Source organism: Pseudomonas fluorescens (assembly GCF_002022275.1).
In the GTDB taxonomy this organism is placed as follows: domain Bacteria; phylum Pseudomonadota; class Gammaproteobacteria; order Pseudomonadales; family Pseudomonadaceae; genus Aquipseudomonas; species Aquipseudomonas fluorescens_AJ.
This window is the reverse complement of sequence record NZ_MSDF01000054.1, coordinates 57,672-115,342: the sequence shown is the minus strand read 5'-3', so window position 1 is coordinate 115,342 and position 57,671 is coordinate 57,672. Positions and strand designations below refer to the sequence as shown.

Sequence of the window (57,671 nt, the reverse complement as noted above, 5' to 3'; positions counted from 1 at the left end):
ATCTCCTGAGTAGCAACGGGCAGTACCGGGTAACTGGGAAGAACAATGTCGCGGAACCGAGTAGGGCGGGGTAAGGTTTCTCTTACTGACTGCCAGTATGAAAATGCACCGGAACGCCATTGGTTTTTCGCTGTGAGCCATACGGCGGTGTCTGGATCGAGTGTTGACCTCCAGAGTTCATGTTGCACGTCGTAAAAAACCGGGATCATGTAGCCGAACTCTGTGAGAACAGTGTTCTCGGCGAAAAACACTACCTCGGGTATTTTTATTATATAGGGCGGTGCCGAAGGTTGAAGCTGACTGTTTGGCAGGGTACAGGTGTTATCTGGGTTCAGCATGTTATTTCCCACTTGCTTTTGGCGTGATTGAACTTCACATAAGGGCCGTTCTCCGTGTTTTTATAGAGTTGAAATTTGTCTTTTTCACGTGTTCTACGGACAGTAAACATGTTGCCTTGGAGGGAGATGCAAAGAGTGCCATTTTTAATGAAGACATGGTTGACTGCGGACACGTCCGACACGTCAATGTGCGAAGATTGAAGTCTCATTTGTTGCTGTATATTCAATTGACCTGCGGTGGCAGCGGCGTCGGGTCTAAAAAAATAATGACTGTTTCCAGACGCTGGGCCGGGCATTGCTTTTACATCAAGCGACTGGACCGGGCGGTAATCCAGGGGAGGGAGAAAGCGCGTCGGGATGCCTTTGGACAACGACGCGCCACTGGCCAATTCAGCGCGGGCGAACTTGAGCAGGTATTTAAGGCCCAGCAAGCCTTTGTGCCCTATTTGAAACAATAAGCTCAACGCACTCGCGGGATGGGTGGTCGTTAACGAGCGAAGAAGGACAGTCGGCAACGCGCTGTGCAGTGGTTGAATCGCCTTGGCGGCGGTCAACGCGGTTTTCGTCAGGTTCAGTGATTTGGAAAGAATAATAACCCGCCCCAAATGTATCGAGATACTCAGTGCCTTGATGCCCAGACCCACAAAAGGCAACAACACGCTGAGTATTTCAAGGGCCGAGGTGATAATCGTGCCGAGCGTTACTTTGCCTGATTTTATATCTTGATAAAGCGTATATCCCGGCAGCGCAAAGCTGGCCATCAACTGCGCTCGCGCGAACATACGCTCTTTATGGGCTTCATACGCGGTGGGGCTTTTCAAGTCTGGATAAACAAGCGCCATGATGGGGCTGAATACAGCGTCGACCATTTTTTGACTCAGCAACTGAATCTTCTGTTCTCGGGTCATATCACGTGTCTGGCGTGCGAGGGTGTAGAAGCTGACCATCAAGTACGGCGCGCTTTCTTTTTGATCAGGAGATCCCCGCAGATAGGCGCCCTCATTCAACGGTGGAACATAGAGATAGGGGGACTCATGCCATAAAGCATCTGCTGTTGGAGGAGAAGAAGTGACATGGATACGGGTGGGGCTCTTGGCGGTGAGGGGCAGCGACCTGATGGTTCCCGAGGGGCAAAAAATTTCATAAGCGTATTGCACGCTCTCGCTTTCCTTATACAGCGCGATCAGTCCAAAGTGGCTTTCTTCCCATGCGTCCTCGCTGTTTTTGAACGACACCTTGATAAATTTGTAGGCCTTCAGTATGCGGTTTCTATCCCGGCTGGGTGTGCCGTGAAGCGCAGACGCCAAGCGTGAAACCATCCCGGATAAAAAGTTATGCTTATACGTGGCGAATTGTCCGTCAAAGCGTGCCTGCAATTGGCAAGCGCCCTGGGGGTAGGGTTTTAATCCGAGTTCCTGCTCGGTAAAACCCACGCCGGACACACAAGACATGTATTTTTCCAACAGGGTCATCCTCATGCGTCGACCGATATGTCTGTCCGCTGCCAGCATGGGATGAACGTGAAAGTACTTTTTCAATTCAACTTCGGTGAACGGGACGATGCGTTCGGCGTCCACGCCCGGGTAGTTTTTTTTGAATTCAGCGCTGGCCATGTCTTTACGCCGAGGCGGTTTCTGAACCAGATGGGTAAAGGTCTGAGCTTCGAGCGCCTCTTGTTCGGTGACATAGGCGATGGCCTTAAGGCTGTTGTCATGGGATACCGACGCGATATCGGTTTCGCGGATCACCCCTTGGCACATGGCGTAATGGAGCGTGGGGAGTTGTTTCAACAGCGCAATGGCGATGTTCTTGCTTTCACTTAAACCCCTGTAGTCAACGTTTGCGTAGGCGCTGGCTATTTGCAGATAGCTCAACCCCACAGAAGAGTACGGTTGTGTCGCTTCCATGCACGCGACGGCATGGCGCAGATGAACACTGTCCAGGGTCTGCCCATACAGCAGCGCATCCGGGACGTTGACGACTAACAATTCCGGTGCATAGCGTGCGCTGAGTAGGGTAAAAGCCAGTGTTCTTGCATTGTCGGTGCTGCCTGCGAAACGCTTTTCAAGGTGTTCATTCAGCGCATCGCGCAGCGCATTGAAGGACGTTTCGCCTGATTCAACACTGTTCAGGTTCATCCCGCAGATGTAACCTGATTGTTGCTCTGAAGGGGGGTATAGATAGTCAGTAATCACGCAAACAGCGAGTGCTCTCGCGGCAGTGGCGGGCAGTGTTTGGGCTGATGCCGACGTGTGCGCCATCAGCACCTTTCCCAACCGGTGCAAGCCTGGCAAATCCAGCAGCAATTCGTGATAAGGCGATTGAGCCGCTGTTGCGCAAGTAACGTTTGCCAGTAAGTCCGCACTCAAGTAAGTGGCCAGTGCTGCTAAGTCAATGGCAGGGTGCGTAACGTTGATTTCGTCGCGCGAAACAGACACCAGTGCTGCGGATTGGCCTTGTGCTTTGGTCAATTCTCTCGATGAATAATACGGATGGATCTGCTCCTGACTCCGTTTGTGCAGGCCCAGTAGCGTAAGGGCTGCGCTGTCTGTCTGCGAGCGTGTTGAGCCGTTCGGGAGCTGCCCTTTGAGAGTTTGAAAATAGTGGAAGTTATGCCGATAACTGCCGGGTGACTGCCATACCCGGCCCCGGAGATTGTCCCGGTAATCGCTGATGCGTTTCAGGATAAGCGCACTGAGGGAAACCGTGACAGGCATATCAGCCGGGAAATGGGTCTGGATATTATCCAGGACACTTTTTACGGTATGGGTCACGTCCTCCGAGCCCAGCTTCTTGACCATCAAGTCCCTGCATGCGCCATCGTTCAGGTACAGAACATCAACGTCGGAAAAGACAAAGGGCGATGTGCTCAGGTCGATTGTGGAAAACTCATGTTTCAGTGGCGTGGCGGACAGCGCCAAAGCGTCAGACAGTGCTTTACCCGGAAGTTGCTCAAGCGCGCGTGTGTGACGCAACGCGCTTAATGAACTGTGTTTTTTACGCAGTGTAGAAGCCAGACAGGGATCGAGATCGTTGCAAAACAGCTTGAGCCCTTGATGCAGGGAGGTTCTCTTTGCGTAATCGAAATTGAGCAAGAAATCGTCCCGCTGCTGCGCTAATAAACCGTCAACCATATGGCCAATGATCGCAGAGGTGACTGGCGTCTTTTCCAGGCCCAACCGGTCGGGTTGTCGGGTATAAATCGCAAGAACGGCGGCGGCATTTTTCTTGCTCAGACGCTCCAGCAGTCGTGGGCGTCTGTCATCGTCCTCCATCTGCGCCAACAGGTGCTGTTCGAACGCTGCCCAGCTTGCAAACTCGGTCGCGCCTGCGTCCAGGTTGAACACCACCAGCGGGCACTGCTCTCCAGCGGCGTCTTGTTGCTCCAGCAGAAACGAGCCATTGATCGCAAATGCCCTGCCATTGGACCGGTCTACGAGGGCGCAGGTATAAGTGTCGACGCCGCTGGCGGCGGTTTGAGTCTGCGGCGTTTGCGCCGTGGGGTGACTGAGTATCCGAGTAATCAGTATGTGACTCTTCAGTGTGAGCGTGCCATCTGCCAGCCTGAGGCGAGCCTCGGTTTCTATGTAGTGCTTGAGGTGATCGACCCAGACTTTCTTGGCCCCGGCATCCGCGGACACCGATGCCCAATAGCGTTCGATATCCTGTCTATAGAGGGATGAGAGCTCGTCAAGCCGCTGCAGAAAGTCGTCGAATGCGGTGAGGCTGACAGGTGTGAACGGATGGAGTGTGAAGTCACTGTAATTGATGGGTGAACTCTTCAGCAGGTCTTCAGGGTTGACCCGGTCGGTGCCGTCTCCGGCCCTGACGTGTGCGTCTTCATAGACGGAAACCTGCATCGATGCCCACGGCTTGCCTGCGTGTTCGTGGGGCCTGACGCCCGTCAGCAAATAGTCTTTGACCAGCGCCGCAATGGAGCTTGTAGAGATAAGGGTGCCATCCTCCACGTAGCCATGGACGATCGCCGAGTAGAAGATCGAATGCGATTCGGCCTTCAACGGGGCACTGATGAAGCGGGTAATCTCTTGCTGAACCCGGGATGAAAATCGCGGCTGATTCTTCAAAATGTCCAGCGGGTCGTGCTGGTTAAGGTTCAGCGCATTCAGTTCCAGTTTCTGGAACCTGCGAACATGGTAGGCATCGATAATGTTCGCAATCAGCTCATGGGCTGCGGGCTCCAGCGGGTAAGCCTCGCTCTTTAAATGTTGACTGTTCTTCAAGCTGTCTTTGAAACGCTGCCTTGCCGTACTGTCGAGAATGATGGTCGGGTAGGTCAGAGTGGGAAGGGCCTGGTGCCATATTGCGGCAGACACCTTGTAGAGCAATTCCAGCGACAGAGAAAAGGTCATTTTCTCAGCCGGGATATTCACCGCTGTGCCGAGCAGGGTTTGAAACGGCTTGAACCTGAACAGCCCGGGCAGGGCGTTTGCATCGCTCCAATCCAGGCCTTTATAGAAATCGCTTGCGTGCAACGCAGCCGTATTGGCGTCGGCCAGAAAATGTCGGAAAAATTGGCGTGCCTGGTCGCCCGGTGTTGCTGCTGCATCTGGAATATGCAACGCGTTGAGCGCGCCGAGAATAGTTGATTGTCGTATTTTTGTGACATCCACAGCCATCGTCCCTGGTCCGTATGTAAGGCTTCAAGGTAGGAGGTGTGGACAACAATCTGGCCGTACTTATGTCTCTCCGCAAGGTAGCAATACGGGCGTATTAATCCCGGTAGAACACTTGCACCAGGTGATACCCGAATTTGCTTTTTATCGGGCCATGCACAACGCGCAGCGGCTTCTTGAAAATCACCGCATCAATCGCCCCCACCATCTGCCCCGGGCGCACCTCGCCCAGGTCACCACCGCGCTTGCCCGACGGGCAGGTGGAATACTTTTTGGCCAACACATCAAAGGCCTCGCCCTTGGCGATGCGCTGCTTGAGCTGTTCGGCTTCTTCGGCGGTTTTTACCAGGATGTGACGGGCTTGGGCTTTCATCTTGTTACCTTGCAACGGTCAAACGGAAGGGCGCGCGATTATGCCTGAAGTCACTCGACGACGTTGATCATGCTGCGGATTTTTGTCGCCAGCAGGTCGATGGAGAACGGCTTGGCCACCATGTCCATGCCCTCCTCGAGAAAACCCTGACGCTCGGCGGCTTTCTCGGCGTAACCGGTCATGAACAACACACGCAGCCCCGGGCGATGTTGACGGGCGATTTCCGCCAGTTGCCGCCCATTCATGCCGGGCAGGCCGACGTCGGTGACCAGCAAATCCACGCGTAAATCCGACTCCAGCAATGGCAGCGCGGCGCGCGCATCCGCCGCCTGGTGCGCGGTGTAGCCCAGTTCGTCGAGCACATTGACCACCAGCATGCGCACGGCCGGATCATCCTCGACCACCACCACCGCTTCACCGGCGAGGGCCAGGGGCGCTTCGCTCAAATGCTCGGGCAAGCTGCTTTCCAGCGCGGTGCCATACAAACGCGGCAAATACAGGCGCACACAGGTGCCTTGGCCGGGTTCGCTTTGAATCGTCACATGGCCACCGGATTGCTGGGCAAACCCGTAGATCATTGACAGCCCCAGGCCTGTGCCTTGGCCGATCGGCTTGGTGGTGAAGAACGGGTCGAAGGCCTTGGCCAGAATTTTCGGCGCCATGCCGGTGCCGTTGTCGCACACGCCAAGCATCACGTAATCACCGGCCTTGACCGGCTCCAGCGTGGTGATGTCGGTACCGTCCAGGTAGCTGTTGGCGGTTTCGATAAGGATTTCGCCGCCATCGGGCATCGCATCGCGGGCGTTGATCACCAGGTTGAGCAGGGCGTTTTCCAGCTGGCTGGCGTCGGTGTTGACCGGCCAGATGTCTCGGCCCAGTTGCACCTTGAGCCCGATGTGCGCGCCTTTGGTGCGTCGAAACAAGTCTTCGAGAGACGCCACCAACTGATTCGGGTCAAGCGGGCGACGGTCCAGTGACTGGCGCCGTGAAAACGCCAGCAACCGGTGGGTGAGGGCGGCGGCGCGATGGGCGGAGGATACGGCTGCGTCGGTAAACCGGCCGATTTCATCACTGCGCCCAGCGGCAATATAGCGTTGCATCAGGTCCAGGCTGCCGATGATGCCGGTCAGCATGTTGTTGAAGTCATGGGCGATGCCGCCGGTGAGCTGGCCCACCGCTTCCATTTTCTGCGCATGGCGCAGCGCATCTTCAGCGCGCTCGCGCTCGAACATCTCGTTCTGCAGGCGCTGGTTGGCCTCGGCCAGCGCCTGGGTGCGCTGGGCCACGCGTTCCTCAAGGTTCTCATTGAGGTGGCGCAGGGCTTCTTCGGTGAGTTTGCGCTCGGTCTCATCAATCACAAAAATGTAGAAACCATTCACCGCCCCGTCGTTGCTGAAGCGTGGCAGGTACTTCATCAGCGCATGACGCGGGCGGCCGTCGCGGTGCGGAGTGATGGTCATGAAGCTGCAGGCTTTGCCCTTGAGCGCGGCGGCGATTTTGTCCTCGCGCCCGGAATACACGTCGTCGCCGAGCACTTCGCGGATGGTCTTGCCGTACAGTTCCTGCGGCGTCATGCCGTACCAATCCAGATAGGCACTGTTGTTCAAGCGAAAGCGTTGCTCGTGGTCGACATAGCCGATGAGCACCGGCATCGCGTTGATGATCAGCTGCAGTTCAGTCTGGCTCTGGCGCAACGCCTGCTCGGTGTGTTTGCGCTCGGTGAGGTCCAGTGCTGCGCCGAGAAAACGCGCCGGGCGGCCTTGCGCGTCTTTGTAGCAGCGGCCCCTGGCAAACACCCAGCGCACCTGGCCGTCGGCTTGCAGCAGGCGGTATTCCTCGGCGTATTCGGTGCCAAAGGTGATGCAATGCTTGATGCTGCGCGCGACCATGCCACGGTCTTCGGGGTGCACGCCCTGCAGGTAGTCGCTGATGGGCAAAAGGCCCGCATCACTGGGGTCGACGCCGTGCAGGTAGGCGAAGTGAGCGTCGGCGATAAAGCGGTCTTCGCCGATGTCCCAGTCCCAGGTACCCACCGCGTCGGTAGCGGCCAGGGCGAGCTGCAAGCGTTGTTCGGTGTTGTGCTGGGCCTTGAGGCTGTCTTCGGAGCGCTGTTGCAGTTCGAGGGTTTTGCTGCGGCGCTCGTTGGTTTCGATGGCCGTGATCAAGATGCCGGCCACGCGGCCACTTTCATCGCGGACCGGGCTGTAGGTCAGGTCGAGCCAGATGTCGGTGTCGCGATTATTGCGCTGCAGCACAAAGCGCTTTTCGCTGAAAGTGCGCACCTGGCCTGTGAGGACGGCTTCATAGACCGGCGCGGTAAAGCTTTGCAGCTCCGGCCAGGTTTCATGCGTGGCCTGGCCGAGCGCGCCAGGGTGCTTGCTGCCCACCAGCACGGCAAAACTGTCGTTATACAGTTGGATGAGTTGATCGCCCCACAGCAGCAACATGGGCATCGGCGAGTGAACGACGATGTCGACCGCTGTGCGCAGGCTTTGCGGCCAGTCATTGGCCTCACCGAGTGGGCTGTGCGCCCAATCCAGCCGCGCGATCAGTGCGGCGGCGCTGCCGGTGGATGTTCCATTCATGAAAAAGCCCTACGCGTAACACTTTGAAAAATGACAGAGCCCGATTATCCCGCGAGTCGGGAACGGCTGACTACCCCTCGGAAAATAGCACGCCTTGGGTTTTTTTCTTCAAATGAGTGCGCTGGGGCTGAATCCTTTCATCCTTCAGCCAGCTCAGGCCGGTCGCGAAACTGCTCCAGTGCCTGCGGGTTAGCCAGGGCGTCGGTGTTTTTCACTGGCTCGCCGTGCACCACATTGCGCACCGCCAGCTCGACGATCTTGCCGCTGATGGTGCGCGGGATATCGGTGACAGCCAGGATCTTCGCCGGCACATGGCGCGGCGTGGTGTTGACGCGGATCACCTGGCGAATCTGCTGCTCCAGGGCATCATCCAGTCTGATGCCGTCATTGAGCCGCACAAACAGCACCACCCGCACATCGTCTTGCCAGCGTTGGCCGATGGCCAGGCTTTCCAGTACCTGAGGGACTTTTTCCACCTGCCGATAAATCTCCGCGGTGCCAATGCGCACGCCGCCGGGGTTGAGTACCGCGTCGGAACGCCCGTGAATCAACAGGCTGCCATTGGGCCGTTGTTCGGCGTAGTCGCCCTGGGCCCACACACCCGGAAACAGGCTGAAATACGAGGCGCGCAGCTTCTTCTGGTCCGGGTCATTCCACAAACCGATGGGCATGGCCGGAAAGTGCCGGGTACACACCAGCTCGCCTTTTTCCCCGATCAATGGCTGGCCGTCGTCGTTCCATACTTCGATGGCCATGGCCAGGCTCTTGCACTGCATTTCGCCACGCCGCACCGGCAGCACCGGGTTGCCGATCACAAAGCAGGAGACGATATCGGTGCCGCCCGACATGGAGGACAGGCACAGCTCACCCTTGATCTCGCGGTACACGTAATCGTAACTCTGCGGCGACAGCGGCGAGCCGGTGGAAATCAGGCCCTTGAGGCTACTGAGATCATGGCTCAGGCGCGGTTGAAGCCCGGCTTTTTCAAGGGTGGCGAGGAACTTGGGGCTGGTGCCGAACACGCTGATTTTTTCGGCGTCGATCAGGTCGATCAGGCGCTCTGGCCCGGGATGGAACGGCGAGCCGTCATACAGCACCGCCGTGGCGCCCAGGGCCAGCACCGAGACCAGCCAGTTCCACATCATCCAGCCGCAGGTGGTGTAGTAAAACAGGCAGTCATCCCGAGACAAATCGGCGTGCAGGCCGTGTTCCTTGAGGTGAGTGAGCAGCACGCCTCCGGTGCCGTGGATGATGCATTTGGGCACGCCGGTGGTGCCGCTGGAATAGAGGATGTACAGCGGGTGATCGAACGGCACCGCAAGGAACTCGGGTTCGCCGCCGGGTTGGTAAAAGTCGTTCCACAGCGCGACGCGTGCCTGGGTTTGATAATCCTCAACGCGTGCTCGAGGCCGCGCATAGGGCACGATGATCAGCTGTTCAAGGGATGGCAGGCGCTCGAGGATTTCATTGAGTTTGGTGCTTTGGTCGATTTCCTTGCCGGCGTAGCGGTAACCGGCGCAGGTGATCAGCACCTTGGGCTCGATCTGGCCGAAACGGTCAATTACGCCCTGGGTGCCGAAGTCCGGCGAGGAACATGACCAGATTGCGCCGAGGCTGGTGGTGGCAAGCATGCCGACCAGGGTTTGCCAGGTGTTGGGCATGCACGCAGCGACGCGGTCACCCTGGGTGACGCCCGCAGCGCGCAGGCTTTGTTGGAGGCCGGCAACGTGGGCGGCCAGTTCGGCGTAAGTCAGTGTTTCACGCTGGCCGTCTTCGCTGACGGCGACCACGGCGGGATGATCGTCGCGACGGCGCAGCAGGTGTTCGGCGAAATTCAGCGTCGCGCCGGGAAACCATTGCGCGGTTGGCATCTGGCTGTCTTCGATCAGCGCAGCGGTGGGCGGGTTGCGAAATTGCACGTCGAAGAAGTCGACGATTGCCCGCCAGAAGTCCGGACGCTGGTCGATGCTCCACTGGTGCAGGGCGGGGTAGTCGGCGAGCTGCACACTGTAGCGCTCGTTGATGTGGCGGCGGAACTGGTCCATGCGCGTGTTGGCAATGCGTTCCAGGGAGGGTTGCCAGAGAATGTCGGACATAAAGCTGCCTCTTGTTCTTGAGCCTACACAAATCAAAACTGTGGGAGCTGGCTTGCCTGCGATGGCGGTGGGCCAGTTCACAATTCAATCACTGACACACCGCTATCGCAGGCAAGCCAGCTCCCACATTCGATCTTTGGTGTTTGATCTATTGGGCCAACCAGCCGCCATCAATATTCCACGCCGCACCGCGCACCTGGGCGCCTGCTTCACTGCACAAAAACAGCACGAGCTCACCCAACTGCGGCGGCGTTACAAATTCCAGCGACGGCTGCTTCTCCGCCAGCAAATCATGCTGCGCCTGCTGCGGGTCAACGCCCTTGGCCACGCGGTCATCAATCTGCTTTTGCACCAGCGGCGTCAGCACCCAGCCCGGGCAGATGGCGTTGCAGGTCACGTTGGTGGTGGCGGTTTCCAGGCCCACCACCTTGGTCAAACCGATCACGCCGTGTTTTGCCGCCACATAGGCGGCCTTGCCCACTGAGCCCACCTGGCCATGCACCGAGGCGATATTCACAATCCGCCCCCAACCCTTGGCTTTCATGCCCGGCAAGCTCAGGCGCGTGCTGTGGAACACCGACGACAGGTTGATCGCGATGATCGAATCCCAACGCTCGGCCGGGAAGTCCTCCACCGCCGCCACATGCTGGATGCCGGCGTTGTTGACCAGAATATCCACGCCACCGAACTCACGCTCGGCATAGGCGAGCATGTCAGCAATCTGCGCCGGGTCGCTGACGTCCGCCGGGTGATGGCCGACCTTGCCGCCCAATGCCTGCACCTGGGCGACCACCGCGCTGGCGTCGCCGAAGCCGTTGAGAATCAGGTTCGCCCCGGCCTTTGCCAGGCTCAGCGCGATGCCCAAACCGATGCCGCTGGTGGAGCCGGTAACCAGGGCGGTCTTGCCGTTCAATGTCGTCATGAAAACCTCACACAATGCCGGTGGCATAGAAAGTACCAATCACCACGAACACCGCAAGGGTCTTGATGATCGTGATGCCGAAAATGTCCTTGTAGGCTTCGCGGTGGGTCAGCCCGGTGACCGCCAGCAGCGTGATCACCGCGCCGTTGTGGGGCAGGGTGTCCATGCCGCCGCTGGCCATGGCCGCGACCCGGTGCAGCACTTCAAGGGGGATATTGGCCGCATGGGCCGCTGAAATAAAGCTCTCGGACATCGCCGCCAGGGCGATGCTCATGCCGCCCGACGCGGAACCGGTGATACCGGCCAGCAGGGTCACGGTAATCGCTTCGTTGACCAGCGGGTTGGGGATGCCCTTGAGCCAGTCCGCGAGCACCAGAAAGCCCGGCAACGAGGCGATCACTGCACCAAAACCGTATTCCGACGCCGTATTCATCGCCGCCAGCAACGCACCGCTGACGGCACTTTTACTGCCCTCGGCAAGCTTGCTTTTAATCGCCGACCAGCCAAACACCAGCACCATGACGATGCCCACCAGCAGCGCCGCCTGCACCGCCCAGATCGCCGTCAGCTTGGCTATTTCAGTGGTCACCGGCGTGCTCATGCCCGGCAAGGCCAGGCTGTGGGTCTTGCCGTACCACTGCGGGATCCAGTGGGTGAACAGCAAGTTCATCACGCCCACCAGAATCAGCGGCGACAGCGCGACCCACGGGTTGGGCAACGCCAGGTTGTCTGCAGTTTCCGGCTCGTTACGCAGTTCGGTGCCATAGCCTTCCCCGGCGCGCTGAGCCTTGTTGCGTTGGCGCGCCAGGTAGAGCATGCCGGTGCAGAACACGAAAATCGTGCCGATCAAACCCAGCCACGGCGCGGCCCAGGCGGTGGTGTTGAAGAAGGTGCTGGGGATGATGTTCTGGATCTGTGGGGTGCCGGGCAGGGCGTCCATGGTGAACGAAAACGCGCCGAGGGCGATGGTCGCCGGGATCAGGCGTTTGGGGATGTTGCTCTGGCGGAACATCTCGGCGGCAAACGGGTACACCGCAAACACCACCACAAACAGCGACACACCGCCGTAGGTGAGCAAGGCGCAGACCAGCACAATCACCAGCATGGCCTGGCGCGTGCCGAGCAAGCGGATGGCGGCGGCGACAATGGAGCGCGAAAAGCCCGACAACTCGATCAGCTTGCCGAACACGGCGCCGAGCAGGAACACCGGGAAATACAGTTTGATAAAACCGACCATTTTCTCCATGAACACCCCGGTGAAGGCAGGCGCGACGGCGGACGGGTCGGTGAGCAGCACCGCGCCGAGGGCGGCGATGGGGGCAAACAGGATAACGCTGTAGCCACGGTAGGCAGCGAGCATCAGCAGCGCGAGGGCTGCCAAGGCGATGATCACACTCATGGTGTGTCTCCAAATCGGATTGTTATTGTTGTGGGGGGTGGTGCTTTGGAGAGGGGCTATAGCGAGATGTGTGCCAAGATGTTAACTAGTTGAAATATAAAGAAAATAATTAAATATTAGTCCAGGGCTCTGATGTTTATCTCTGATTTGAGACAAATGAAGATCCACTGTGGGAGCTGGCTTGCCTGCGATATCGGTGTATCAGTCACAGATGAGTCAGCCAATGCATAGCTATCGCAGGCAAGCCAGCTCCCACAGTAGAGTGTCTTTATAGTGGGATACTTGTCTCTTTATTGAGACTGGATGATGCCCAAGGCCGCCATCTTCTTGTACAGCGTCGACCGCCCAAGCCCCAGCCGCTTGGCCGCCTCGACCACATCACCCTCACACGCTGCCAACGCCGCCCCAATCACCTGCCGATCAAACCGCTCGCGCGCCGCGCTGAAGCTTTCGCCTTCCACCGGGGCCACAGCGGTACGCTCCACCGGCGTAAAGGTGCCAATCGCCGCACGAATTTCCTGCGCATCCAGCACCAGCCCATCACTCAACAACGCCGCCCGCTCCAGCACATTGCGCAGCTCCCTGATATTCCCCGGCCACGCATGCTGCGCCAACAACGCCAATGCCTCGCGGTCCAGTTCATGCTGGCTGCGCAACTCCTCAAGAATCGCCTCGCTCAACGCCGGAATATCTTCCAGCCGATCCCGCAACGGCGGCACCTGGATCGGCAGCACATTCAACCGGTAGTACAAGTCCGCACGGAACTCACCACGTTTGATCGCCGCTTCCAGGTCCATCGACGTGGCGGCAATCACGCGCACATCGCTGTGGAGCATTTCGTTGGAACCTACGGGTTCGAATTCCTTTTCCTGCAACACCCGCAGCAATTTGCTTTGCAACGGCAGCGGCATGTCGCCGATTTCATCCAGAAACAGCGTGCCACCCTGGGCAATCTGGAACTTGCCGGGCCGACCCTTGCGGTCGGCGCCGGTAAACGCGCCGGGCGCGGTGCCGAAAAACTCGGCTTCCAGCAAGTCATGGGGAATGGCGGCGCTGTTGATGCTGACAAAAGCCTTGTGCGCTCGCGGCGATGCGCCATGAATCGCCTGGGCAAGCAATTCCTTGCCGGTGCCGGTTTCCCCCAGCAGCAGCACCGGCGACTCGGCACTCGCACTGCGCCGCGCGCGACGTTTGACTTCCAGGCTGGCGGCGCTGGTGCCGATAAAGTGCGCAAAGTTGTATTTGCTCTGCCGCGAACGCAGCAGCGAGCGGGTGGACGCCAGTTCCTGCTGCAGGCTCAGGTAGCGCTCGATCAGCGGCGACAAATTGCGCAGCTCATCAAACAGCGCAAACCCGATCGCGCCGATCACCCCGCCAGCGTCATCGTGGATCGGCAAACGCATCACCACCAGCGGGCCTTTGGGCGTGTCCTGAATATCCAGCAAGATCGGCTGGTCATTGCGCACCACCTGGCGCAACAGGCTATTGGAGATCACCTGCTCGCAAGGCTGGCCGATGGCCTCGTCGGCGCTTTTCAAGCCAAAGCGTCTGGCATAACGCTCGTTCATCCACACGATGTTGGCGTCACGGTCGACAATCACCGTGCCTTCGCTGGACTGCTCGATGATCTCGAACAGCGACTGGATGGCCAGCCCGCGCACCTGTTGGTAATCCTTGAGGTTTTCGCTGATGTTCATATTTATGCCGTCAACACAAATTGGGGGTAGGGCGCGATCCTGTGGGAGCGGGCTTGCTCGCGAAAGCGGTGCATCAGTGCCGGATATATTGGCTGACACGCCGCCTTCGCGAGCAAGCCCGCTCCCACAGTGGGGCGCGTTTACAGGGGAATGTGTGCGGCGGCCAACAGCTCTTTGGTGTACGGATGCTGCGGTGCGTCAAACACCTCATGGCTCGCGCCGCGCTCCACCACCTTGCCGTCCTTGATTACGATCATATCGTGGGCCATGGCCCGTACCACGGCCAGGTCATGGCTGATAAACAGATAGGTCAGGCCATACTTTTCCTGAAGTTCGCGCAACAGTGCCACCACTTGTTTCTGCACCGTGCGGTCGAGGGCGGAGGTCGGCTCATCCAGCAGCATCAGCGCCGGTTTCAGCACCAGCGCACGGGCAATGGCGATGCGTTGGCGCTGGCCACCGGAAAACTCGTGGGGGTAACGGTGGCGGCTGACGGGGTCGAGGCCCACGTCCTTGAGTACCTGCACCACCTGGGCATCGCGGTCGGCCAGGCTGCACGGCGCATGCACTTCCAGGCCTTCGCTGATGATCTGCTCCACAGTCATGCGCGGGCTGAGGCTGCCGAACGGGTCCTGGAACACCACCTGCATCTGCTTGCGCCACGGGCGCATTTGCTGGTTGTTCAGTGGGTCAAGGGCCTCGCCCTGAAAGCGGATGCTGCCCGTGGAATCGAGCAAACGCAGGATCGCCTGGCCCAGGGTTGATTTGCCCGAGCCGGACTCGCCGACAATCCCCAGGGTTTTGCCGCGCTGCACGCTGAGGCTGATGCCGTCCACGGCGCGCAGGTAGGTCTTGCGCCGAAACAGCCCGCTTGAAAGGGGGAATTGCACCGTCAAGTCATCGACCTGCAATACCGTTTCGCGCGGGTCGCTGCACAACACATCGCCCGAAGGCTCGGCGTCCAGCAGCAATCGGCTATAGGGATGTTGCGGCGTTTGGAACAGCGTCTCGCACTGCGCCTGTTCGACAATCTCCCCGGCGCGCATCACGCACACCCGCTGGGCAATGCTGCGCACCAGGTTCAGGTCATGGCTGATCAGCAGTAGCGACATGCCCAAGCGTTGCTGCAAAGACTTGAGCAGCAGCAGGATCTTGCGCTGCACGGTCACGTCCAGCGCGGTGGTGGGTTCGTCGGCTATCAGCAACTCAGGCTCGCACGCCAGAGCCATGGCAATCATCACCCGCTGGCGCTGGCCGCCAGACAATTGATGCGGATACGCCTTGAGGCGCTCCCGGGGTTTCTGAATGCCCACCAGTTCGAGCAATTCGAGGATACGGACTTGCGCCGCCTTGCCGCCCAGGCCCTTGTGCACCAGCAGGGTTTCGCCGATCTGTTTTTCGATGCTGTGCAGCGGGTTGAGCGAGGTCATCGGCTCCTGGAAGATCATCGCAATGCGGTTACCGCGCAGTTTCTGCAGGGTGGCGGTGGAGGCACCGACCAGTTCCTGGCCGCGATAGCGGATCGAGCCCTTGGTTTCAGTCCCGGCCTCCGGCAGCAATTGCAGGATCGAATGGGCCGTCACTGACTTGCCCGAGCCCGACTCACCGACCAGCGCCAGGCATTCGCCGGGGCGCACATCCAGGCACAGGTCTCGCACGACGGTCTGGCCGTTGAAGGCGACGCTGAGGTCGCGGATTTCGATCAGGTTCATATCCAGTTACTCATGAACGTGGGTCGAAGGCATCACGCAATGCCTCGCCGATAAAGACCAGCAGCGACAGGATCAGCGCCAGGGTGAAAAACGCCGTCAGGCCCAGCCACGGCGCCTGCAGGTTCTGCTTGCCCTGGGCGATCAATTCGCCCAATGACGCGCTGCCCGCGGGCATGCCAAAACCGAGGAAATCCAGGGCGCTGAGGGTGGAGATCGCCCCGGTCAAAATAAACGGCAGGTAGCTCAGGGTGGCAGTCATGGCATTCGGCAGGATATGCCGGCGAATGATCTTCCCGTCGCCCAAGCCCAGGGCCCGCGCGGCCTTGACGTATTCCAGGTTGCGCCCGCGCAGGAATTCGGCGCGCACCACGTCCACCAGGGCGAGCCAGGAAAACAGCGCCATGATGCCCAGCAGCCACCAGAAGTTCGGCTCGACAAAGCCCGACAAAATGATCAGCAAATACAGCACCGGCAGCCCCGACCACACCTCCAGAATACGCTGGCCAAGCAAATCGACCCAGCCGCCGTAATAACCCTGCAATGCACCGGCGGCAATGCCGATGGCCGCACTGATCGCCGTGAGGGCCAGCGCAAACAGAATGGACACTCGCGCGCCAAAGATCACCCGCGCCAACACATCCCGCGACTGGTCATCAGTGCCCAGCCAGTTTACCGACGAAGGCGGGCTGGGGGCAGGGCGGCTCAGTTCGTAATTGGGTGTGTCGTCGCTGAAGGGTATCGGCGGAAATAGCATCCAGCCGCCGTCGCTCTTGATCAGCTTTTGCACGTAGTCACTGCGGTAGTCGGCCTGGAACGGCAGTTGCCCGCCAAACTCCTGCTCGGTGTAGCGCTTGAACACCGGGAAATACAGCTCGTTCTTGAAACTCAGCACCAGGGGTTTGTCATTGGCGATCAACTCGCCGCCCAGGGTCAGGATAAACAGGCCGATAAACAACCACAGCGACCACCAACCACGACGGTTTTTCTTGAAACGTTCGAAACGCCTGCGGGCGACCGGAGACAGATTAAGCATCAGGCGTTCCTCGCGGCGAAGTCGATACGCGGGTCCACCAGGGTGTAGCAGAGGTCACCGATGAGTTTTATCAAGAGCCCGAACAACGTGAAGATAAACAGCGAACCGAACACCACCGGGTAATCCCGCGACACCGCCGCTTCGTAGCTCATACGGCCGAGGCCATCGAGGGAAAAGATCACTTCGATCAACAGTGAACCGGCAAAAAACACGCTGATAAACGCCTGGGGAATCCCCGAAATCACCAGCAACATCGCGTTGCGAAACACATGGCCGTACAGCACGCGGCGTTCGCTCAAGCCTTTGGCGCGGGCGGTGACTACGTATTGGCGGGTGATTTCATTGAGGAAAGAGTTTTTGGTAAGGATGGTCAGCGTGGCGAAGCCGCCGATGACCAGCGCGGTGACCGGCAACACAAGGTGCCAGAAATAATCGGCAATCTTGCCCACTGTGCTCAGCTCGTCGAAGTTTTCCGACACCAGCCCGCGCACCGGGAACCAGTTCAGCGAGGTGCCACCGGCGAAGACCACAATCAGGAACATCGCAAACAGAAACGCCGGCATCGCGTAACCGATGACGATGGCCGTGCTGCTCCACACGTCAAAGCTGCTGCCGTGGCGCACGGCCTTGCGAATCCCCAAGGGGATCGACACCAGGTAGGTAATCAGCGTGGCCCACAGGCCGAGGGAAATGGTCACCGGCATCTTTTCCAGGATCAGGTCGATGACCGTCTTGCCGCGAAAGAAGCTGTTACCAAAATCCAGTTTGGCGTAGCTCTTGAGCATCAGCCACAGGCGTTCCGGCGCGGGCTTGTCGAAGCCGTACTGTTTTTCGATGTCCTTGATCAGTTTCGGGTCCAGGCCACGGCTGGCGCGTGAGCCGCTGCTGATGCTTTCGCCGGACGAGCCGCCGACGGCACCGCTGCCAATCCCTTGCAGGTGGGCGATGGCCTGTTCGACCGGGCCACCGGGGGCGGCTTGGACGATCACGAAATTCACCAGCAGGATGATCACCAGCGTCGGGATGATCAGCAGCAGGCGCCGCACAATGTAAGCAAACATCAGCGCGTACTCCCGCGTTTTTTCAGCTCGGCGGCCATTTGTTCATTCGTCAGTGGCGTGGGGCTGATTTCCCACCAGGTTTCCAGGGCTTCGTCGTTCTTGGCCTCGATGGCCGGGCGGCCGAAGCGGTTCCACCACGCGGCGGAGGTGCCGGGTGGGTAGTAGTTGGGAATCCACAGGTAATTCCATTGCAGCACGCGGTCCAGCGCATGCGCGTAGGTGAGCATCTGCGCCTGGGTGTTGGCCTTGACCAGGCCTTTGATCAGCGTGTCGACGGCCGGGTCTTTGAGCACCATGTAGTTGTTGGCGCCCGGGTCGAACGCTGCATCTGAGCCGAAATAGTTGTACAGCTCCATGCCCGGTGAGGTGGTGACCGGGAAGCCGACCACGATCATGTCGTAATCGCGGGTCATCAAGCGGTTTACGTATTGCGACGAGTCGATACGGCGGATATTCAGGGTAATGCCGATCTGCGCCAGGTTGCGTTTGTACGGCAACAGCAGGCGTTCAAGGCCGGCCTGTGCATTGAGGAAAGTGAACTCCAGCGGCTCGCCTTCGGCGTTGACCAGTTTGTCGCCCTGGGGCTTCCAGCCGGCTTCCTCCAGCAGGGCCAGGGCTTGCAACTGTTTGTCGCGGATCATGCCGCTGCCGTCGGTCACTGGCGCCTTGAACACCTGGGTGAACACCTCGTCGGGAACTTGCCCGCGCAGGGGTTCAAGGATCGCCAGTTCTTCCGGGGTCGGCAACTGGCTGGCGGCCAACGGGCTGTTGGAGAAGAAACTCTGCTGGCGGATGTACATATTGCGCATCATCTGCCGGTTGGCCCACTCGAAATCCCACAGCATGGCCAGCGCCTGGCGCACGCGGCGGTCCTTGAACATCGGCTTTTGTACATTGAACACGTAGCCCTGGGCCGGTTGCGGCATCTCCTTGGCCAAGTGGTCGCGTTGCAGGCGGCCGTCATCCAGCGCCGGGCCGTTGTAGCCGATGGAGTAACCCGTGGCGGAAAACTCACGGTTGAAGTCATAGGCACCGCCGCGCAGCACCTGTCGCGCCACTTCGGTATCGCCGAAGTACTCAAGGCTCAGGTGATCGAAGTTGTACAGGCCACGGCTGACGGGCAAGTCTTTGCCCCACCAGTTCGGGTCGCGGGTAAAGGTAATGGTGCTGCCGGAGTCGATCTTGCTGACTTTGTACGGGCCACTGCCGAGCGGGGCTTCGTAGCCGCCGCCATTGGCGAAATCACGGGTTTTCCACCAATGCTCTGGGAACACCGGCAGCGTGGCGATATCCAGCGGCAGGGTGCGGTTTTCGTTGCTGGAAAAGTCAAAGCGCACCTGGCGTTCACCTTCGACTTCGACGTGTTTGACGTCGGCAAACAGGGTGCGAAAGCGCAGGCTGCCCTGGGTCATCAGCAGGTCGAAGCTGTAGCGCACGTCTTCGGCGGTGATGGGCGTGCCGTCTGCAAAACGCGCCTTGGGGTTCAAGTAGAAGCGCAGCGACAGGCCGTCGTCGGCGCGTTCCATCTTTTCCGCCACCAGGCCGTAGACCGTGTATGGCTCGTCGAGAGAGCGCTGGGCCAGTGGGGCATACAGCCAACCGTCGATTTGCGAGACGCCAATGCCTTTGTCGATATACGGAAGCACATGGTCAAAGCGTCCGATCTCGATGGCCGAACGCTTCAGGCTGCCGCCCTTGGGCGCATTGGGGTTGGCGTAGTCAAAATGGCTGAAGCCGGCGGGGTACTTGGCCGGTTCGCCGTAGACCGTAAGGTAGGTCTGCGGGGCTGCGATCACAGCCGAAGCGGCCAGCAGCAGGGCCAGGGCAGAGCTGAACAGTGTTGTGGGAAAAGCCAGTCGCATTTTCAGCCTTGAACGCCGGGTGAGCAGGAATAAGGATTTGTACGCTAACGGCGCAAGCGTCGCCAGTCATCACATGCACAACGGCCCACCAAAAGGCGGGCCGTTGTTTATAGCATCAGCGCGGACTGAATCAGTCCTGGCGGCTGGTGACTTCCAGCAGGTGATAACCGAATTGGGTTTTCACCGGGCCTTGCACGGTGTTGACCGGGGCGCTGAATACGACGGTGTCGAATTCTTTCACCATCTGGCCAGGGCCGAACGAACCCAGGTTGCCGCCGTCGCGGCTGGATGGGCAGCTGGAGTTGGCTTTGGCGATTTCTGCGAAATCAGCGCCGCCTTCGATTTGGGCCTTGAGTTCGTTGCACTTGTCTTCAGTGGAAACGAGGATGTGACGGGCGGTGGCTTTGGCCATGGGGAATAACTCCTTGAATTAAAAAGGGTGAGCCTACCCGATTCAGGTGGTTATTTCCTGGCAAAGTTCCCGCCGATTGCCCGAGCGGCTCAAGAACGGGCCATGGCGCCGCTGCGGGTCAGCCATTCGATAAACAGCGCAAACAGCTCCGCCTGGGAATTGATCGCCAGCTTGGTGTACAAATTCTTGCGGTGCATACGCACCGTTTCCGGTGAGATACCCAGCACCTGGGCGGTGGATTTCACCGAGTGGCCGCGCAGAATCAAGTGAGCAATTTCGCGCTCGCGCACGGTCAGCACGCCGCTGCCAAAGCCCATAAACGCAGCTTCGATCTGCTGATGTGCCTGGGTCTGGGTAAAGGCTTCGTCGCTGATCACCTCTGTCAGCCCGCCCGTGGTGCCAAAGCGACGCAGTAATTCGCGGACCATCGCTTGGGTGGATTTTTGCAGTGCCAATTGCTCGTCGGTGAATTGCCCGGCGCTCAGCCCCTGGAACATGCACAGGGAAATCTTGCTCCGAGGGCACAGATCGACGATGTAGTAGCTCTCCTGGGCGCCGCCGCTGCGCAGGTAGTAGGTTTTGTAGTACTCGCTGTTGAAGAAATCATCCGGGGCTATTTGGGCCAAATGGTAGAAGCCTTCGGCGAGGCCCTTGTCTACCGCCAGGCAAAACGGGTCCAGCAAGTAACCACGGGAAAAATAGCGGTGGATGATTTCGTCCTGATACGCCCGGGGAATGCCTTGCTGATACAGCAAGTGGGGCGCCAGGCCTTGGCGCTCAAGGCTGATCATCATCGATTCGATGGGGGTGAGGGTGCACAGCGCGGCGGCCAGATGCTTTAGAAACGAGGCGTCGTCCACATGAATAAACGCCTGGGCCAACGCGTGGTGCCAGGCTTCGAGCTGCTGCAGGGTAGGCGCGTGGCTGGATGTGCTCATGCTGGCCAGTCTACCCGCAGGCCGGCAGCCAGGCAAAAACGCCGAGACGGGCTCGGCGTCAGGGCTCATCGGCCTTGATACTCGCCGCTTTCACGCAGCTCGGCCGCTGTTTCAAGGATGCAGTGGCGCAGGGTGTCGACGATTTCATCGACTTGCGCGCGCGTAATGATCAGTGGCGGCGACATCACATTCAGATGGCCGATGGGGCGCACCAGCAAGCCTTTCGCCTGAGCGCGCAAATGGATTTTCTCGCCGATATTCACCGCATCCGGCAACAGCGCCTTGCTGCGTTTATCCGCGACGAATTCGATGCAGGCCATCAGACGCTGGCAGCGGATATCGCCCACCAGTGGCAACTCGGCCAGGGTTTGCAGGCGTCTTTCGAGATAGGTGCCGACGTCTTCGACGTGCGCCAGCAGGTTTTCCCGCTCAATGATTTCGATGTTTTTCAGCGCCGCCACACAACTTACCGGGTGGCCGCTGTAGGTGAAACCGTGAGTAAAGCAGCGGCCTTTGCCCGGCTCGCCGATCACCTGCCAGATGCGCTCGGAGAAAATGCACGCGCCCAGCGGCAGGTAACCGGAGGTCAGGCCTTTGGCGGTGGTGATGATGTCGGGCTGCATGCCGAAGACCTCTTCGGAGGCAAAGAACGCGCCCAGGCGCCCGAACGAGGTCACCACTTCGTCGGCGACATACAGCAGGTCATAGCGTTGGCAGATCTCCCACATGCGCCGGTGGTAACCCTTTGGCGGAATGATCACGCCGCCAGAGCCCATGATCGGTTCGGCAAAGAATGCAGCCACGTTATCGGCGCCGAGGGTGAGTACTTTGTCTTCAAACTCGTTCACCAGAAAGTCGAGGAAGTCCGCCTCGCTCATCCCCTCGGGCGCCCGGTAGTAGTTGGGGCAGGAAATGTGGTGGAACAGGTCGCTCATGAAATCGAATTCGGGGGCGCGGTCGGCGGCCTTGTTGCCGATCGACATCGTCAGGAACGTCGAGCCGTGGTACGCACTGAAGCGCGAGATGATGTGCTTCTTGGCCGTTTTGCCACGGCTGTTCTGGTAGAACTGCACCAGCCGGTACGCGGTGTCCACGGCGGTCGAACCGCCGGTGGTGAGGAACACATGATCCAGGTCGCCGGGGGCCAGGCTGGCAAGCTTGGCGCACAGTTCGATAGCGGTGACGTTGGCCATGTCGCAGAACGGATTGGAGTAGGCCAGCTGACGCACCTGGTTGGCGATGGCATCGGCCATTTCTTCACGGCCCAGGCCGATATTCGTACACCACATGCCACCCACCGCGTCGAGGTAGCGGTTGCCGTGGGTGTCGTAGATGTAGGCGCCGTTGCCTACCGCAATATTCAGCGAACCCTGTTCTCGGTGCTCGTCGAACATATGGAAGCCGTGCATGTAGTGAGCTTTGTCGGCGGCGTCGAGCTTGTCGTGGTCGAACTGGGCGAAGAAAGCGGGATTTGGCAGGGTCATGGCGTTTACCTTCAATGGCAGGGATTACTTGCCGGTTTTCACGGCATTCCACGTACGGGTGATCAGGCGCACGGCGGCTTGGGGTTGGCTCTTTTGAGTAAACAAGCGCTGCATCGTCGCCGCGTCCGGGTAGATGGCCGGGTTGTTGCGGATATCGGCGTTAACCAAGGGTTTGGAAGCCAGGTTGCTGTTGGCGTAATGGATGGTGTTGCTGACGCCGGCCATGGTGCTGGGCTGCAGCAAAAACTCGATGAACCTGTGGGCGTTGGCCACATGGGGGGCGTCGGCGGGGATGTAGAAGTTATCGAACCAGATCAACGAGCCTTCCTCTGGAATGAAGTAGTTCAGGTTGACCTTGGCTCCCGCCTCAGTGGCCCGTGCCTGGGAGGTGGCGTAATCCCCCGACCAGGTGGTGGCCAGGCACAAATCACCATTGGCCAGGCCATTGATGAAGCCGCTGGAGTCGAATTTGCGAATATACGGGCGCACGGCCATCAGCACGTCCTGCGCGGCCTTGAGGTCTTTGGGGGCGACGCTGTTGGGGTCCAGCTTGAGGTAGGTGAGGGCCAGGGGAATCATGTCGGTGGGCGAGTCCATAAACGTGATCCCGCAGTCGGCAAATTTCGACACGATTTTTGGGTCGAAGATCATCGCCAGCGAGCCGATCGGTGCATCCGGCATGCGTGCCTTAATCATGTCGACGTTGTAGGTCACCCCGTTGCTGCCCCAGGTGTAGGGCGCCGAGTAGGTGACGCCGGGGTCGTGGGCTTCCAGGCTTTTGAGTACAACGGGGTCGAGGTTTTTCCAGTCGGGCAACTGCGATTTATCCAGGGGCTGGAACACTTTTCCCTTGATCAGCAGTGGCACCAGGGACGCATTCAGCAGCGCCAGGTCATAGCCGGAGCGCCCGGAGAGCAGTTTTCCCTGCACGGTTTCGTAGGAATCGTAAGTGTCGTAGACCACCTTGATACCCGTGGCTTTCTCGAAGTCGGCCAGGGTGGTGTCGCCGATGTAATCCGCCCAATTGTAGATGCGTAACGTATTGCCTGGATCGTCGGCAGCCTGGCTCAAGGAGGCTGCCGCCAGCAGTGCGGCGCTGAACAGGGAGATAAGGGTTTTACGCATGGGGACCCACCTTTCTTGTGCTTGTTATCAGGCTGAGCGGCTGATTGCACTGTCAGGCAGGTAGAGCAGGGGCGCCATACCCCGTTCGGGTAGGGTTCAGTTCAGTACGATGTAGTCATTCTGCTGGACGATGGACCGGTGTGGCCCCTGTACCAGGTGGATATAGCGGCCATCCACCAGGTCGATGGGCAGGCAATCGTCGATATCCATCACGCCATCGGTGTGGGGTTGGGACCAGTTGCGCAGCATCTGTTGTTTACCTTTTTGAGTCGCTTCCCTCTTGTTACGGGCCACCACCAGCAGGTAGTGATGCGCCTCGCCAAAAGCGTTGGCTTCATAGCCGCCGAGGTTGATGAAGTACAAGCGCTGCGCGTCTGCGTGGGGCGCCAGATGGCTGAGTTCGACTTTCCAGCCGTCGAGGCCATCGACCATCATCCACGAATCGATGTGCACGCCCTTGGGGCTGCCGAACCAGCCGTCGCGCAATTGCGCATAAGTGCCTTGCAGCGTATCGGCCACCGCAAACACGACATCGTGAACTTCAATTCTGGCCCGTGGGTGCTTGCCCCCGAGCATGACGACAAACAGCATTGCAGGTTCTTCCTGGCGAGTTGGCAAAGCCTAACCATACTTCGATTGAACCCTTTTGTCCGGTCAGTGCCACACTGTTAATCCGCGAACTCATCAGGAGGTTGTCATGCGTACCATCGATCTGGCCGGCGTTCCCGTCCCCGTTATCGGCCAGGGGACCTGGCGCATGGGCGAAAACCCGGACCAGCGCCGCGCCGAAGTCGCCGCGTTGCAACTGGGCATCGACGAAGGCATGACCTTGATCGATACCGCCGAAATGTACGGTGAAGGCGGCGCCGAAGAAATCGTCGGTGAAGCCATTCGCGGCAAGCGCGACCAGGTGTTCCTCGTCAGCAAGGTGTATCCGCACAATGCCAGCCACAAAGGTGTGCCGCGCGCTTGTGAAGCCAGCCTCCAGCGCCTGGGCACGGACTACATTGACCTGTACTTGCTGCACTGGCGTGGCCAGTACCCTCTGGAAGAAACCGTCGAAGCCTTCGAGCGTCTGCGTGAAGCCGGCAAGATCGGCCGTTGGGGTGTCTCCAATTTTGACGTCGCAGACCTGCAGGAACTCGCATCCCCGGCTTGCGCCACTAACCAGGTGCTCTACAACATCGAGGAGCGTGGTATTGAATTTGACCTGCTACCCTGGTGGCAACAGCACCATTTACCGTTGATGGCGTATTGCCCGATCGCCCAAGGCGGTGAGCTGTTGTCCAGCCCCACGCTCAAACAAATCGCCCGTCGCCATGACGTCACACCCGCACAGGTCTCCCTTGCCTGGGTTCTACGTCAGGACGGCGTGATTGCTATCCCCAAGGCCGTTACGCCCGAACACGTGCGGCTCAATGCCCGCGCCGTGAACGTGCCACTCGATGAGCACGATCTGGACGCAATCGACCGCGTATTCGGCGCGCCCAAACGCAAGCACCCGCTGTCGATGGTGTAGCCAGCCCGAAGGAACGGCGCCTTCCCTGGCCACCGTTCCTTTTTCCGTCGAGGTTAACCGGCTACCGGGCTACGCCAGTCGTCCGAACCGGAAGTGCCAGCCACTTCGTGGGTCCAGATAATCTTGCGGTAGGTGAAATACACATCCTCCAAGTGAGTGAAGTGCGCGTTGTCGGGGTCCTGACAGTTAGGCATGCGCGACTGAATGTCCACGATGGTCGCACCTTCCAGTTCAATGGTGAAGTAGTGCTCCTGGGTGCCGGCGGAGGAGGTGCGCAGCCATTCCAGTCGGCAGGACACTTCTTCACCGGAGGTGAGTGCGCTGAATAGCAAGGGCGAGGATTTGTCGAATACCTTGCTGATCATCAGCGGTTTATGCACCCGTTGGCCGGTTGGCTGGCCCGATTGTGGATCGCGCGGAATGATCACCTGATGGGCAAATGCCTGCACCAGGATCTGATCCTCATGACCTTCCTGATAAATGTTGCCTACCGAGTCCTGTGTGAATGTGCCTGCCGTGATCAGACCCTGTTTGACGCCGGTGATCGAGAGGTACGCGGGTGTTGGCATGAGTGGTTTCCTTGCCTGATTAAGTAGGTAGTCCGAACGACCAATGTGCCGTCCGGGCAATTGCCTATAACAAGAAGCGTGCCTGAAATGGCGAGGCCCAATGGAATAAGGGGTGGCGAGTTGTATGGGGGTGGGCTGTTTATAAAGTTCAGATGATTTAAAGGGTGTTTTATTGTTTTAAGTTGCGCGGGCGTGCGCAGAAGGTTGCTCATGTGTATTTTTATATGGGGCTATTGGTGTGTGTGGGTAAGAAAGGTTGATTGTATAAAATTAAGTGTGCAAGTTGCTGCGCACGCCTGAAATTACTGGGGTTGTAGGAAATTACTTAAGTGCGAAACGGGCGCTTGCTGATTGTTTTTCGAGTGGCTAAGGTTCGTTGGCTTGGTCTGGTGCTGAGCAGCGTTTAAATAGCGATCTAATGTATGTACTAAATAAATTTAGATTGTTTGTTTGCCTTGAAAAGCTATGTACGGTCCCGAATGAGTTATTCAGAAAAGCTCTACGCTTATTACTTTGAACTGGCACGGCTGCCCTGCACGTCGGGGGAGTTTGCTGGCTGTGATATGCGATTTTCGAGCGAATACGAAGCGTTGGAGTCCGAGCTGGGAAAGGCACAATCAATTCATGGCGCGAGCCTGCCGGACTGGAAAAACGTCAGTGAAATGGGCGAGCGCCTGCTGCGTGATCACTCCAAGGATCTGCGGGTGCCGGCCTCAATAAGGCCGACGCACCGGTGGGCGTGTTTCTGCTGGTGGGCCCCAGTGGGGTAGGTAAAACAGAAACAGCCCTGGCCCTGGCGGAGCTTTTGTATGGCGGTGAGCGGTTTATCACCACGATCAACATGTCGGAGTACCAGGAAAAACATGCCCTGTCGCGATTGATCGGCGCTCCGCCGGGTTACGTCGGTTATGGCGAGGGCGGAATTCTGACGGAAGCCGTGCGTCAGCGCCCCTATTCAGTGGTGCTGCTTGATGAGGTGGAGAAAGCCGATCCGGAGGTGTTGAACCTGTTTTACCAAATCTTCGACAAGGGGCGCGCGAATGATGGCGAAGGTCGTGAGATTGACTTTCGCAACACGCTGCTCCTGATGACTTCCAACCTGGGCAGCGATTGCATCAACGGGCTGTGTTCAGATGGCTTGAGACCTGCGGCCCAGGTGCTGCAAGACGCCATTCACCCTGAGCTGCGCGCTCATTTCAAACCTGCATTGTTGGCCCGCATGCGTGTAGTGCCTTATTACCCGATTGCGGGGCCAGTGCTGCACGACGTGACGGCGCTCAAGCTGGAAAACCTGGGTGCCCGGCTACGCCTGAGAAAACTGGCGTTCACTTACTCGTCTGAACTGGTTGCGCACATGGCCGAGCGTTGCGCACACAGTGACAGCGGGGCGAGGTATATCGATCAGTGGATCGAGCGGCATTTGTTGCCACAGATGGTGGACCGCCTTCTCGACGCGATGGCGGCGGGCGAGTCACTGTCGCGGGTCCAGGCAAGTCTGGATGGCAATGACCAACCGATCTGCGGGTTCAGCTAATGACCGATCAATTGTTTGGCCATTTGCCTGAACCGCTGGTTTACGCCGATGCATTGCTCAATTGCTTCACGCGCTTGAGCCTTGAATGTGATGCGACGACCTTGTCCGAACTGTGTGTTGCGGGTGCGGCACAACTGACCCGGTGTGAGCTCAGCCAGTTGTACCTGTTTGATGAGGTGACGGGTGAGCTTTGCCTTGTCGCCCAGCACCTGCAAGAGGCGTTGGCACCGATTGGTGAAGTGTCAGGCCAGGCGTTGCCAACCCCGCAATTGCTGCAATACGTATTGACGCAACGCCACTCCCTGAGTCTCGAGGACTTGCCACGCAGCCCTTATGACACCGGTTTTCTGCCCACATGCGGGACGCCTTGGCGCTCGTTAGTGAGTGTGCCGTTGTTTAACCGTCTCAAGGTGATTACGGGTGTTCTTCTGTGTGCCAGTGGCCGACCGATGTCGTTGCAGGGCTATGCAACCTCATTGGGCCATCTGGGCAGTTTTGCGTTGAACCAACTGTTGTTGTTACGGCGTCTGCAGCGCGGCTCGGGTGATACCACGTCGCAGCGCGGCGAGAAGAAGACTGTGGCTTATGGCTTGATCGGCAGCAGTGCTGCAATGGAGCAGACGTGTCACTTGATCGGCAAGGTTTTGCATACCCCGTACACCGTGCTGTTACGCGGCGAAACAGGTACTGGCAAGGAAGTCGTGGCCAGGGCCATTCATGCGGCGGGGCCACGCAAAAGTCAGGCATTTGTCGTGCAGAACTGTGCAGCGTTTCCGGAAGGTCTGCTTGAGAGCGAGCTGTTCGGCTACCGCAAAGGCGCGTTTACCGGCGCTGAACGCAACTATGCGGGGCTGTTCGATGCCGCGCATGGCGGGACGTTGCTGCTGGATGAGATCGGCGATATGCCGTTGTCGTTGCAAGCCAAGTTACTACGGGTGCTGCAGGAAGGCGAAGTGCGTCCGTTAGGTGCGAGTGCCGCGCATAAGGTGGACGTGCGCATTATCGCCGCCACTCACCGCGACCTGGGTGCGATGGTGGCGCAGGGTAGTTTTCGCGAAGACCTTTATTACCGACTCGCTCAATTTCCTATCGAGCTACCGGCTTTGCGTGAGCGTGACGGCGACGTTCTGCAACTCGCTCGGCATTTTGCGCAAAAGGCCTGTGAGTCACTTGGCAGGCCGCCGATTGACTGGTCCCACGGTGCGCTTGACCAACTGTCGAGCCATGCCTTTCCCGGCAACGTGCGTGAACTCAAATGCCTGGTGGAGCGGGCGGTGCTGATGTGTGACGAAGACGTGATTCTGCCGGTGCACCTGTCACTGCCAATGCCCGTCGCTGCTGTGGTTGATATCACGTTGCGCCAGCGCCTGGAACGGGTCGAGCGAGTGTTCCTGATTGATTGCTTGCACAAGAACCGCGGTAATCGAACCCGTACTGCGCGTGAGCTGGGAGTGGCACGACGCACGCTGCTCTACCGTCTGGCGCGTTTGAAGATCCCGTTTGACGACGCCAAGGGCGAGCGCTGAATGCGGGCCTTGCATGTTGCCATTACCGCTGTCTGCTTCCGATTTTTCGGGCAGCCACATTACCGAAAGGAGAACCCCGATGCCTGACCGTCCGTGGCAAGCCGTTTTGCTTGTGTTGTGTTTATTGGGTGGTTGCAGCGCCAACTATGTCTTTGATGATGCTGACTACCGCCCACTGGGTGAGTCGCGGCCGATCACGCGTGGCCAGTAGAGGGGGACAGAGCATGAAGCTTGAGCTTGAGGTATGCGGCGCCGAGGACGAGGGCTCCCTGACATCGGTCGGTAAAACGTTTGAGCGTGCAGGCGGGGTGATTGGTCGTGGCGCAGGATGCGATTGGGTCATTCCTGACGGCAGTCGCTTGCTCTCCAGTCACCATGGACTGATCGCTTTCCGTGAGGGGCAGTACTTTTTGACGGATATCAGCAGTAACGGTATCAGCGTTGTGGGCAGCGCCGAGCGTCTGCGTAAAGGGCAGGCGCGTTTAATCGATGATGGTGACGAGTTTCGGTTGGGTTCATTGGTGATACGCGCTCACCTGGTTGGGCTGGCGCGGCCTGATGCCGCGCACGGTTACAGGGCGAATGACTCGATACCCGATGATGCGTTTCTGGCGTTGGACCCCATTCAATTAATGGACAGTGAACGGCGGCACCAAATGGCTTCGCGGGAGTTAGACGCCTTAAGCGAACCCGCCGTTGAGCACGAGCATTGCCTGGACCACCGTGCAGTCGACAGAGAACACGCGGTGTTACCTCGCAGGGCTGAACCTGTTCAGGACGCCCCTTCGCGGGATTGTGCTGCCACGTCGCCGGTCGATGCGGTCTTTTGGACGCAATTTGCAGCTGCCCTGGGTATCCCTCTGCAAGCCTGCGATTCATCCGCTAGAGAGGCGCTGGCAATCAAGGTCGCGCGCCTGCTTCGCCTCGGTGTCGAGGGATTGCAACAAAGCATGCGGACCTGCGAAGAGCTAAAGACGGAGCTCAATCTGCCGCTCTTCGACGCCCGACTCAACAGCCTTAACCCGTTGAAAGATTGTCCCGGTACCGATGCAGCATTAGCGGCGATGCTCGGGGTGGATCGCCTGGGCCAGCTGTCAGCCGAGCAGGCTGTGAGGCAGGTTCAGCGCGACTTGCAAGCCCATCAGGTGGCATTGCTGGCAGCGTGTCGCAGTAGCGTGCGCACCACACGAACGGCCTTTGCGCCTGACCATCTGCTGACGTGTTTTCACTATCAGGAGAAGAAGCCATGGTTTTCAACCGGCGGCGGGCACTGGCGGGCTTATCAACGACATTACCGACGCGTCATCGCGGACAGTGCCTGTAACGATCCCTTGCGCGGTGGAGACTTCGCCAAGGCGTACGAGGAACAGGTTCGTTTGATTTCAACGCTGCACGCCGACTTTTCAGGATGATGTTTATGTATCGAACCACCCTTGCCCTCATGTTGCTGTCGCTCGGCCTGTTGAGCGGTTGCAGTCATCTCTCGCCTTTCTCCACATTGACCAAATGGGACGTGGTGTTGAGTGCCAGCGAGCAGGTAAACCCGGACCTTCATGGTCGCCCCTCTCCCGTGGTGGTGCGTTTGTTGGAGTTGCGACATGCCGCGGCCTTTGACAATGCTGATTTCTTCAGCCTGTACACCCATGCGGAGCAAACGTTGCCCAAGGATTGGTTGAGCAGTGAAGAGCTTGAACTGCGTCCGGGCGAACAATTAGCGCTCAAACTCAGGCTGCGACCTGACACGCGTTTTGTGGGGGTGCTGGCCGCCTATCGAGACCTCCCCAACGTTCAATGGCGATGGGTCGTTCCTGTCGAATCCCGGCAGTTGACCCGCACCGAGCTGATGTTGGACGAGACGGGTATTCGTGACGCTTCGCCCACGTCTGTCATGGAGGCTGAGTGATATGCACGTTCACAAGGTCATCTGGCAGGAGGGCATGTTGCTAAGGCCCCAGCATTTGCAGCACAACGACCGTTACTACCATCAACAACTCAATCGAACGCGCTTGCTGGGTGCTGATGCATGGGGGTTTCTGACGCTGGAACTCGACTTGCAAAACCTCAAGTTCGGCAAGGTCGTGGTCAACAGGGCCAGCGGTGTTTTGCCGGATGGCAGCCTGTTCGAACTGGGCGGGTCCATGGAACCCCTGGTCCTGCAAGTGCCCGCCAATTCAGGGCAGCAGGCGATTTATCTGGCGTTGCCGTTGGCGACCGGTAATCAGATTGAGGTTCGCCGCCAGGACCAACCGGATGTCCAGGCGCGTTACCTGGCTTGTGACATCGAGGTAGGAGACTCGAACGCCGGCATCGACTCCCGCTGCCATATCAGTTGCGGCCGACCTGATCTGCGCCTGCTGTTGGGAGAGCATCACAGCGACCAGCACTTCGTCAAACTCAAGGTAGCGCAGGTGGTGGACTCGACCGAAGAGGGCGGCGTGAACCTGGATATGGATTACGTGCCAACGTTCATCTTTCTTCAGGGCAGCGGGTACGTTTCGTCGTGTCTCAAGGAGGTCATCAGCCTGTTGGCCAGTCGAGGCGATGCGATTGCTGCGCGTGTTCGTGGAGAAGGGGCGGCGGCCAGTTCGGAAATCGGCGACTTGCTGATGCTGCAACTGATCAACCGCACCGAACTGGAATTGCGCCACTACTTGAGCCAGGCACAGGTTCGCCCGCAAGCGTTGTTTCAAGCATTGCTCGGGATACTGGGTGAGTTATCAACCTTTGCCAGCGACAGCCGGCGGGCGCAAGTGGAGGTGCATTACAGCCATGGCGACCAGGGCGAAAGCTTTCGCGGGTTGATGGCTGGCGTTCGTGCAGTGCTGTCGATGGTGCTGGAGCAACACGCCCTCGAGCTGACACTGCAGCAACGCCAATATGGCGTGCTGGTATGCCCGGTGAGTGACTTGAAGTTGCTGGGTACCGCCACCTTCATTCTGGCGGCCGCTGCACAGTGTGATTCGGAAGAACTGCGCCATCGACTGCCGACACATTTGAAGGTCGGGTCTGTAGAGCGAATACGCGAACTGGTCAACCTGCATCTGGCGGGTATCAAGCTCAAGCCACTGCCTGTGGCGCCGCGACAGATCCCGTTTCACGCCGGAAAAACGTATTTCATGCTTGACCTGACTGCCCGAGACATCACGCAGTTGGAGCAGTCGGGTGGTTTTGCCTTTCACGTCAGCGGTGAATTTGCAGCACTTGAACTCAACTTCTGGGCTATCAGGAACTGAACACGATGGACAGTGAATATCCGCTGGACGAAAAAACTGTTTTGCTTGATCACGAGGGGCGGGGGCCGACGCAGTCGCCGATCACGGATTTCCCGTCGCCGCCACGCTTTGAGCAACTTGAGGATCGGATGATCTATGCCGCCCGTGCCCAAGAGGAACATCGCTTCAAGATGGGCCCCAATCCCCTGGTCGTCGCGGCATGGACGTTGTTGTCCCAGGTGGTTCAGCTCAGAGGGAGTTCAGGCCGTGAAAGCATCAGCACGGTCAACGCCCGGCTGTCATCGGCCATCACTCAGTTTGAGGCCAGGGCCCTACAGTCAGGGGTTGAGAGCAGCCAAGTGATCTGTGCGCGCTATGTGATGTGCAGCGTCATTGATGAGGCGGTACTGACGACGGAGTGGGGCAATCGCAGCGATTGGTCGAAGATGAGCCTGCTGAGCCGTTTTCACAATGAAACGTTCGGCGGAGAGAAGGTTTTCCAGCTGTTGGAGCGACTCTCCCGCGACCCGGTCAAGCATCTGGTGATGCTGGAGCTGATCTACCTGTGCCTGGCCATTGGATTTGAAGGCCAATACCGGGTTATGGATCGAGGTGTGTCGCAGCTTGAAGCCGTTCGTGATGGGTTGCACCGGCAGATCCGGCAGGTACGGGGAGATCCACCCTTGGATGCTGCACCGCCGGCTAGGGCGCGTCGCAAGCGATTTCGTTTCATCTCGGCCACCTGGGTCGCGGTGTTTGCACTGACTTGCGTGCTGGTGATGTACGCAGGGTTTGCCTGGAAGCTGGGCGAGCAACGTGCGAATGCGCTGCAACCCCTTCAATTTTCGGCGTCGGAACTGACTCAGACGCCCTTGTAAACGCTGGGAGCAATAAATGAACGCACTCTTCAAGAAGGCGGGCACTGTGCTGGGCACGATATGGGTCTGGAGCTTGTTGTGGGTGCTGGCCAGCGCGGGGCTGGTGTGGTGGCTCGGGCCGCTGCTGGCCGTGGATGACGTTCGGTTCTGGCAAGGCACAACGGCTCGCTTGGTCACTATCAGCGTGCTGTTTCTGCTGTGGGGGCTGGCGATGGTGGTCGTCGGCGCGCGCCGTGCGGTCGGGCTTAACACACCTGAAGGCGAGGCACATCATCAACAACCGGCGAGGGCAGCGGACGAGCAGAGGCACGTGCGCGGTCGTTTCAAGGAAGCGCTTCAGCGATTGAAAACCTGCCCACGGTACGCGCCGCATAATGCGCGTTGGCGTAACGACCTGCCCTGGTACGTGTTGATCGGCGAACAGGGCAGTGGCAAGACGCGTCTGCTGGCGGCGGCCGGCTTGCAATCGCCGCTCGATCGAGTTGAAGCGATGCCCGGGGCTGACACTGCTCACTGTGAGTTTTACTTCGCCGATGGGGGTGTACTCATCGATACGCCAGGGCGCTACCTGACGCAACCGGACCCTGCGGTAGACGGCGTGGGCTGGTCAACGCTGTTGAACCTGCTGAGGCTGCGGCGTCGAGCGCGTCCGCTCAATGGCGTGGTGCTGACGTTGTCGGTGCAGACGCTGTTAAACGACAACGAACATGACCTGCAACACCGTGCGGGGCAGGTGCATTCGCGTCTGCAAGAGATCCGGCAGGTATTGCGCGCGGATGTTCCTGTGTATCTGGTGTTGACCCAGGCCGACAGGGTGCCGGGGTTTAGTGAGTTTTTCGATGCCGCTGTGATGGAAGACGATGACAGCGTGTTGGGCCAACGCTTTGACGCCGGCGAGACGAGCGTTGATATCGCGCAGGTACGGCAAGCCTTCGAAACGCTATTGCAGCGCCTTGGCGCGCAATTGATTACGCGGTTGCATCAGGAGCGCAATGTCGAGCGACGTGGCCAGATGCTCGATTTTCCGCAACAGGCGGCGCAAATCGGCGAGCGCTTGTGCCTGTTCGCCGAGTCGGCTTTTTCCGCGCACCGTTATCAGCGCATCAATGGTTTGCGCGGGTTCTACCTGACCTGTGCCGATGACAGGCGCAGTCACTTTGTCCAGGGGCTGTTCAATCAGGTCATCTTTGCAGAAGCTGATCTTGCCGGGTTGCAAACGCAGGAGCAGCAGCGCATCCGTCGGCATCAGGGTTTACGTGTGGCGGCTGCAGCGTTGATTGTCGGTGGGGCAGGCTGGCTATGGGCACACAGTTATTCGGTCAATGAGCAACGTTTGGCGCAATTGGCTGCGCTGGTCAGCCAGCCGTCACCTGCGCCAGAGGGGGCTGACCAGACCTTGGCGTTCCTGGCCTTGCTCGATGCGCGCCTGGCGGCGACACAGATATTTCCTCCGGCGCAACAGGTCAGTTTTACAGAGCGCGGCGGACTGTATCAGGGCGAAACGAGTCGCCCGGTCCTGTCCCGAGCCTATGAGCACGCCCTGCAACAGCCGTTGCTGAGCCGGGTCACTGCCGAGCTCGAAGACCAGGTGCGCGCAAGTCTTGGGGAGCGTCAACACCTGCTGGATAACCTGCGTGCCTACTTGATGCTCAATCTGCGTGAGCGTCGCGATAACGGGTGGCTGGCGCAGCATATGGCTACTGTCTGGTCGGCACGTTTTGCGGGGGATGCGCCCGCGCAGAAACGTCTGAATGAACATTTGGCGCGATTGCTCAAACAACCGTTCGTGGCACCCCTTGATGAGGCGTTGGTGGCGAAGGCGCGGGAGGAGCTGCGAGGCGAGTCACTGGCCGACGGGGTTTACCGGGTGCTGCGCGAACAATCACGCAATCTTGAGCCACTGCGGCTTGCGCAGGGCGAGGTCTTCGCCGGGATTGACCCACCTGTTCCGGGGTTCTACACCAAACGGTACTGGCAGTATTTCGAAGCTCAAGGCCCCAGGTTGGTGAATGCGATCGCGCAGGACAACTGGGTAATGGGCGAAGGAAGCGACTTGAGCGTGATGGATTTGCACCGCCTGATGACTGAGCTGCAACAGCGCTATTTCAGTGAGTATGCCGATACTTGGAGTGCCGCACTCGGCCGGATCAGCCTGCAGCCAACCGACACCCTCAGGCAGGATGCCGAACAGCTCGCGAACCTGACATCTGCCCGCTCGCCGTTGATGCAATTACTGCTGCTGATTCGTGATAACACCCGTCTGCTACCGGCGCATGAGCCATCTGAAAAAGCGTCTCAGCTGGGCGCGTTGGTGCAGTCGGCGGCGGTCGAGGTGCAAGCGGCAGCGTTTCCGGATTCCGCGCGTCGTGCGCTGCAACGGCGTTTCGAGCCCCTGCATCAGTTGCTCGATGAGCAGCAAAACCCCGGGGTGGAATTGACCCAGGCATTGCGCCTGCTGGACGAGTTGCACCTGCAATTGACGGCGCTGAATCGGGAGAGCTCGCCGGAGCAGGCGGCGTTTCAACGGGTAAAACGGCGGATGGAGGGGCAGCAGGATGTACTGGGCAACCTGCGTGATGCCGCCGCACGTTTACCGCTGCCGCTCGCCGGCTGGTTTGAAGGGTTGGCTGATGACAGTTGGCGCCACCTGTTAGAGGGGGCGTATACGCATGTCAACGGGCGCTATCAGAGTGAGGTGTATGGCGTTTACGCCAAGGCGATTCGCCAGCGCTACCCCTTCAACGCCCATGGAACCAGTGATGTCGCCCTCAACGACTTTCAGGAGTTCTTCAAGCCCCAAGGGGTCCTGGCTCGTTTTGTTGAAGGCTATTTGCGGCCATTTGTCGGCGTCGATGGCAGCCGCTACAAACTGCGTGGTCTGGATGGCAATAGCCTGGCTATCAACCGTTCGCTGTTGGATCAGTTGACGAAAGCTCAAACCATCCGGCGAAGTTTTTTCACCGAGGAGCAAGACGAGTTGTCTGTGCGATTCACCTTGGCGCCTTATAGCCTGGATCAGTCGGTCAGCCGCGCCACCCTGCGTCTGGGCGAGAAGCAACTGGAATATCGGCACGGTCCGATTGTGCCCATGGCGTTTGCCTGGCCGATGGAGGCAGATACCAGCTGTCCCGGGATCATTCGCTGTTGCGCCAGCTCATGGATGAGGGCCATTTGAGTGCGGTCCAGGCGCAGGCCCACCCGGCTGCCAGGGCGTTGACCCGAGCGGTCGGTGCTCATCGGTCGCTGCACCTTGAAGTGCTGGAGCTGAGCACGCGCCCGGGTGATGTGTTTCTGTTGTGCTCCGATGGGCTCTATCAAATACTCAGCCACGGTGATCTGGGGAGAGGTTTGAGCGAGGGATCACCCGTGCAGGTGCTGGACCGTTTATTCGCGAGCGCGTCATGCAGGCCTTCCCCGGATGATTTCACTGCGGTGGTGGTAAAGACATGAGAGACGGACTGGCGCCGTGCACCTTGCTCGCGGGGCGTTATCAGCTTGAACGCGAGTTGGGCCGGGGCGGTATGGGGGTGGTGTATCGCGCCCGAGATCTGTTGCACGAGCAATTTGGCGAGCCCACCCCCTGGGTGGCCGTCAAGCTGTTGGGCGAGGCGATTTCCGGGTGCCCGGATGCGCATGTGCTGCTGTACAGCGAGTTTGCCTTGACCCGCAGCCTGAGCCACGCCCGTGTGGTCCGAGCGTTTTCATTCGAGGTGGACACCCCCCGGCAGGCGGCTTTTTTCATCATGGAATTGATGCACGGTATCACCCTCGACAGGTTGCTCCAGGAGTGCCCTGAAGGATTGCCCTGGCGAGAGCTGCAACCCATGGCTGTGCAGTTATTGGAGGCACTGGCATACATCCATCAGCAACAGGTGCTGCACGGTGATATCAAACCCTCGAATATCATGGTGGGCGAAGCGGGCGTGCGTTTGTTCGATTTCGGTTTGGGCCATGGGCAAGCGCAGGTGACGGCGGGTTTGCCGAGCCTGAGCCGTAACCGTTTTAACGCCTGGACACCCGCTTACGCCGCCCCGGAACTACTCGCCGGCGGTGTTTTGACCGCCGCTTGCGACCTGTATGGCGCAGCGTGCGTGCTCTACGCGCTGGCCTATGGAAAACGCCTTGAGGATCGTCAGCTCACGCAAAAGCTCGCGCGCCCTCGGCAACTGCCCAGGCAGTGCTGGCACGCCTTGCGAGTGGCATTGTCGGTAGACCCGCAGCGCCGAAATATCAGCGTCGCGCAGCTGGCGGAGGTGTGGGGCGGGCACCGGCGATTCTGGTCCCTGTAGCAAATACTTAACTGACCAACCCATGTAACTGGCAGTACTCAGCCCAGCTTAACCCGGCCATCTGCGCGACCTCCTTGTGCACTTCCAGGCGTTGGGCTTCAAACGCGTCGGGCGAGTCGGCCGTCAACTTGAGGGTCAGCTCCCAGGCAAATAAATGCTGGCGTTCCGCTTCGGCTTCGAAGGCTTCGTGCAGGCGTTCGGCGCGGTACTGCGCCAGGGTTTCTTTCTTGGCCTGCGCCGCGAGGGGATTGAGCGTGTTCAACTGTGTGGCCACGTCCGGGTGTTCGCTTAAGAAGCGGTCCAGGGCGCGTTGGTGATTATCGCCGGGTTCTGACAAATGTTAACTCCTGTGACGATTCTCTTTGCGCCGACTACGTTTGCGTAAGCGGCGATTGATACGGTTTCGCATTGGCTCAAGCAAAAACAATAGCACGTAGGCACACAGTGCCACCGCGAGGTCCAAATCCAGCCAATCATCATCGATCACCTCGAAGAGCGGTGTGATCACGTTTTTGAGCATGAGCAATATCGTTACCGCGCACAACCACAGCAGTGCGTTGAACATTACCGGGGGTAGTGGGTTTAACAGCTTGTCGCGCATATCGAGCGAGTCTCCCTGACGTCGAGCTCCTGTACAGAATTCAACAAGCATAGCGCGAGAAAAATTATTTCTGAATAATTACAAGTGTTACGGCAAAAGTCTTTCGCTCCCGGCGTCAGGACGTGTAGCGTTACCGAGGGTTTTTCGGGCCTGCCTATCAGGGGCAGATCGCGATGGGCAGAGGGGCGGGTCATGGCGCAAACGCTGTTTAAACTTTTCCTTACTCAGCGTTTGGCGGCCTTGGCCAGTACGGAGTCGCTGCGTGCCATCCGCGAAGGGTTGTTGTGGATCCTGCCGTGCTTGCTGGTATCGGCCGGTTTTCTGATCCTGTCCGAGTGCGCGAGGGTGCTGGGTTTTGACCCGCCAGTGGTGGCGTTCCTCTCTGGCTTGCATAACCAGATCAGCTCGGTGATACCACTGCTGGTGGCGGCCTCAATCGGCTACATGCTGGCAATCCAGTACCGCTTGCCACAATTGCCCGTGGCGTTCCTTTGCCTGGCCCACGTGGTGGTGGCCACCTTTGTCTTGCGTGAATACCCGCGAGCGTCAGCCACATTCGTGCTGTTTATCGCCATTGCGTCACCCCTGATCAACGTGCCGGCAGTCGCTTGGCTGCACCGTTTCAGATGGACCCGTCTGGTCAACGAAAACCTGGTCAGTCACAACTTGCGCGGTACCATCAATATGGTGGTGCCCGGCGCGCTGACTGCGCTAGGTCTGGTGGTGCTGTTGTCGTTACTCTTGCAGATTCCCTATGTGGCCCACCTGCAGGGCCCCCAGGTACTGGACGCGCTGCAATCGCCCTATGGCAGCGGTTTGTTTGTAACGTTGATGAATTCTTTGCTGTGGTTCTTTGGGATTCATGGCGTGTATGCCATGCAGCCATTGTTTGATGTGCTGGATCAGGCCGTGGTGCTCAACGGCGCTTCACTGGCCGCAGGTGAGCCGATCAAGTACCTGCTCAACAGCGGTTTGCTGGGGTGTTTTGCGTTTATCGGTGGCTCGGGCGGCGCGTTGTGCCTGTTGCTGGCGATCCTGCTGTTTTCCAGAAGCAAGTCCATGCGACTGCTGGCAATGGCCAGTTTGCCGCTGTCGTTATTCAATGTCAGCGAAGTTTTGCTGTTCGGCTTGCCGATCATCCTCAACCCACGGCTGTTCATTCCGTTTCTGCTGGTGCCGGCGTTTAACGCGATGGTTGCGCTCATGGTGGTCCAGCTGGGTTGGGTATCGCCCGCAGTGGCCAGCGTGCCGTTTACGGCGCCGGTGTTGCTCAACGCCTACCTCAGCACCCATGGCGACCTGGCTGCCGTGGTGCTGCAACTGGCGCTGCTGGGGCTGGGGACTTTGGTGTATGCGCCGTATGTGCGCGCGATTCATCGCCAGTCCATCGAAGGCGGCACGGTGTATCTCAAGTCGCTGGACATGACCTTTCGCGGCCTCGAAGAGAAGGGCCGGTTGCGTGAGCTGGACCCGGTGCTGGCGTCTCACAGAACCCTGGCCCGCCAGGCAATCGAGCTGAGCCACATTCAGCAGATCTGCGACTATGAGTTTTACCTCGAATTCCAGCCCCAAGTCTCCACACGCACCGGCCTGTGTACCGGCTGCGAGGCCTTGATGCGTGCGCGCGACAACCAGGGCACCGTGCACTCGCCCTGGGAGTTTCTGCAGTGGCTGGCGCAGGCGCGGTTGATGCCTGACGTGGACGTGTGGGTCGCTTCACAGGCGGTGCGCCAGTATCAGAAATGGCAGAAAATCGGCTTTGCCCTGCCGATGACGATCAACATTTCCAGTGCCACCCTGACGAACGCCGCCCACGGCGATCGCCTGGTGGAAATTCTGGCGCAGGCCCATGGGCAAGTGTCGGTGGAAATCACCGAGGATGCGCTGGTCAGCGACGTTCCAGCCACGCGCCAGACCATCCAGAAACTGCAAGCGATTGGCGCCAAGGTGTATATCGATGATTTTGGCACCGGGTTTTCTGCATTGAGTTACCTGCACCAGTTTCCGGTGGACTTCATCAAGATCGACCGCAGTTTTGTGGTGGCTCAGCACGACCCCAAGGGCGCCCGGGTACTGACCGGCATGTTGCGTTTTTGCGAGGCGCTGAACCTGGGCGTGGTGGTTGAGGGTGTGGAAACCGCCGAGCAGTTGGCCTTTCTGAATACCGGCACTGAGCTGTTTATTCAGGGCTGGTATTTCAGCAAGGCGCTGCCAGGCGATCAGGTGCAAGGCTTCGTGCGCGAGCGCGCACAGACGCAAGGTTAGGCCTGGGTAGTGGCATAATCGCGTCGGGTCTGCTCGATCTCTTCGACCAAACCATCGATCCTCGCCAAGCGCGCGCGGTTGTCGTGATCCCACGGATGAAAACCCGGCTTGAAGTAGTGCAACCACGGCCGCAGCATGCGCGGGAACACGCCCCTGGGGCCGTAGAGAAACTTGAGCGTCCGCCAGAACCCCTTCACGTGCCCACCCGACTTGCGATCGGCGATGAGCAGGCGCAGGTGGAAGTCAAACACCACCAGCCAGAAGAACAGGGTGGTGGTCAGCATGGTCCCGGTGCGCAGCAGATAACGCCCCGGCCCGGGTTTGATCACGCTATTCCACACATCGAAGGCCACGGCTTTGTGCTCGGTTTCTTCCAGGGCATGCCAGTACCACATTTGTTGATAGCCCTTGAGGGATTTGCCAAATCGCGAGGGGTCGCTGAGCAGAATTTCCGCAAGCATTGCCGTGTAATGCTCAAGGGCGATGGTGACCGCGAGGTTGAAGGCTGGCGGCAGGTGTTTTTTCTGCAGGTCGAGGATGAATTTGAGGCGTCGGTCCAGGGTATGGGCGGGCAGACCAGCGGCTTGCAGCAGGTCGTTGTAAGCGACGTGTTCGCGGCTGTGCATGGCTTCCTGGCCGATGAAACCCTGAATCTCTTTCTTCAGGTCCGGGTCATCGATGCGTTGGCGATAGTGGCGCACGCTGTCCATGAAAAACAGCTCGCCCTGGGGAAACAGCAACGACAACGCGTTGAAAAAGTGGGTGATGAAGGGGCCTTGTTCGTGCCAGTCCTTGATGTGCTCGGCAGGCAAGGCGAAACGGATATCGCGACGGATCGGCAACATGGTGCGTACTCCTGTTCAGAGACGGGGTTCGTCGTTGGTTTCAAACACCGGCGTGCGGTGTTTGGGCGCCATACGTTTGCTGGCAAATACCACCAACGCCTGATAGGCCGCCGGCAAAACGCGCGCGAGCACGTCGAGAAAATAGGCATCGCGGCCGATCAATACGCGGCGTTTATTCTTGCGCACGCCTTGCAGGATCACTTTGGCGGCGGTGTCGGCATCGGTGATAAACAGCTTTTCAAAATCGGCGCGGGCCTGTTGCTCGCTCTGGATCAAAAAGCCGGTCATGTTCGCGTCGATGCGGCTGCTGCGGCAGATATCGGTGCGAATGCCACCGGGGTGCACGCAGGTGGCGGACACGCCGCAGCGTTGCAGGTCGAGTTCCTGGCGCAGGGATTCGGTGAAGCCGCGCACGGCGAATTTGGTGGCGTTGTAGCCGCTCATGCCGGGTTGGGCAAACAGCCCAAATACGCTGGAGGTATTGATGATGTGGCCGTCGCCGCTGGCTTTCAAATGGGGCAGGAACGCCTTGGTGCCGTGCACCACGCCCCAGAAGTTGATGCCGACTATCCATTCAAGGTCGGCATAGTCCACACCTTCGACGGTGCTCGACAGCGCCACCCCGGCATTGTTGAACACCAGGTTGACCTCGCCGTGATCCACCACACAGCGCGCGGCCCAGTCCTCCATGGCCTGGCGGTCGGACACATCCAGCACCTGGGTGGTGATCATGACTGGCGACAGTGTCGAGGTCTTGATCAGCGCTCGAGTGTGCTCCAGCCCTTGGCTGTTCTTGTCTGCGAGGGCCAGGTGGCAGCCTTCTCGCGCCAACGCCAGGGCCAGGGCGCGGCCCATGCCGGACGCCGCACCGGTAATCGCCGCCACGCGGCCGTTGAATGACTTCATGACAAGCTCCCTTCAGCGGTGGAGTGAGGCGTCGCCACCGGGCGGGGCGCGGGGTTGAGCGCAAGCGGGCTGGCCACATAGTCCTTGAGTGCAAAGTGCCGGGTCACCCGCTTGAAACCCCAGGTGGAACCCGGCCACAGCGTGGTGTTCTTGCCGGTGCGCGGGTCGAGGTACCAGCTTTGGCAGCCGCCGGTGTTCCAGATGGTGCGCTTGAGCTGGTCCTGCAATTGCGTGTTGTAGGCCTGTTCCACTGCGGGTTTGACGTCGACGCTGGCGATGCGCCGTTGCTGCATTTGCTTCAGTGCATCAAGGATGTAGGTGACCTGCGCCTCGATCATCAGAATCATCGAGTTATGCCCCAGGCCGGTGTTCGGCCCGACGATCAGGAACAGGTTCGGATAGCCCGGCACCGTGGTGCCTTTATAGGCATGCGCGCCGTCGCGCCAGGCGTCCATCAGGTCGACCCCGTCACGGCCGATGATGCAATCGCGAGGCATGGGGTCAGTGGCCTGAAAGCCGGTGCCGAAGATCAGGCAGTCGGCCGGGTGCTTGATGCCGTCAGCGGTGATCACGCCATCGGCTTCGATGCGCAGGACCTTGTCGGTCACCACCTCGACATTGCTGCGTGACAGCGCCGGGTAATAGTCGTTGGAGATCAGTATGCGTTTGCAGCCAATGGTGTAGTCCGGCGTGAGCGCCTTGCGCAGAGTAGGACGGGCCACCTGTTTGTGCAGGTGACGTGTGGCAATGCTTTGCACCATTTTCATCAGGCGCGGGTGCAACGCGAAGCCGATCACGCGACCTTCCAGCGCCCAGTAAAAGGCGCCGCGCACCAGGCGCTGGGTGAAGGGCAGGTGTTTGAAGAACCAGCGTTCGACCGCTGAAATCGCGCGGTCCGGCTTGGGCATGATCCACGGCGGTGTGCGCTGGAACAGGTCCAGGTGCGCCACTTGCGGTGCAATCTGCGGCACGAATTGAATGGCGCTGGCGCCGGTGCCGATCACCGCCACGCGTTTGCCCTTCAGCGAATAGGCGTGGTCCCACTGCTGGGAGTGGAAGCGCTTGCCCTTGAAGCTGTCGAGCCCCGGAATATCCGGCAGCGCCGGGCGCGACAACCCGCCCATGCCCGACACCAGCACCCGCGCGCTGACTTGGCGGCCATCGCTGAAACTTAACTGCCAACGTTGCTGCTGTTCATCAAACACCGCGCGCTCAAGGCCCATGCCGAAACGCAGGTAAGGCGCCAATTCAAAACGCTCGGCGCACGTCTCGAGGTACGCGCGGATCTCCGCCTGCGGCGCGAATTGCCGTGTCCAGTCCGGGTTGGGCGCGAACGAAAACGAGTACACATGGGACTGCACGTCACACGCGCAACCCGGGTAGTGGTTGTCGCGCCAGGTGCCGCCGAGGGTGTCGGCCTGCTCGGCAATAAAGAAGTCGGTAAGCCCGGCTTCCTTGAGTTTGATCGCCATACACAGGCCGGCAAAACCTGAACCGATGATGGCGATGTCGATTGAATCGCTGGGGGCAGTCATAGGCAGAGCCTCATGGGTAAGCGTTTCGCGGGCATCGGATGTGCTCCTGTTTTTTTGTTGTGTCTTTTAGATAGAACACCATTGCAATGGAAAAATGAATTATTTATTTTAAAAAAGATTTTAAATAATCTACCTGAAAAAATCGCCTACGCTAGGGCCTTGTTCCGCATACGCGACTTGTCCGACGGACGAGCACGGTGTGCAGGACGTTAAGGTCCAGGGTGTGGACGATGGCTGAGGCCTCTACCAATTCCGGTCGGGTCGCCAGCAGCAGGGAAGCAGAGGACCGAGCTATGGCTGTCGAGTGGGTAGTCGCTGCAGGTGTGGTGGTGGGTGCGAGCGTCGTGTTGTGGGCCTTCAGTGCCTTGATGACACGGCGTATTGAAACCACCGTTCCGATCAACGGGCGCTTTGTCGAGGTGGACGGCGAGCGCTTTCATTATGTCGATGAGGGCAAAGGCCCGCCGCTGGTCATGATTCATGGGCTGATGGGCAGCAGTCGCAACCTGACGTATGCCTTGTCCGGCCAATTGCGTGAGCGCTTTCGGGTCATCACCCTCGACCGTCCGGGCTCGGGCTATTCGACCCGGCATTCCGGGACAGCCGCCGACCTGCCGGCCCAGGCTCGTCAGGTGGCCAGCTTTATCAAGACGCTCGACCTGGATAGACCGCTGGTGCTGGGGCATTCCCTCGGCGGGGCGATTGCGCTGTCACTGGCGCTTGACCATCCGCATGCGGTATCCGGTTTGATCCTGGTGGCGCCGTTGACCCATCCCCAACGCCTGCTGCCGCTGGTGTTCCTGTCACTGGCGGTGCGCCCGGCATGGTTGCGGCGCTGGATATCACACACCTTGACCCTGCCCGTCGGGCTGCTCACCAAGGGCTCGGTAGTGAAGGGCGTGTTCGCCCCGGATGCCGCGCCTGCAGACTTCGCCACGCGCGGCGGCGGCTTGCTCGGTATGCGTCCTGACAACTTCTACGCCGCCTCCACCGAGATCAACACGGTCAACGATCACCTGCCGGACATGGTCAAGCGTTACCCGCAACTGACCTTGCCGATCGGGTTGATTTACGGCGCCCAAGACAAGGTGCTCGACTTCCAGAGACATGGCCAGGCCCTGGCCAGCAAGGTGCCGGGGCTGAAGCTGCAGGTGGTGGAGGGGCGCGGGCATATGTTGCCGATCACCGCGACAGAGCGCGTGGCCGCGGTGGTGGAGCAGGTTGCCAAGCGTGTCCGGCCAACGCAAAGCGCCACGGTGCTGCACCCGTCCTTTGCCCATGCAAGTAAATAATTATGCGACCCGACTCGCGGTTCAACGGCGTCAATGCCTGCTTTAGACACCTGACCAAACGGCTGAAAAAGAGACTGCCCGGTCACGTAAAAAAGCCACCAAGAAACTAGTTGACGACCTAACGATTCCGCGCTATTTATTTAAAAAAATTATTTCAATGTCTAATTTGAAACAATTTTTGCAGTGCCTAAGAGCGAATAAAATAATGAAAAAAACGTCTTTTATCGCATGGTTGAATTCTCGGGGCAGTCAGTGCTCCCTGAACCTGTTTACCGCTTCCCTTGTTTGCCTGCCAACCCGCTGTGTGCGGAGGATGCCATGAGTCAGACCCTGGCAACCGCGAACGTCTGGACCGACGGCAAGCGTCACCTCTGGTGGCTCGGCATCATGCCCCTCGCCACTCCGCTCCTCTCTGGCGCATTGGCGATCACCACGGGTGTGCAGCAACTGTGGTGGGTCGGCGTACTGGTGATCTTCGGCTTGATCCCGTTGATCGACGGCCTGCTCGGCGAAGACGTCAGCAACCCGCCCGAATCCGCCGTCAGCAATCTTGAATCCCAAAGCTACTACCGCTGGATCGTCTACACCGGCGTGGTGTTTGTCATCTCCTCCGTGATCGTCACCGGCTGGCTTGCCGCCGGCGGCATCGACTGGATCATCGGCGGCGGCCTGCTTAACGCCACGGCAACCCTCGACCCGTCAAGCGGCCTGGCGAAGGCGGCCGCTTTCATCACCGCCCGCACCGAGCTGCACGGCAGCATCAGCGGGTTCACCTACCTGGGCATGGCGATGTCCACCGGTGCCGCGACCGGCATTGCGATCAACACCGCCCACGAACTGGGGCACAAACCCAAGCCGCTGGAAGTGTTCTTGGCCAAGGTCACCCTGGCGCCGACGTTCTACGGGCACTTCTACACCGAACACAACCGCGGCCATCACGTACGCGTGGCCACCCCGGAAGACCCGGCGAGCTCGCGCCTGGGTGAAAGTTTCTGGGCATTCCTGCCGCGCTCGGTGTGGTTCAGCGCGGTGTCGGCCTGGAACCTGGAGCGCGAACGCCTGCGCAAACTCGGCTTGCCGGCTCTGCATTGGAAAAACGCGGTGCTCAGCGCCTGGACGTACAGCCTGGTGCTGTGGGGCGCGATGATCGTGTGGCTGGGGGCGGCGGTGATTCCGTTCCTGATCATTCAGGGTATCTACGGGTTCTCGCTGCTGGAAGTGGTGAACTATGTCGAACACTACGGGCTTAAACGTCAAAAGTTGCCCAATGGCCGTTATGAGCGTTGCTCGCCTCGGCACTCGTGGAACAGCAATCGAATTGTGACCAACATCTTTTTGTTCCAACTTCAACGTCACTCCGATCACCACGCCAACCCCACCCGCAGTTATCAATCGTTGCGCCACTTTGATGAGTCACCGCAACTGCCTTATGGTTATGCGAGCATGATTGTTTGGGCTTATGTACCGTACTTATGGCGCCGTCGGATGGATCATCGAGTGCTCAATCACTATGCCGGTGATATCAGCCTGACCAATCTTCAGCCGTCACAACGTTTGAAGTATCTGGAGAAGTACAGCAACAGTGCCAAACCGTTTTGACATGAATTAAATATAAGTAAGCGTTCTCGTGGCTTATCTGCCGCGCAGGGTGTTATCGCCCATGATTTAACGGTTTTATTGCAAGAAAGTTGTTTGACCCTACAACAATAACTTCAAGGGAAGGACGTACACCATGCAAAGCCCTGCCACGTTCACCGCGCATATCCTGTTGGCTGCCCTCGGGCTGATTGTTTACCAACAGGCCCAAGCCGCCCGTATTGAGCCGGCGGGCAGTGCGTTCACGGCCCAAGGTCCGATCAGCTTTTCCAAGGGTGCATTGATCAGCGCCGACTGCACCATCAAGGTGGCCGGCAACGTAGCGCCCGATGGTTCATCGGTGAATGTCGACAAAGTTGAATTCGACGGCGGCCTCAAGTGCAGCCGGGTAGAAGCCATCAACTTGCCGTGGGTACTGGTTGCCAAAGATACAAAAAGCGGTTCCATGTCGAAGATCAGCGTTGATGTTCACGCGTTTGGCCTGGGTGGCAAGTGCGGCCCGTCAACCGCCGACGGGACGTGGGATAACGCCACCGGCAAGTTGGAAGCCGTCAATGTGCCCATCGGCGAAGACTGCAAGATAAAGACGGTGTCAATCAAGATGCCGCCAAACTTCAAAGTGGTTGAATAAAGAAATCCGAATGTTGTAGCGGTATAGGTATTGAAATTTGGCTGGAAAGGGAAGTTCTGCAGTTTCACCGTGACCTCTCGTTCATGGCCATTACCCCTGGCGAAAGACTCGCCATTACATGTGAGGAAAAACAATGAAAAGCTTGAAAACCCTCGTTTGTGCAACTTCTTTTGCTCTGTGCTTTGGCGCCGCTTCGATGGCCAGTGCTGCCTCCGTCTCTCCAGACGGTCCGTTCTCGACCAACCCCGGCACCATCGTCGTGAAGTCGCCTTCGTCCTTCGGTGCAGCCGTGACCTGCGGCATCACCTTTACCGGCAACGTTAGCGGTGGCGTGGCTTCTATCAACGGCGCTTCGCTGACCGGTGGCGGTCTGTGCGCATTGCCTACGTTGACCAACCTGCCTTGGGTGCTGACGGCTTCCAGCGCTACTGCGGGCACCGTGACCAACGTCGGCTACAAGATCACCTCGCTCCCATCCACCAACTGCGGTCCTACCCCGATCGCCGTGGCATGGGCGGCAGGCACCAAGACCTTGTCGGCTGCCAATCAGTCGCTGAGCGGCAACTGCACCGTGGTTTCCCTGAGTGTTGTGGCCCCAACGCTGACAGTTAACCCATAAGCGCGTGACTCCTTAAGGGCTGATCACCTGTTGAAAGACGGGTGCCTCGCATGAGGCACCCGTTGAGGAAACACCACCGGCGGAGCCGGTCGGACACGCTACTTATTGTCTGGGGAACATGACAATGCAAAGTGTTAAGAAAACAGCCCTCCGGGGTTCGATGTTGGCCATCCTGGGCGCTGCGTCGTGCATGGCGAACGCTGTGACATTTGCCCCGGCAGGTGCTGCTTTTACCGCTTCAGGCTCAATCGCCACAGCCGTGAAGCTGCTCGCCTGGACCCCGATTCCCTGCACGATGACCCTCAGTGGCCATGTCGCGCCGGACGGCTCAAGCGCAACCATCACCAGTGCCACATTCATGGGCAATGCGCTGTGCGGTGTTTCCGGCCCGCTGAACTTGCCGTGGACACTGGTGCCAACGAATTCAACGACCGCGACGCTCTCCGGGTTTACCGAAAAGTTCGCTTATGACAGCTGCCTGACCCCAAGTGTGTTGACCACACAGTGGAGTGCTGCTGACAGCACGTTCAATCTTTCAAGTCCCCACACGGTTAATGCGACCTGCAGGGTGACAACCTTCAATTTCAAACCTTCACCTGGCCTCACGATTAACCCTTGAGAACATCAGTGCTTGAGGGCTTGGGTTGGGTAGAACCTGAAATGCGTCCCCTATCGAACGAACAGAAAGACGAGGCGGCTGGGGCCGGCTCGGTGTGATAACAATAAGGAGTGCCTCATGAATAATAAAAAACAACAGGTGCAGGCTTTACTGGGTTTGGCATTGATGGGTGGGCTGATGGCGGCTGCGCCCGTGCAGGCCGGTGGTTTTTCCACACCGACCTATGGCGCACCCGGCTGGGGGCGAGCCTTCGGCGGCGGCTCCTTGTTCAAGAATGATCCGAGTTCCGCATACAACAACCCCGCTGCAATGGCCTTTGTTGACCACAATGTTGCTCAGATGACCGTGGATTACGCGCGCATCAAGATCAAATATAAAGGCCAGGCTAATGACTACATGGGTAATCCGGTATCCAATACACCGTTCAACCCGGATGGTACTTTCGACCCTGACTTGGCCAAAGTTAACAACAATGACGGTGGCCAGGGTGGGTTCACGGCCTGGCTTCCAACAGGGTTCATGGTGATGCCGCTGGGTGACCGTTTTGCGTTCGGTCTGGCCCAAGTGGTACCGCAAGGCATGCGTACAACCTGGGATGAAAACTCCAAGCTGCGTGACTTTGCAGTGGACACCAAGATTGAGACCGTGGGGTTGACCGGGTCCTTGTCGTTCAAGGTGCGTGATGATCTTTCCCTGGGGGCCGGGGTGATTGTTCAGCACAGTAAAGGCTTCGTCAGCCAGAATATTGATTTGCTTGCGTCCGCTGCCAACTCCAAGTCTGAATTGGGCGGTATTCCGTTCCCGGCAGGCCTGGGTTCGGCGCTGATGCGAGTCAAAGTCGATAATACTTCGGTGGGTTGGTTCACGGGGGTAGTCTGGAAACCCACTGAGCAAGACAGCCTCGGCCTGAATTATCACGCCAAAATCAAAAACAAGATGACGGGCAAGTACAACATTCGCGCCGATGCATTCTCTTATCAGTTGATGACCGCACCGAGCCCGTTTGGCGGGACCGGCACCATTCCCGAAGTGGCCTACCCGGGTCTTAAATTGATGCCGGACGGCGCGAACGCGAGTACTCAACTGGACATTCCGGCCACTGCGGGCCTGGATTGGGTACACCAGTTCAATGACCGCTTTACCCTGGGCGTGAGTGCGGTGTGGACTCAATGGTCATCTTTCAAGGACCTGACGCTCAAGTCTGACGGCAACCTTATCGTTTCCATTCCCTACAACTACCGGGATTCCTGGATGTACTCCATTGGTGGTGATTTTAAAGCCACCGATGAACTGACTTTGCGTGCCGGTGTTGCTTCCGACCAGACGCCAACCCGTAACTCCACTCGCGACCCGCGGATACCGGACGGTGACCGTTATTTCTTGTCGCTGGGGGCGGGTTACGACGTTAAAGCCATTCCAGGCCTGACGCTGGACCTGGCGTATTCCCATCAGTTCGTGCAGGAGGTCAATCTCAAGACCAAGAACGTCGACCGGTTGGGTGGCGCGAGCCTGGACGGCAAGGCCGAATCTTCGGGCGACGTCGTTGCGGTGTCGGCAACCTATGCGTTCTAAGTAACTCACGCAGCATCGTGGATAAGGGCGGCAAGTGCATCTTGACGCTCTTTATCCGATGCCCCCGGCGACGGTTCGCCCACGCGCGCCCTTGCAGTTTCTTCCTCATTTATCCAAAAGGCTGACGTGTTCAGCCGTTGATTTTTTCGCCAAAGCATTAAATATAAATTTCAAAACAAAATTTGAATTTACGCTTTCAAGTTTGTAGTGTGGTTTTACGCTCCAAGTCATTCCGGCTTGCCCAGGCGTCGGCCGTACCCTGAATTGAGTAGAGGTATCCCCATGGTTATCTGGTTATTGGCGGGTTTCGCAGCAGCGATTGCCCTGGCGTATCGGCAAGCCGTCGCGGCCCTTTGGTTGGGCGCTGGCGTGATCTGGCTTGCGGTGGGCTACCTGTTTAACGTGGTCGCCGGGTTGGGCGCCACCGTCGCGGCGATACTGGTGGTGTTGCCCGCGCTGCTGCTGACGATCAAACCCTTGCGCCGCACGCTATTGAGCAGCAAGGCATTGGCCCTGTTTCGCACCATCATGCCGGCAATGTCCGACACCGAGCGCGCCGCCATCGAGTCCGGCACCGTGTGGTGGGACGCCGAACTGTTCAGCGGCAAACCCGACTGGCAACGCCTGCTGCAAGCCGCACCGGCGAGCCTCAGCGCCGAAGAGCAGGCCTTCCTCGACAACGAAGTCGAAACCCTGTGCGACATCGCCAACGACTGGGAAACCACCCAGATCTGGCAGGACATGTCCCCCGAAGGCTGGCAGTACACCAAGGATGCCGGGTTCCTCGGCATGATCATTCCCAAACAATACGGCGGCAAAGGCTTCTCTCACTATGCGCACTCGCAAGTGGTGATGAAGCTGTCCACGCGCTGCTCGGCGGCGGCGATTTCGGTGATGGTGCCCAACTCCCTCGGCCCGGCGGAATTGCTGCTGCATTACGGCACCGATGCCCAGCGCAATTACTACCTGCCACGGCTGGCGCGCGGTGAAGACATTCCGTGTTTTGCCCTGACCAGCCCCTACGCCGGCTCCGATGCCGGGGCGATTCCGGACTTGGGCATCGTCTGCAAAGGCCTGCATGAAGGCGAGGAAGTGCTGGGTTTCAAGGTGACGTGGGACAAGCGCTACATCACCCTGGGCCCGATTGCCACGGTGCTCGGCCTGGCGTTTCGCGCAGAAGACCCGGAGGGGTTGCTGGGTGCACCCGGTTCGTTGGGGATCACCTGCGCGTTGATCCCGACCTCGCACCCCGGCGTCAACAGCGGCCGCCGTCACTGGCCGTTGAACGCTGTGTTTCAGAACGGTCCTACCACCGGCAAGGATGTGTTCATACCACTGGAATGGGTGATTGGCGGCCGCGAACAAGTCGGCAACGGCTGGCGCATGCTGATGGAATGCCTGGCCGCCGGGCGGGCGATTTCGCTGCCTTCGGCCAACGTCGGCCTGGGCAAGGTGGCGGTGCGCGGCACGACGGCGTATGCGGCGATGCGTAAACAGTTCGGCCTGCCGATCGGCAAGTTCGAGGGCGTGCAGGCGCCACTGGCGCGCATGGCCGGGCATCTGTATGCCTGCGACGCAGTGCGCAAGGTCTCGGTGGCGTCCCTGGACGCGGGTGAAAAACCGTCCGTGATCTCGGCCATTGCCAAGTACCACGTCACCGAACGCGCGCGGATTATCGTCAACGACGGCATGGACATCGTCGCCGGCAAGGGCATCTGCATGGGCCCGAACAACTTCCTCGCCCGCGCTTATCAGCAAAGCCCCATCGCCATCACGGTGGAAGGCGCCAACATCATGACCCGCTGCCTGATCATCTTTGGCCAGGGCCTGATTCGCTGCCATCCCTATGTGTTCCGCGAGATGGAAGCGGCGCGCAACCCTGACCGGCGCAAGGCATTGGAAGCATTCGACAGTGCGCTGTTCGGCCACGTGAGTTTCGTGCTGGCCAACACCGTACGCGCGGCGGTGCATTCGCTGACGGGTGGGCGGCTGATTTCCGCACCGGCCAAGACCGACCCGGCGCTGGCGTCCTACTACCGTCAGGCCAATCGGCTGTCGGTGGTGCTGGCATTGCTCTCGGACGTGTCCATGGGCGTGTTGGGCGGTGCCCTCAAGCGCAAGGAAAGTATCACCGGGCGCCTGGGCGATATGCTGTCGCAGCTGTACATCCTGTCCTGCGTGCTCAAGCGCTTTGAAGATGACGGGCGGCCCCAGGCGGACCTGCCCCTGGTGCACTGGTCGGCCCAGGACGCCTTGCTGCGGGCTTATGAAGCCTTGATTGAAGTGCTCGACAACTACCCCTCCAAAGCGGCCGCAGCGGTGGTGCGTGGCTTGAGTTTTCCGTTCGGTATCCCTTCGCGCAAACCCTCGGATCGCCTGTTGGCACAGGTAGCGGAAGTGGTGCAGACCCCGGGCGAGACACGTGACCGTTTGTTGGCCAATTCCTACATACCGCGCGCCGAAATCGACAAGCTGGCGTACGGCGAATTGGGTTTCCGTTTGTTGCCGCAAGTCGAGCTGATCGAGGCGCGGCTCAAGCCCGCGATCAAGGGAGGCCTGATCGAGCCAATGCCGATTTCCGCCACGGCCTTTACCGGCTGGCGCGTCAAGGCGCGGGCGCTGGACCTGATCAGCGACGACGAAGACAGCGTGCTCGGGCGTTATGTGGAATACGCCGACCATGGCATCCAGGTCGATGACTTCCCGCAGGACTTTGGTTTGCTGGAGGCTTTGCAGCAGCGCAAACAAGCGTTGGAACCGACCGCCAAACGTCGCACCCCGCAAAGCGAAAACGCCTCGGTCAACTAGGTAAAACACAGTCAATGTGGGAGCTGGCTTGCCTGCGATAGCGGTTTACCTGACACACCGCTATCGCAGGCAAGCCAGCTCCCACAGTTGATCGGGTTTACACAGCAGGATTGTGTCTATGAGTGACAGCTACCTCTCGTTCGTCAATTCCCCCTGGGGCCGCCGCTTGGCCCAGGCCATCGGCCTGCCGCAACCCTTGCCGCTACAACGCCATCGCAGCGGCCAACAAGGCCTGGTCAACCCGGTGATCCTCGCCGGGGCAGGGCGCCTGGCCGCGCAGGTGCAGCGGATTTTCAGCGCCACTAACACGGTCGCCGCCACCCCGGCGACCCTCAAGGCGCCGTCCACGGTCAAGGTGCAGGGCGCAGTGTTCGACGCCAGTGACGTGGTCGACCTGCAACAGCTCGACGAGCTGTATGTGTTCTTCCACGCCAACGCCAAACGCCTCGGCCAGCACAGCCGCGTGGTGGTCCTCGGCACCGCCCCCGAGCATTGCAAGGACTTGCCCCAAGCCATCGCGCAACGCGCCCTTGAAGGTCTGGTGCGCTCGCTGGCCAAAGAACTGCGCCGAGCCATTACGGTGCAATTGATTTACGTGGCGCCGGGTGCCGAAGATGCGCTGGACAGCAGCCTGCGTTTTTTCCTGTCGCGCCGTTCGGCCTATGTGTCCGGGCAAGTGGTGCGCCTGGAAAAACCGGTGGACGGCAACACCGCCATCAACTGGGAAACCCCCTTCGCCGGACGCCGCGCGCTGGTCACCGGCGCGTCCCGTGGCATCGGCCTGGCAATTGCGCAGGTGTTGGCGCGTGACGGCGCCCACGTAGTGTGCGTGGACGTGCCCCAAGCCCACGACGCATTGCAACAAGCCGCAACAAGCGTCGGCGGGTCGGCATTGCCGCTGGACATCACCGCCGCCGACGCGGCCGCGTTGTTGTTGACACACGTCAGCCAGTACGGCGCCTTCGACGTGGTGGTGCACAACGCCGGGATTACCCGCGACAAGACCATCGCCAAGATGACCGAAGCAGCCTGGCGCAGCGTGTTGGCCGTGAATCTGCAAGCACCGCTGCACCTGAGCAGCGAATTGCTGGAAGGCCAAGGGCTGAACCCCGGTGGGCGCATTGTGTGCGTCTCGTCGATCTCCGGCATCGCCGGCAACCTGGGGCAAAGCAACTACGCGACGTCCAAGGCCGGTGTGATCGGCCTGGTGCAGGGCTTGGCGCCACGTGCAGCGGCGCAGCAGGTCACGGTCAACGCGGTGGCGCCCGGGTTTATCGAAACCCAGATGACCGCGAAAATTCCGCTGATGATTCGCGAAGCGGGGCGGCGCATGAACTCCTTGTCCCAGGGCGGCCAACCGATCGACGTGGCCGAGACCATCGCCTGGCTGGCGCACCCTGCGTCCGGCGGGGTCAATGGCCAAGTCGTACGCGTGTGCGGCCAAAGCCTGCTGGGAGCCTGAGCCATGGACTACGTGACGCAGATCATCGACCCGCCACCGTCGCGCACACAGCTGCTGCTGGACGGCGTGCGCGGCTTACGCAAACCCAAGCTCGACGCAGCGCCTTCGCTACCGGTGGAACGCCTGGTGCGCTCGGCCGTGGAGCTGTCGGCCAGCGGGATCGCGGCGTATGGCCGTGCCTGCGGGTTTCGGCGCGAGCAGCGCGTGCCGTTGTCCTACCCGCACGTACTGGCGTTCCCCTTGCACCTGATGCTGCTAACCCGGCCGACGTTTCCGTACCCGGCCAGCGGCATGGTGCACCTGGCCAATCGCATTCGTCAGCATCAGCGACTGGAGGAGGGCCAGGCCCTGCGTCTGGAAGTGTTTTGCGAGCGTTGGGTGGCGCATCCCAAGGGCCAGGCGCTGAGTATTGCGACTCGGGCCTACAGCGCAGGCGCGCTGGCGTGGGAAAGCGACAGCCTTTACCTGCGCCGTGACGTAAAAAATCCGACCGGAGAGGCGTGGAATGACACGCTGCCCTTGCAAGAAGAAGGCCTGTTGCGCACTCAGCGCTGGGTGTTGCCAGCCGACCTGGGCCGACGGTTTGCCAGGGTATCGGGGGACTTCAACCCGATTCACACCTCAGTGATCGGCGCAAAACTATTTGGCTTTCGCCGCGCCATCGCCCATGGCATGTGGACCCTGGGCCGTGCGCTGGCCGCCTGGCAATCGCCGGGTGGGCTGGCGGTGGCCGAAGCGCATTGCGATTTCAAACTGCCAATTTTCCTCCCCGGCCAAGTCACCCTGTGGAACCACCCCACGAACGGCCCGCGCCGTGAATTCGAAGTGCGCACTGTCGCCGGTGATAAACCGCACATGCGCGGCCTGTTTGTCTGGAATGAGACCTGTCGATGAGTGACTACAGCTTCAACCCGGCCCCGACCCGCCGCGTGGCGATTATCGGCGGCAACCGCATACCCTTTGCCCGCTCCAACACGGTGTACGCCCACGACAGTAATCAGGATTTGCTGGTGGCCGCCTTGCAGGGCCTGATCGGCCGTTTCAACCTGCACGGTCAGCGCCTGGGCGAGTTTGCCGCGGGTGCGGTGATCAAGCATTCACGGGATTTCAACCTGGCGCGCGAGTCACTGCTCTCGACCACCTTGTCCCCGGATACACCGGCTTACGACGTACAGCAGGCGTGCGGCACCGGCCTTGAAGCCGCGCTGCTGGTGGCCAATAAAATCGCCCTCGGCCAGATCGAAGTGGGCATTGCCGGCGGAGCCGACACCACCTCCGACGCGCCCATCGGCATCAATGAAGCCCTGCGCCACAGCCTGCTCGCGGCCAATCGCGCCAAGGGCATGGGCGATAAACTCAAGGCCTTGTTGAAGGTGCGCCCGTCGATGTTTTTCAAGCCGTTGCTGCCGCGCAACGGCGAGCCCCGCACGGGGTTGTCCATGGGCGAGCATTGCGAAGAAATGGCCAAGCGCTGGCAGATCAAGCGGCTGGCCCAGGACGAGCTGACCCTCACCAGCCACCAGCGCCTGGACGCGGCGTACACACGCGGGTTCTTTGATGACCTGATCAGCCCCCATCGCGGCCTGGCCCGCGACAATAACCTGCGCAGCGATGCCAGCCTGGAAAAGCTCGCGGGCCTGTCGCCTGCTTACGACCGGCAAAACGGCACGCTCACGGCGGGCAACTCCACCCCTTTGACCGACGGCGCCTCGGTGGTGCTGCTGGCCAGTGAAGAATGGGCTGCCGAACACGGTTGGCCGGTGCTGGCCTACCTGCGTACCGGCGAAACGGCGGCGGTTAACTTTGTCGACGGCACCGAAGGCCTGCTGATGGCGCCGGCCTACGCCGTGCCGCGCATGCTCAAGCGTGAGGGCCTGAGCTTTGCCGATTTTGACTTCTTTGAAATCCACGAAGCCTTCGCCGCCCAAGTGCTGTGCACGCTCAAGGCCTGGGAAGACGCCGATTATTGCCGAGACCGTCTCGGCCTGGACGCGCCGTTGGGGCCCATCGACCGCGCCAAAATGAACGTCAACGGCGGCTCCCTCGGCTGCGGCCACCCCTTCGCCGCTACCGGCGGGCGGCAACTCGCAGCGCTGGCCAAAATCATCCACGCCAATGGCGGCGGGCGCGGCCTGATTTCGATCTGTGCGGCGGGCGGGCTGGGCATTACCGCTATCGTCGAAAAATAGCCTGACCAAAAAAAATAACAACAAGGAGACTGCCATGAACGCTGTAAGCCTGGAACACACCGAACGGGTCTGGTTGAACGCTTACCTGCCTGGCGTGCCGGCGGACATTGAGGCCGGGATCGAGGCGTACCCGTCGTTGCGCGAGGTGTTCCTGGAGCACCTGGAGAAGTTCCGCGACCGGGTTGCCTATGTCAGCATCGGCACCGAAATGACCTATGCCGATTGGCAGGTGCAAGGCGTCGCGTTTGCCGCGTGGCTGCAGGGCCAGGGCGTGAAGAAGGGCGATCGAGTCGCGCTGATGATGCCCAACTGCCTGCAGTATCCCATCTGCCTGCTCGGCACGATTCTGGCCGGTGCAGTGGTGGTCAACGTCAACCCGCTGTACACCTCCCATGAGCTCAAGCATTTGCTCAAGGACAGCGAAGCCGAAACGGTAGTGATCTTCGAAAACTTTGCCCACACCCTGGAAAAAGTTATCGACGGCAGCAGCGTCAAGCGCGTGGTAGTGGCAGCCATCGGCGATTTGCTCGGCACCTTCAAAGGTGCGGCGATGAACTTCATCCTGCGCCGTGTGCAGAAACAAGTGCCTGCGTTTAACCTGCGCGGCGCCGTGCGCTTCAATCAGGTGCTCAAGCAGGGGCGGGCGCTGAACCACTTTCCGGTGGCCATGGCCCTGGATGACCTGGCCTTTTTGCAATACACCGGCGGCACCACGGGGGACGCCAAGGGCGTGATGCTCAGTCACCGCAATATCATCGCCAACCTGCTGCAAGCCAAGGCCTGGGTCGGCGACCAACTCGACCAGGGCAAGCAGGAAACCAACGTCACCTTGCTGCCGCTGTACCACATCTTTTCCTTGACGGTGAATTGCCTGATGTTCATGTGCCTGGGCGGGCGCAATATCCTGATTGCCAACCCGCGTGACGTGAAACGTGTGCAGATGATCCTGCGCAAAGAGCGTTTCAACGGCATCGCCGGGGTCAACACGTTGTTTAACGGCTTGCTCGAGAACAAGGAATTCTGTGCGCGGGATTTTTCCGACCTGCGCATGGTAATAGCCGGGGGTATGGCCACCCACACTGCGGTGGCCAAACGCTGGAAAGAAGTCACCGGGCTGCCGATCATCGAAGGCTACGGGCTGACCGAGTGCTCGCCGGTGGTGAGCATCAGCCCTATCGACATCTCGCGCATGCGCGAGATGGAATTCACCGGCAGCATCGGCGTGCCGTTGCCGTCGACCTGGGTGCGCTTTATTCGCGAGGATGGCCAGTTGGCCGATATCGGTGAAAGGGGCGAGCTTCAAGTGCGCGGCCCGCAGGTGATGCAGGGTTACTGGAAACGCCCCAAGGAAACGGCTGAAGTGCTGGACCGTGAGGGCTGGTTGTCGACCGGGGATATCGGCGTGATGGACGAGCGTGGCTATATCCGCCTGGTAGACCGCAAAAAAGACCTGATTCTGGTCTCGGGTTTCAACGTGTACCCCAACGAGATTGAGGACGTGGTGGCGTTGCACCCGGGCGTGGGGGAAGTGGC

The 57,671-nt window shown here is 59.5% G+C and carries 44 protein-coding genes and 3 pseudogenes (2 of these 47 cut by a window edge); 24 read left to right on the top strand and 23 right to left on the bottom strand.

All coding sequences use genetic code 11. The annotated features are described in order from the left end of the window. From BFW87_RS27830 to BFW87_RS27750, 17 genes are all read right to left on the bottom strand, one after another. Positions 1-338, bottom strand: partial view of a glycosyltransferase gene (locus tag BFW87_RS27830; RefSeq protein WP_078742921.1) — the start only. 844 nt of this gene lie to the left of the window's left edge; 338 of the gene's 1,182 nt are visible here — the first part of the coding sequence; its start codon is at positions 336-338; its stop codon lies off the left edge, out of view. Next, on the bottom strand, positions 332-4,975 hold the full coding sequence (locus tag BFW87_RS27825; protein WP_078742920.1) for a dermonecrotic toxin domain-containing protein: 4,644 nt from the start codon (positions 4,973-4,975) through the stop codon (positions 332-334). Before BFW87_RS27825 ends, BFW87_RS27830 begins: the two co-directional genes overlap by 7 nt. A gap of 94 nt (positions 4,976-5,069) precedes the next feature. Beyond that, the gene (locus tag BFW87_RS27820; protein ID WP_019690952.1) at positions 5,070-5,345 is read right to left on the bottom strand and encodes a peptidylprolyl isomerase; all 276 of its coding nucleotides are present in this window, start codon (positions 5,343-5,345) and stop codon (positions 5,070-5,072) included. 50 nt (positions 5,346-5,395) lie between these two features. After that, the gene (locus BFW87_RS27815) at positions 5,396-7,930 is read right to left on the bottom strand and encodes a PAS domain-containing hybrid sensor histidine kinase/response regulator (protein WP_078742919.1); all 2,535 of its coding nucleotides are present in this window, start codon (positions 7,928-7,930) and stop codon (positions 5,396-5,398) included. Positions 7,931-8,067: 137 nt separating this feature from the next. Further along, on the bottom strand, positions 8,068-10,026 hold the full coding sequence (locus tag BFW87_RS27810) for an acetoacetate--CoA ligase (RefSeq protein ID WP_078742918.1): 1,959 nt from the start codon (positions 10,024-10,026) through the stop codon (positions 8,068-8,070). A 148-nt stretch (positions 10,027-10,174) separates the two neighbouring features. Then, positions 10,175-10,948 carry a 3-hydroxybutyrate dehydrogenase gene (locus tag BFW87_RS27805; RefSeq protein WP_078742917.1) on the bottom strand — a complete coding sequence of 258 codons (774 nt, stop codon included), beginning with the start codon at positions 10,946-10,948 and terminating at the stop codon, positions 10,175-10,177. Positions 10,949-10,955: 7 nt separating this feature from the next. After that, positions 10,956-12,347 (bottom strand): GntP family permease, encoded by a 1,392-nt coding sequence (locus tag BFW87_RS27800; protein WP_078742916.1) that lies wholly within the window; start codon positions 12,345-12,347, stop codon positions 10,956-10,958. 290 nt (positions 12,348-12,637) lie between these two features. Next, on the bottom strand, positions 12,638-14,044 hold the full coding sequence (locus BFW87_RS27795) for a sigma-54 interaction domain-containing protein (protein ID WP_078742915.1): 1,407 nt from the start codon (positions 14,042-14,044) through the stop codon (positions 12,638-12,640). 140 nt (positions 14,045-14,184) lie between these two features. Next, complete coding sequence (locus BFW87_RS27790; protein WP_078742914.1) at positions 14,185-15,756, bottom strand: ABC transporter ATP-binding protein; 1,572 nt, start codon at positions 15,754-15,756, stop codon at positions 14,185-14,187. 10 nt (positions 15,757-15,766) lie between these two features. Continuing rightward, entirely contained in the window at positions 15,767-16,789 is a 1,023-nt protein-coding gene (locus BFW87_RS27785; RefSeq protein ID WP_078742913.1) for an ABC transporter permease, read from the bottom strand. Further along, positions 16,789-17,850 carry a microcin C ABC transporter permease YejB gene (locus BFW87_RS27780; protein ID WP_078742912.1) on the bottom strand — a complete coding sequence of 354 codons (1,062 nt, stop codon included), beginning with the start codon at positions 17,848-17,850 and terminating at the stop codon, positions 16,789-16,791. The genes BFW87_RS27785 and BFW87_RS27780 overlap by 1 nt, the downstream gene beginning before the upstream one ends. Continuing rightward, positions 17,850-19,712: an extracellular solute-binding protein gene (locus BFW87_RS27775; RefSeq protein WP_078742911.1), complete on the bottom strand. Its 1,863-nt coding sequence runs from the start codon at positions 19,710-19,712 to the stop codon at positions 17,850-17,852. Before BFW87_RS27775 ends, BFW87_RS27780 begins: the two co-directional genes overlap by 1 nt. A 130-nt stretch (positions 19,713-19,842) precedes the next feature. Then, positions 19,843-20,124, bottom strand: coding sequence for a peptidylprolyl isomerase (locus BFW87_RS27770; RefSeq protein WP_010210937.1), 282 nt, complete (start codon positions 20,122-20,124; stop codon positions 19,843-19,845). A gap of 89 nt (positions 20,125-20,213) precedes the next feature. Continuing rightward, entirely contained in the window at positions 20,214-21,062 is an 849-nt protein-coding gene (locus tag BFW87_RS27765; RefSeq protein ID WP_078742910.1) for a response regulator transcription factor, read from the bottom strand. Positions 21,063-21,127: 65 nt separating this feature from the next. Next, positions 21,128-22,546 (bottom strand): aminotransferase, encoded by a 1,419-nt coding sequence (locus BFW87_RS27760; RefSeq protein WP_078742909.1) that lies wholly within the window; start codon positions 22,544-22,546, stop codon positions 21,128-21,130. Between the two features lie 24 nt (positions 22,547-22,570). Continuing rightward, positions 22,571-23,671 (bottom strand): polyamine ABC transporter substrate-binding protein, encoded by a 1,101-nt coding sequence (locus tag BFW87_RS27755; RefSeq protein ID WP_078742908.1) that lies wholly within the window; start codon positions 23,669-23,671, stop codon positions 22,571-22,573. Positions 23,672-23,767: 96 nt separating this feature from the next. After that, positions 23,768-24,262, bottom strand: coding sequence for a DUF1543 domain-containing protein (locus tag BFW87_RS27750; RefSeq protein WP_078742907.1), 495 nt, complete (start codon positions 24,260-24,262; stop codon positions 23,768-23,770). A gap of 106 nt (positions 24,263-24,368) precedes the next feature. Between BFW87_RS27750 and BFW87_RS27745 the strand changes: the two genes are divergently transcribed. Continuing rightward, positions 24,369-25,190 (top strand): aldo/keto reductase, encoded by an 822-nt coding sequence (locus tag BFW87_RS27745; RefSeq protein WP_078742906.1) that lies wholly within the window; start codon positions 24,369-24,371, stop codon positions 25,188-25,190. Between the two features lie 53 nt (positions 25,191-25,243). Here BFW87_RS27745 and BFW87_RS27740 read toward each other — a convergent pair whose 3' ends face one another. After that, the gene (locus BFW87_RS27740) at positions 25,244-25,759 is read right to left on the bottom strand and encodes an Hcp family type VI secretion system effector (protein ID WP_078742905.1); all 516 of its coding nucleotides are present in this window, start codon (positions 25,757-25,759) and stop codon (positions 25,244-25,246) included. Positions 25,760-26,238: 479 nt separating this feature from the next. Here BFW87_RS27740 and BFW87_RS27735 point away from each other — a divergent pair. From BFW87_RS27735 to BFW87_RS27685, 11 genes and pseudogenes are all read left to right on the top strand, one after another. Next, a pseudogene (locus BFW87_RS27735) lies at positions 26,239-26,472 on the top strand (type VI secretion system ImpA family N-terminal domain-containing protein); the annotation flags it as partial. Next, positions 26,457-27,293, top strand: a pseudogene (locus BFW87_RS27730) (AAA family ATPase); the annotation flags it as partial. The pseudogenes BFW87_RS27735 and BFW87_RS27730, both read left to right, overlap by 16 nt. Continuing rightward, on the top strand, positions 27,293-28,819 hold the full coding sequence (locus tag BFW87_RS27725; RefSeq protein WP_078742903.1) for a sigma-54-dependent Fis family transcriptional regulator: 1,527 nt from the start codon (positions 27,293-27,295) through the stop codon (positions 28,817-28,819). The pseudogene BFW87_RS27730 and the gene BFW87_RS27725, both read left to right, overlap by 1 nt. 79 nt (positions 28,820-28,898) lie before the next feature. Continuing rightward, positions 28,899-29,030 carry a type VI secretion protein gene (locus BFW87_RS27720; RefSeq protein ID WP_078742902.1) on the top strand — a complete coding sequence of 44 codons (132 nt, stop codon included), beginning with the start codon at positions 28,899-28,901 and terminating at the stop codon, positions 29,028-29,030. Between the two features lie 13 nt (positions 29,031-29,043). After that, entirely contained in the window at positions 29,044-30,231 is a 1,188-nt protein-coding gene (tagH, locus tag BFW87_RS27715; protein ID WP_078742901.1) for a type VI secretion system-associated FHA domain protein TagH, read from the top strand. Between the two features lie 5 nt (positions 30,232-30,236). Next, complete coding sequence (tssJ, locus tag BFW87_RS27710) at positions 30,237-30,722, top strand: type VI secretion system lipoprotein TssJ (protein ID WP_078742900.1); 486 nt, start codon at positions 30,237-30,239, stop codon at positions 30,720-30,722. A gap of 1 nt (position 30,723) precedes the next feature. Continuing rightward, the gene (gene tssK, locus BFW87_RS27705) at positions 30,724-32,052 is read left to right on the top strand and encodes a type VI secretion system baseplate subunit TssK (protein ID WP_078742899.1); all 1,329 of its coding nucleotides are present in this window, start codon (positions 30,724-30,726) and stop codon (positions 32,050-32,052) included. 5 nt (positions 32,053-32,057) lie between these two features. Further along, positions 32,058-32,909, top strand: coding sequence for a type IVB secretion system protein IcmH/DotU (gene icmH / locus BFW87_RS27700; protein WP_078742898.1), 852 nt, complete (start codon positions 32,058-32,060; stop codon positions 32,907-32,909). A gap of 16 nt (positions 32,910-32,925) precedes the next feature. Then, positions 32,926-36,084, top strand: a complete 3,159-nt coding sequence (gene tssM, locus BFW87_RS27695) for a type VI secretion system membrane subunit TssM (protein ID WP_078742897.1) — start codon at positions 32,926-32,928, stop codon at positions 36,082-36,084. Next, a pseudogene (locus tag BFW87_RS32390) lies at positions 36,027-36,359 on the top strand (PP2C family protein-serine/threonine phosphatase); the annotation flags it as partial. The gene tssM and the pseudogene BFW87_RS32390, both read left to right, overlap by 58 nt. After that, positions 36,356-37,198, top strand: a complete 843-nt coding sequence (locus tag BFW87_RS27685; RefSeq protein WP_078742896.1) for a serine/threonine-protein kinase — start codon at positions 36,356-36,358, stop codon at positions 37,196-37,198. The pseudogene BFW87_RS32390 and the gene BFW87_RS27685, both read left to right, overlap by 4 nt. Positions 37,199-37,205: 7 nt before the next feature. Here the strand turns inward: BFW87_RS27685 and BFW87_RS27680 are convergent, their stop codons facing one another. Both BFW87_RS27680 and BFW87_RS27675 read right to left on the bottom strand, forming a co-directional pair. Next, entirely contained in the window at positions 37,206-37,535 is a 330-nt protein-coding gene (locus BFW87_RS27680; RefSeq protein ID WP_078742895.1) for a DUF6388 family protein, read from the bottom strand. A 3-nt stretch (positions 37,536-37,538) separates the two neighbouring features. Beyond that, positions 37,539-37,799: a hypothetical protein gene (locus BFW87_RS27675; RefSeq protein WP_078742894.1), complete on the bottom strand. Its 261-nt coding sequence runs from the start codon at positions 37,797-37,799 to the stop codon at positions 37,539-37,541. A 192-nt stretch (positions 37,800-37,991) separates the two neighbouring features. Between BFW87_RS27675 and BFW87_RS27670 the strand changes: the two genes are divergently transcribed. Next, complete coding sequence (locus tag BFW87_RS27670; RefSeq protein WP_078742893.1) at positions 37,992-40,064, top strand: PTS sugar transporter subunit IIC/EAL domain-containing protein; 2,073 nt, start codon at positions 37,992-37,994, stop codon at positions 40,062-40,064. Here BFW87_RS27670 and BFW87_RS27665 read toward each other — a convergent pair. From BFW87_RS27665 to BFW87_RS27655, 3 genes are read right to left on the bottom strand one after another with little or no spacing between them, the layout of a single operon-like run. Next, positions 40,061-40,909, bottom strand: a complete 849-nt coding sequence (locus BFW87_RS27665; RefSeq protein WP_078742892.1) for a metal-dependent hydrolase — start codon at positions 40,907-40,909, stop codon at positions 40,061-40,063. The genes BFW87_RS27670 and BFW87_RS27665 overlap by 4 nt on opposite strands. Positions 40,910-40,924: 15 nt before the next feature. Next, on the bottom strand, positions 40,925-41,815 hold the full coding sequence (locus BFW87_RS27660) for an SDR family NAD(P)-dependent oxidoreductase (RefSeq protein WP_078742891.1): 891 nt from the start codon (positions 41,813-41,815) through the stop codon (positions 40,925-40,927). Next, on the bottom strand, positions 41,812-43,350 hold the full coding sequence (locus BFW87_RS27655; protein ID WP_078742890.1) for a flavin-containing monooxygenase: 1,539 nt from the start codon (positions 43,348-43,350) through the stop codon (positions 41,812-41,814). Before BFW87_RS27655 ends, BFW87_RS27660 begins: the two co-directional genes overlap by 4 nt. Before the next feature lie 293 nt (positions 43,351-43,643). Between BFW87_RS27655 and BFW87_RS27650 the strand changes: the two genes are divergently transcribed. The 11 genes from BFW87_RS27650 to BFW87_RS27600 all read left to right on the top strand — a co-directional run. Then, positions 43,644-44,642 carry an alpha/beta fold hydrolase gene (locus BFW87_RS27650; RefSeq protein WP_078742889.1) on the top strand — a complete coding sequence of 333 codons (999 nt, stop codon included), beginning with the start codon at positions 43,644-43,646 and terminating at the stop codon, positions 44,640-44,642. A 318-nt stretch (positions 44,643-44,960) separates the two neighbouring features. Then, positions 44,961-46,241 (top strand): alkane 1-monooxygenase, encoded by a 1,281-nt coding sequence (locus tag BFW87_RS27645; RefSeq protein WP_078742888.1) that lies wholly within the window; start codon positions 44,961-44,963, stop codon positions 46,239-46,241. Between the two features lie 133 nt (positions 46,242-46,374). After that, entirely contained in the window at positions 46,375-46,869 is a 495-nt protein-coding gene (praA, locus tag BFW87_RS27640) for an alkane oxidation protein activator PraA (RefSeq protein ID WP_078742887.1), read from the top strand. A 133-nt stretch (positions 46,870-47,002) separates the two neighbouring features. Continuing rightward, the gene (gene praB, locus BFW87_RS27635) at positions 47,003-47,488 is read left to right on the top strand and encodes an alkane oxidation protein activator PraB (protein ID WP_078742886.1); all 486 of its coding nucleotides are present in this window, start codon (positions 47,003-47,005) and stop codon (positions 47,486-47,488) included. 124 nt (positions 47,489-47,612) lie between these two features. Continuing rightward, a complete protein-coding gene (locus BFW87_RS31805) occupies positions 47,613-48,107 on the top strand; it encodes a hypothetical protein (protein WP_139372514.1) in 495 nt (164 codons plus the stop codon). A 117-nt stretch (positions 48,108-48,224) separates the two neighbouring features. After that, on the top strand, positions 48,225-49,679 hold the full coding sequence (locus tag BFW87_RS27625; RefSeq protein ID WP_078742884.1) for an outer membrane protein transport protein: 1,455 nt from the start codon (positions 48,225-48,227) through the stop codon (positions 49,677-49,679). 282 nt (positions 49,680-49,961) lie between these two features. After that, the gene (locus BFW87_RS27620; RefSeq protein WP_078742883.1) at positions 49,962-52,487 is read left to right on the top strand and encodes an acyl-CoA dehydrogenase; all 2,526 of its coding nucleotides are present in this window, start codon (positions 49,962-49,964) and stop codon (positions 52,485-52,487) included. 118 nt (positions 52,488-52,605) lie between these two features. Then, on the top strand, positions 52,606-53,949 hold the full coding sequence (locus BFW87_RS27615; protein WP_078742882.1) for a 3-oxoacyl-ACP reductase: 1,344 nt from the start codon (positions 52,606-52,608) through the stop codon (positions 53,947-53,949). A 3-nt stretch (positions 53,950-53,952) separates the two neighbouring features. Continuing rightward, a complete protein-coding gene (locus BFW87_RS27610) occupies positions 53,953-54,843 on the top strand; it encodes a MaoC family dehydratase (RefSeq protein WP_078742881.1) in 891 nt (296 codons plus the stop codon). Continuing rightward, on the top strand, positions 54,840-56,138 hold the full coding sequence (locus BFW87_RS27605) for an acetyl-CoA C-acetyltransferase (RefSeq protein WP_078742880.1): 1,299 nt from the start codon (positions 54,840-54,842) through the stop codon (positions 56,136-56,138). Before BFW87_RS27610 ends, BFW87_RS27605 begins: the two co-directional genes overlap by 4 nt. Positions 56,139-56,172: 34 nt before the next feature. Beyond that, positions 56,173-57,671, top strand: the 5' portion of a protein-coding gene (locus BFW87_RS27600; RefSeq protein WP_078742879.1) for an AMP-binding protein. 205 nt of this gene lie beyond the right edge of the window; 1,499 of the gene's 1,704 nt are visible here — the first part of the coding sequence; the start codon lies at positions 56,173-56,175; the stop codon falls past the right edge of the window.

Bases quoted from the DNA above. Each gene is read 5' to 3' on its own strand.
- BFW87_RS27615 (WP_078742882.1), top strand. From the start codon at position 52,606: ATGAGTGACAGCTACCTCTCGTTCGTCAATTCCCCCTGGGGCCGCCGC.
- tagH (WP_078742901.1), top strand. From the start codon at position 29,044: ATGAAGCTTGAGCTTGAGGTATGCGGCGCCGAGGACGAGGGCTCCCTG.
- BFW87_RS27750 (WP_078742907.1), bottom strand. From the start codon at position 24,262: ATGCTGTTTGTCGTCATGCTCGGGGGCAAGCACCCACGGGCCAGAATT.
- BFW87_RS27800 (WP_078742916.1), bottom strand. From the start codon at position 12,347: ATGAGTGTGATCATCGCCTTGGCAGCCCTCGCGCTGCTGATGCTCGCT.
- BFW87_RS27775 (WP_078742911.1), bottom strand. From the start codon at position 19,712: ATGCGACTGGCTTTTCCCACAACACTGTTCAGCTCTGCCCTGGCCCTG.
- BFW87_RS27825 (WP_078742920.1), bottom strand. From the start codon at position 4,975: ATGGCTGTGGATGTCACAAAAATACGACAATCAACTATTCTCGGCGCG.
- praA (WP_078742887.1), top strand. From the start codon at position 46,375: ATGCAAAGCCCTGCCACGTTCACCGCGCATATCCTGTTGGCTGCCCTC.
- tssK (WP_078742899.1), top strand. From the start codon at position 30,724: ATGCACGTTCACAAGGTCATCTGGCAGGAGGGCATGTTGCTAAGGCCC.
- BFW87_RS31805 (WP_139372514.1), top strand. From the start codon at position 47,613: ATGCAAAGTGTTAAGAAAACAGCCCTCCGGGGTTCGATGTTGGCCATC.
- BFW87_RS27820 (WP_019690952.1), bottom strand. From the start codon at position 5,345: ATGAAAGCCCAAGCCCGTCACATCCTGGTAAAAACCGCCGAAGAAGCC.
- BFW87_RS27685 (WP_078742896.1), top strand. From the start codon at position 36,356: ATGAGAGACGGACTGGCGCCGTGCACCTTGCTCGCGGGGCGTTATCAG.
- BFW87_RS27795 (WP_078742915.1), bottom strand. From the start codon at position 14,044: ATGAACATCAGCGAAAACCTCAAGGATTACCAACAGGTGCGCGGGCTG.
- BFW87_RS27785 (WP_078742913.1), bottom strand. From the start codon at position 16,789: ATGCTTAATCTGTCTCCGGTCGCCCGCAGGCGTTTCGAACGTTTCAAG.
- BFW87_RS27660 (WP_078742891.1), bottom strand. From the start codon at position 41,815: ATGAAGTCATTCAACGGCCGCGTGGCGGCGATTACCGGTGCGGCGTCC.
- icmH (WP_078742898.1), top strand. From the start codon at position 32,058: ATGGACAGTGAATATCCGCTGGACGAAAAAACTGTTTTGCTTGATCAC.
- BFW87_RS27805 (WP_078742917.1), bottom strand. From the start codon at position 10,948: ATGACGACATTGAACGGCAAGACCGCCCTGGTTACCGGCTCCACCAGC.
- BFW87_RS27620 (WP_078742883.1), top strand. From the start codon at position 49,962: ATGGTTATCTGGTTATTGGCGGGTTTCGCAGCAGCGATTGCCCTGGCG.
- BFW87_RS27770 (WP_010210937.1), bottom strand. From the start codon at position 20,124: ATGGCCAAAGCCACCGCCCGTCACATCCTCGTTTCCACTGAAGACAAG.
- BFW87_RS27740 (WP_078742905.1), bottom strand. From the start codon at position 25,759: ATGCCAACACCCGCGTACCTCTCGATCACCGGCGTCAAACAGGGTCTG.
- BFW87_RS27675 (WP_078742894.1), bottom strand. From the start codon at position 37,799: ATGCGCGACAAGCTGTTAAACCCACTACCCCCGGTAATGTTCAACGCA.
- BFW87_RS27670 (WP_078742893.1), top strand. From the start codon at position 37,992: ATGGCGCAAACGCTGTTTAAACTTTTCCTTACTCAGCGTTTGGCGGCC.
- BFW87_RS27765 (WP_078742910.1), bottom strand. From the start codon at position 21,062: ATGAGCACATCCAGCCACGCGCCTACCCTGCAGCAGCTCGAAGCCTGG.
- praB (WP_078742886.1), top strand. From the start codon at position 47,003: ATGAAAAGCTTGAAAACCCTCGTTTGTGCAACTTCTTTTGCTCTGTGC.
- BFW87_RS27760 (WP_078742909.1), bottom strand. From the start codon at position 22,546: ATGACCCTGCCAAATCCCGCTTTCTTCGCCCAGTTCGACCACGACAAG.
- BFW87_RS27610 (WP_078742881.1), top strand. From the start codon at position 53,953: ATGGACTACGTGACGCAGATCATCGACCCGCCACCGTCGCGCACACAG.
- BFW87_RS27655 (WP_078742890.1), bottom strand. From the start codon at position 43,350: ATGACTGCCCCCAGCGATTCAATCGACATCGCCATCATCGGTTCAGGT.
- BFW87_RS27780 (WP_078742912.1), bottom strand. From the start codon at position 17,850: ATGTTTGCTTACATTGTGCGGCGCCTGCTGCTGATCATCCCGACGCTG.
- BFW87_RS27790 (WP_078742914.1), bottom strand. From the start codon at position 15,756: ATGAACCTGATCGAAATCCGCGACCTCAGCGTCGCCTTCAACGGCCAG.
- BFW87_RS27745 (WP_078742906.1), top strand. From the start codon at position 24,369: ATGCGTACCATCGATCTGGCCGGCGTTCCCGTCCCCGTTATCGGCCAG.
- BFW87_RS27720 (WP_078742902.1), top strand. From the start codon at position 28,899: ATGCCTGACCGTCCGTGGCAAGCCGTTTTGCTTGTGTTGTGTTTATTG.
- BFW87_RS27755 (WP_078742908.1), bottom strand. From the start codon at position 23,671: ATGCGTAAAACCCTTATCTCCCTGTTCAGCGCCGCACTGCTGGCGGCA.
- BFW87_RS27815 (WP_078742919.1), bottom strand. From the start codon at position 7,930: ATGAATGGAACATCCACCGGCAGCGCCGCCGCACTGATCGCGCGGCTG.
- tssJ (WP_078742900.1), top strand. From the start codon at position 30,237: ATGTATCGAACCACCCTTGCCCTCATGTTGCTGTCGCTCGGCCTGTTG.
- tssM (WP_078742897.1), top strand. From the start codon at position 32,926: ATGAACGCACTCTTCAAGAAGGCGGGCACTGTGCTGGGCACGATATGG.
- BFW87_RS27665 (WP_078742892.1), bottom strand. From the start codon at position 40,909: ATGTTGCCGATCCGTCGCGATATCCGTTTCGCCTTGCCTGCCGAGCAC.
- BFW87_RS27810 (WP_078742918.1), bottom strand. From the start codon at position 10,026: ATGTCCGACATTCTCTGGCAACCCTCCCTGGAACGCATTGCCAACACG.
- BFW87_RS27625 (WP_078742884.1), top strand. From the start codon at position 48,225: ATGAATAATAAAAAACAACAGGTGCAGGCTTTACTGGGTTTGGCATTG.
- BFW87_RS27725 (WP_078742903.1), top strand. From the start codon at position 27,293: ATGACCGATCAATTGTTTGGCCATTTGCCTGAACCGCTGGTTTACGCC.
- BFW87_RS27645 (WP_078742888.1), top strand. From the start codon at position 44,961: ATGAGTCAGACCCTGGCAACCGCGAACGTCTGGACCGACGGCAAGCGT.
- BFW87_RS27605 (WP_078742880.1), top strand. From the start codon at position 54,840: ATGAGTGACTACAGCTTCAACCCGGCCCCGACCCGCCGCGTGGCGATT.
- BFW87_RS27650 (WP_078742889.1), top strand. From the start codon at position 43,644: ATGGCTGTCGAGTGGGTAGTCGCTGCAGGTGTGGTGGTGGGTGCGAGC.